General features: G+C 70.6%; 38 protein-coding genes (2 of these 38 only partly in view). 25 read left to right on the plus strand and 13 right to left on the minus strand.

What is annotated here, in order from left to right; all coding sequences use genetic code 11:
* The 3 genes from WME97_RS35715 to WME97_RS35725 form a co-directional block, all read right to left on the minus strand.
* A protein-coding gene (locus tag WME97_RS35715) for an ABC transporter ATP-binding protein (protein ID WP_437544352.1) crosses the window boundary here: on the minus strand, positions 1-960 show its 5' portion. 39 nt of this gene lie to the left of the window's left edge; the window shows 960 of its 999 coding nt (coding positions 1-960); its start codon is at positions 958-960; its stop codon lies beyond the left edge, outside the window.
* 103 nt (positions 961-1,063) lie between these two features.
* Positions 1,064-1,522: a hypothetical protein gene (locus tag WME97_RS35720; protein ID WP_437544353.1), complete on the minus strand. Its 459-nt coding sequence runs from the start codon at positions 1,520-1,522 to the stop codon at positions 1,064-1,066.
* Entirely contained in the window at positions 1,519-1,650 is a 132-nt protein-coding gene (locus tag WME97_RS35725; RefSeq protein ID WP_437544355.1) for a hypothetical protein, read from the minus strand. The genes WME97_RS35720 and WME97_RS35725 overlap by 4 nt, the downstream gene beginning before the upstream one ends.
* Positions 1,651-1,819: 169 nt before the next feature.
* Between WME97_RS35725 and WME97_RS35730 the strand changes: the two genes are divergently transcribed.
* Positions 1,820-2,803: a phosphotransferase family protein gene (locus WME97_RS35730; protein WP_437544357.1), complete on the plus strand. Its 984-nt coding sequence runs from the start codon at positions 1,820-1,822 to the stop codon at positions 2,801-2,803.
* Between the two features lie 63 nt (positions 2,804-2,866).
* Here the strand turns inward: WME97_RS35730 and WME97_RS35735 are convergent, their stop codons facing one another.
* Positions 2,867-3,508 (minus strand): hypothetical protein, encoded by a 642-nt coding sequence (locus WME97_RS35735; protein WP_437544359.1) that lies wholly within the window; start codon positions 3,506-3,508, stop codon positions 2,867-2,869.
* 1,115 nt (positions 3,509-4,623) lie between these two features.
* On the opposite strand from WME97_RS35735, the gene WME97_RS35740 reads away from it, so the two are divergent.
* From WME97_RS35740 to WME97_RS35770, 7 genes are all read left to right on the plus strand, one after another.
* The gene (locus tag WME97_RS35740; protein ID WP_437544360.1) at positions 4,624-7,908 is read left to right on the plus strand and encodes a glycosyl hydrolase 115 family protein; all 3,285 of its coding nucleotides are present in this window, start codon (positions 4,624-4,626) and stop codon (positions 7,906-7,908) included.
* A 221-nt stretch (positions 7,909-8,129) separates the two neighbouring features.
* The gene (locus WME97_RS35745) at positions 8,130-9,359 is read left to right on the plus strand and encodes a glycosyl hydrolase 53 family protein (protein ID WP_437544362.1); all 1,230 of its coding nucleotides are present in this window, start codon (positions 8,130-8,132) and stop codon (positions 9,357-9,359) included.
* A 907-nt stretch (positions 9,360-10,266) separates the two neighbouring features.
* Entirely contained in the window at positions 10,267-15,927 is a 5,661-nt protein-coding gene (locus WME97_RS35750; RefSeq protein WP_437555556.1) for an AAA family ATPase, read from the plus strand.
* 130 nt (positions 15,928-16,057) lie between these two features.
* Positions 16,058-16,996 carry a LysR family transcriptional regulator gene (locus WME97_RS35755; protein ID WP_437544364.1) on the plus strand — a complete coding sequence of 313 codons (939 nt, stop codon included), beginning with the start codon at positions 16,058-16,060 and terminating at the stop codon, positions 16,994-16,996.
* 11 nt (positions 16,997-17,007) lie between these two features.
* Positions 17,008-17,640, plus strand: coding sequence for a class I SAM-dependent methyltransferase (locus tag WME97_RS35760; RefSeq protein ID WP_437544366.1), 633 nt, complete (start codon positions 17,008-17,010; stop codon positions 17,638-17,640).
* Positions 17,641-18,169: 529 nt separating this feature from the next.
* The gene (locus WME97_RS35765) at positions 18,170-18,946 is read left to right on the plus strand and encodes a DUF6748 domain-containing protein (protein WP_437544368.1); all 777 of its coding nucleotides are present in this window, start codon (positions 18,170-18,172) and stop codon (positions 18,944-18,946) included.
* A gap of 535 nt (positions 18,947-19,481) precedes the next feature.
* A complete protein-coding gene (locus WME97_RS35770; protein WP_437544370.1) occupies positions 19,482-22,220 on the plus strand; it encodes a kelch repeat-containing protein in 2,739 nt (912 codons plus the stop codon).
* Between the two features lie 74 nt (positions 22,221-22,294).
* On the opposite strand, the gene WME97_RS35775 is transcribed toward WME97_RS35770, so the two are convergent.
* Both WME97_RS35775 and WME97_RS35780 read right to left on the minus strand, forming a co-directional pair.
* Positions 22,295-25,228: a glycosyltransferase gene (locus WME97_RS35775; protein WP_437544372.1), complete on the minus strand. Its 2,934-nt coding sequence runs from the start codon at positions 25,226-25,228 to the stop codon at positions 22,295-22,297.
* Positions 25,229-25,257: 29 nt separating this feature from the next.
* The gene (locus tag WME97_RS35780; protein ID WP_437544374.1) at positions 25,258-26,715 is read right to left on the minus strand and encodes a formylglycine-generating enzyme family protein; all 1,458 of its coding nucleotides are present in this window, start codon (positions 26,713-26,715) and stop codon (positions 25,258-25,260) included.
* A gap of 754 nt (positions 26,716-27,469) precedes the next feature.
* Here WME97_RS35780 and WME97_RS35785 point away from each other — a divergent pair.
* Positions 27,470-27,691 carry a hypothetical protein gene (locus WME97_RS35785; RefSeq protein WP_437544375.1) on the plus strand — a complete coding sequence of 74 codons (222 nt, stop codon included), beginning with the start codon at positions 27,470-27,472 and terminating at the stop codon, positions 27,689-27,691.
* A gap of 185 nt (positions 27,692-27,876) precedes the next feature.
* Positions 27,877-29,127: a hypothetical protein gene (locus WME97_RS35790; RefSeq protein WP_437544377.1), complete on the plus strand. Its 1,251-nt coding sequence runs from the start codon at positions 27,877-27,879 to the stop codon at positions 29,125-29,127.
* Between the two features lie 94 nt (positions 29,128-29,221).
* On the opposite strand, the gene WME97_RS35795 is transcribed toward WME97_RS35790, so the two are convergent.
* Positions 29,222-30,013 carry a tetratricopeptide repeat protein gene (locus WME97_RS35795; RefSeq protein WP_437544379.1) on the minus strand — a complete coding sequence of 264 codons (792 nt, stop codon included), beginning with the start codon at positions 30,011-30,013 and terminating at the stop codon, positions 29,222-29,224.
* Between the two features lie 470 nt (positions 30,014-30,483).
* On the opposite strand from WME97_RS35795, the gene WME97_RS35800 reads away from it, so the two are divergent.
* The 3 genes from WME97_RS35800 (at position 30,484) to WME97_RS35810 (ending at position 34,401) form a co-directional block, all read left to right on the plus strand.
* A complete protein-coding gene (locus WME97_RS35800) occupies positions 30,484-31,806 on the plus strand; it encodes an STAS domain-containing protein (RefSeq protein ID WP_437544381.1) in 1,323 nt (440 codons plus the stop codon).
* A gap of 305 nt (positions 31,807-32,111) precedes the next feature.
* The gene (locus WME97_RS35805; RefSeq protein ID WP_437555558.1) at positions 32,112-33,635 is read left to right on the plus strand and encodes a lamin tail domain-containing protein; all 1,524 of its coding nucleotides are present in this window, start codon (positions 32,112-32,114) and stop codon (positions 33,633-33,635) included.
* Between the two features lie 361 nt (positions 33,636-33,996).
* Positions 33,997-34,401, plus strand: a complete 405-nt coding sequence (locus tag WME97_RS35810; RefSeq protein ID WP_437544383.1) for a hypothetical protein — start codon at positions 33,997-33,999, stop codon at positions 34,399-34,401.
* Between the two features lie 13 nt (positions 34,402-34,414).
* Here the strand turns inward: WME97_RS35810 and pssA are convergent, their stop codons facing one another.
* From pssA to WME97_RS35835, 5 genes are all read right to left on the minus strand, one after another.
* On the minus strand, positions 34,415-35,341 hold the full coding sequence (pssA, locus tag WME97_RS35815) for a CDP-diacylglycerol--serine O-phosphatidyltransferase (protein WP_437544385.1): 927 nt from the start codon (positions 35,339-35,341) through the stop codon (positions 34,415-34,417).
* 94 nt (positions 35,342-35,435) lie between these two features.
* Entirely contained in the window at positions 35,436-41,456 is a 6,021-nt protein-coding gene (locus tag WME97_RS35820; RefSeq protein WP_437544387.1) for an AAA family ATPase, read from the minus strand.
* 181 nt (positions 41,457-41,637) lie between these two features.
* Positions 41,638-42,276: a hypothetical protein gene (locus WME97_RS35825; protein WP_437544389.1), complete on the minus strand. Its 639-nt coding sequence runs from the start codon at positions 42,274-42,276 to the stop codon at positions 41,638-41,640.
* A gap of 6 nt (positions 42,277-42,282) precedes the next feature.
* A complete protein-coding gene (locus WME97_RS35830) occupies positions 42,283-43,686 on the minus strand; it encodes a selenium-binding protein SBP56-related protein (protein ID WP_437544391.1) in 1,404 nt (467 codons plus the stop codon).
* Between the two features lie 247 nt (positions 43,687-43,933).
* Complete coding sequence (locus tag WME97_RS35835; protein WP_012239378.1) at positions 43,934-44,290, minus strand: antibiotic biosynthesis monooxygenase family protein; 357 nt, start codon at positions 44,288-44,290, stop codon at positions 43,934-43,936.
* 605 nt (positions 44,291-44,895) lie between these two features.
* Here WME97_RS35835 and WME97_RS35840 point away from each other — a divergent pair.
* From WME97_RS35840 to WME97_RS35880, 9 genes are all read left to right on the plus strand, one after another.
* Complete coding sequence (locus tag WME97_RS35840) at positions 44,896-46,014, plus strand: NAD-dependent epimerase/dehydratase family protein (RefSeq protein WP_437544393.1); 1,119 nt, start codon at positions 44,896-44,898, stop codon at positions 46,012-46,014.
* Positions 46,011-47,147 carry an SDR family NAD(P)-dependent oxidoreductase gene (locus WME97_RS35845; RefSeq protein ID WP_437544395.1) on the plus strand — a complete coding sequence of 379 codons (1,137 nt, stop codon included), beginning with the start codon at positions 46,011-46,013 and terminating at the stop codon, positions 47,145-47,147. Before WME97_RS35840 ends, WME97_RS35845 begins: the two co-directional genes overlap by 4 nt.
* Positions 47,144-48,445 (plus strand): TIGR04295 family B12-binding domain-containing radical SAM protein, encoded by a 1,302-nt coding sequence (locus WME97_RS35850; protein ID WP_437555560.1) that lies wholly within the window; start codon positions 47,144-47,146, stop codon positions 48,443-48,445. The genes WME97_RS35845 and WME97_RS35850 overlap by 4 nt, the downstream gene beginning before the upstream one ends.
* Complete coding sequence (locus tag WME97_RS35855; protein WP_437544397.1) at positions 48,438-49,610, plus strand: glycosyltransferase family 4 protein; 1,173 nt, start codon at positions 48,438-48,440, stop codon at positions 49,608-49,610. The genes WME97_RS35850 and WME97_RS35855 overlap by 8 nt, the downstream gene beginning before the upstream one ends.
* Positions 49,601-50,746, plus strand: coding sequence for a CgeB family protein (locus WME97_RS35860; RefSeq protein ID WP_437544399.1), 1,146 nt, complete (start codon positions 49,601-49,603; stop codon positions 50,744-50,746). The genes WME97_RS35855 and WME97_RS35860 overlap by 10 nt, the downstream gene beginning before the upstream one ends.
* Positions 50,743-51,882, plus strand: coding sequence for a CgeB family protein (locus tag WME97_RS35865; RefSeq protein WP_437544401.1), 1,140 nt, complete (start codon positions 50,743-50,745; stop codon positions 51,880-51,882). The genes WME97_RS35860 and WME97_RS35865 overlap by 4 nt, the downstream gene beginning before the upstream one ends.
* A complete protein-coding gene (locus WME97_RS35870; RefSeq protein WP_437544403.1) occupies positions 51,879-53,042 on the plus strand; it encodes a CgeB family protein in 1,164 nt (387 codons plus the stop codon). The genes WME97_RS35865 and WME97_RS35870 overlap by 4 nt, the downstream gene beginning before the upstream one ends.
* Positions 53,039-54,046, plus strand: a complete 1,008-nt coding sequence (locus WME97_RS35875; RefSeq protein WP_437544405.1) for a UDP-glucuronic acid decarboxylase family protein — start codon at positions 53,039-53,041, stop codon at positions 54,044-54,046. Before WME97_RS35870 ends, WME97_RS35875 begins: the two co-directional genes overlap by 4 nt.
* A gap of 129 nt (positions 54,047-54,175) precedes the next feature.
* Positions 54,176-55,135, plus strand: coding sequence for a hypothetical protein (locus WME97_RS35880; protein WP_437544407.1), 960 nt, complete (start codon positions 54,176-54,178; stop codon positions 55,133-55,135).
* Positions 55,136-55,190: 55 nt separating this feature from the next.
* Here WME97_RS35880 and WME97_RS35885 read toward each other — a convergent pair whose 3' ends face one another.
* Positions 55,191-55,784, minus strand: coding sequence for a Uma2 family endonuclease (locus tag WME97_RS35885; protein WP_437544409.1), 594 nt, complete (start codon positions 55,782-55,784; stop codon positions 55,191-55,193).
* A 235-nt stretch (positions 55,785-56,019) separates the two neighbouring features.
* Between WME97_RS35885 and WME97_RS35890 the strand changes: the two genes are divergently transcribed.
* From WME97_RS35890 to WME97_RS35900, 3 genes are all read left to right on the plus strand, one after another.
* Positions 56,020-56,787, plus strand: coding sequence for a TetR/AcrR family transcriptional regulator (locus tag WME97_RS35890; RefSeq protein WP_437544410.1), 768 nt, complete (start codon positions 56,020-56,022; stop codon positions 56,785-56,787).
* Positions 56,788-56,863: 76 nt separating this feature from the next.
* Positions 56,864-57,331 carry an ABA4-like family protein gene (locus WME97_RS35895; protein WP_437544412.1) on the plus strand — a complete coding sequence of 156 codons (468 nt, stop codon included), beginning with the start codon at positions 56,864-56,866 and terminating at the stop codon, positions 57,329-57,331.
* A gap of 1 nt (position 57,332) precedes the next feature.
* A protein-coding gene (locus WME97_RS35900; protein WP_437544414.1) for a hypothetical protein crosses the window boundary here: on the plus strand, positions 57,333-57,671 show its start. It continues 495 nt past the right edge of the window; only the first 339 of its 834 coding nucleotides appear in the window; it begins with the start codon at positions 57,333-57,335; the stop codon falls past the right edge of the window.

Genomic DNA, 57,671 nt, shown 5'->3' on the forward strand with positions numbered 1-57,671 from the left:
CCGCGCCACGATCTCGTCGATGGGCGGGTTCTGGACCAGGAGGTCGCGCACCGGGGTGCGGGCCGTGACGCGCCCGACCAGCTCCGCCGTCGAGATCGCGGCGGGGTCGAAGCGCAGCGTCACGCGGGCGCCCTCGCGGCGGATCACCTCGGCGCGCGGCTCGTCGATCTCGGCCGCCGGGTCGGCCAGGTCCACGATGAGCCAGCGCTCCGCGGTGACCTGCGCGCGCAGCGCCTCGAGCGAGCCGTCCGAGAGCACCCGCCCCCCGGCGATGAGGATGACCCGCGAGCAGAGGGCCTCGATGTCGTCCATGTCGTGCGTCGTCAGGATCACCGTGACGCCGCGCTCGCGGTTGAGCCGCTGCACGAAGCGCCGCACCGCGAGCTTCGAGACGGCGTCGAGGCCAATCGTCGGCTCGTCGAGGAAGAGCAGGTCGGGCGCGTGGAGCAGCGCGGCCGCGAGATCGCACCGCATTCGCTGGCCGAGGCTGAGCTGCCGCACCGGCGTGTCGAGCAGCGGCCCGAGATCGAGCATCGCGACGAGCTCGTCGCGCGCGCGGGCGTGCTCGGCCGCGCCGACGCGGTAGATGTCCCGGAGGAGCTCGAACGAGTCGATCACCGGCAGATCCCACAGGAGCTGGGTGCGCTGGCCGAACACGACGCCGAGGCGCCCCACGTGCGCGACGCGCTCGCGCCACGGGACGCGGCCGGCCACCTCGCATCGCCCCGAGTCCGGCACGAGGATGCCCGCCAGGATCTTGACCGTCGTCGACTTGCCGGCGCCGTTCGGCCCGATGTACCCGACGAGCTCGCCCCGATCGAGCGAGAACGAGACGCCCGCGAGCGCGTCGACGGCGCGGTAGCGCGGGCGCACGAGCCCGGCGAGCGCGCCCAGGGCGCCCGGCCGGCGCTCGGCCACCCGGTACGCCTTGCGCAGGTCCTCGACGACGATCAGCGGCATGACGGCGGCCAGGGTCTCACGGGCGGCCCGGGAGCATACTTGACCTCGGCCGAGCGGCCAGCGCCGCGAGCCCCGCGCCGCCTTCGCCGCGCGCTGCCGGCCTTCAATCCCGGATATAGACGCTGAGCCCCTCGAACGAGGCCGAGTTGTCCCTGTCGGCGAGCCTCGCCACGACCCGGATAGCGTCGCTCCCGCCGGCGGGGACCGTCATCGCGCAGCTGCCGTTCAGGTGGGTTGCGCTCGATCCGCACCCGGCCCCGCCTTCCAGCTCGAAGCCGTCGCACTCCATCGTGCCGACCGGCGCGCCTCCGCGGAGCAGGGTCACCTCGATGCGCACGTGGTTTGCGCCGCTGTGCTCGTAGCTCTCGGCGTGCACCGGGAACTCGAGCGCCTTTCCCGCCGGAAACGAGAGCGCCTTCTCGACGGGGGTGTCGAAGCCCGGCAGATCGACCTGACCCGCCGTCGGGCCCAGACAGCTCAACAGCACGCCGACCCCGAGCGCCGCCACGGCGGCGCGCACCCGGTCCCGGTTCGCCGCGGTCCGCAACAGGGGCGCGCTCACCCGCCGGCCTCCTCGAAGACGTCGCGCCCAGAGGAACAGGCGGCGACCGCACCGGGCGCGCCGGGCGCCGAGGAACAGATCGCGACGACCTGCTCGATGGAGGTTTCCGGGGCGTCGGGTATCTGCATGCGGAATGCTCCTTTCAGGCGGACCGGGTGAGTTCGAAGAACTACGTTCCCCGCGGAGCGATTATCCGACGGCTCGGGCCCCGCCACCAGGCCTCCCTGCTCGCGCAGGCGCGCGCCAGCTCCGCGATGGCCGCGCTGGCGCGCGCGGGTTACGGTACCTGCCACCTCGATGCCGCCCGACCCCAGCGCGCCCCCCGGCGATCGATCCCTGTTCCCATCGTTCGACGGCCCCGGCGGCTTCGACCGGATCCGCGCCGACCTCCCGGCCTTTCTCCCGGCGATCCGCGCGTTGTGCGAGCGCCACGGGCTCTCGTCGGGCGGGCTCTCCGCCTTCGCGCACGGGACCAACGTGGTCGTCTCGAACGACGCAGGCCAGATCATCAAGCTGTTCCCGCCCTTCCTCCGGCACCAGTTCGAGGCCGAGCGCCTCTCGCTGGGGCGCTTCCACGGGAACGTCCCCGTGGCCACGCCGGAGCTCCTCTGGCAAGCGGAGCTCGAAGGCTGGCCCTATCTCGTGATCTCGCGCCTCCCGGGGCGCACGCTCGAAGAGGCCTGGCCCGCGATGAGCGGCGCGGAGCGCGCCGAGGCGCTCGCCCGCGTCGGCGAGATCATGAGGGCCGCCCACGCGCTGCCCACCTCTGGACTGGAGAGCATCGATCTCGGCTGGGATGCGTTCCTGGAGCGCCAGCTCGCCGGATGCGAGAGCCGGCACCGGCGAATGGGCTTGCCCGAGCGCCTTGTCTCGCAGATCCCGGCTTACCTCGAGTCTGCCCGCGCTCTGCTGCCGACGTCCGTGGTCCCGGTCCTGCTGACCGGCGAATACACGCCGGAGAACCTCCTCGTGACCCGAGCGGGCGGGAGGTGGAGCGTCACCGGCATGATCGACTTCGCGGACGCGTGCCTCGGGGCACCCGAGTACGATCTCCTGGGCCCGTGCCTCTTCCTGTCGGCCGGCAACGCGGACCTCCAGCGCGCCTTTCTGGGCGCCTGCGGATACGCGCCTGCCGCGCTGGGCCCAGCGCTGAGCCGCAAGCTGATGGCCCTCGCGCTGCTGCACCGGTACAGCAACCTCAGGTTCCAGCTCAGGATCGAAGGCTGGGAGTCCCGCGTCTCCTCGCTCTCCGAGCTGGAACAGACGATCTGGCCGTTCTGAAGCACGATCTACCGGTCACTGCCGGCGAGCGCGGCGGCCCGCGGCCGGTGCGCCCCGCCGCGATCACCCGGCCGCGAGCAGGGCGGCGACGTCCTCGCAGGAGTGCTCCTCGACAGCCCGGCAGTTCGCCACGTCAGCCCACGGCCACCAGCCGCACCCCTCGGTGTCCTCCTCGCACGCCGCTTCGAGGTCCGGAGAGACGACGAGGTCGCAGATCTGATGCGGCGACGGCCCCTCCCACACCACCGTCGGCCCGCACTCCATCCCTTCGCGCCCGCAGTGCCTCTCGCGCGTCTGCACCAGCGCGGTGCCGTCGCCCAGCACGAAGATCAGCGATTCGGTCTCGTCGACGTACGGGCCAGGCGCGAGCATCGAGCGGAGGACGCCCGTGCCGCCTCCGGTCACCAGCTTGGCCGCGCACGGGAGCGCCTCTGGCGGGATCGGATAGGCGTGCATCGTGACCGGCTGACAGCTCGGCTCGAAGTTGCAAGCGAACAGATCGAGAACCGGATCAGGCGCGTCCGCGCCGCCGCCCGACGTGGTGTCGGACGACTCCGGCCCGGGATCCGCGTCGTCGCCCCGGTCCGGCTCCGCCTCGGCCTCGGCGCCGTCCGAGCCCTCGACGACGCGAGCGCAAGCGCTGACGAATGGAAGCTGCGCCGCTGCCAGCAGGAGCGCTCCTTGAATGACGCGATGTGCTCTCATGGTATTGCCCTTTCCCAACGAGCCTGTGGAGGTTGTGCCAGGCATGGCGCAAGGCAAGCGGCGCACCACACCGTCCTCGCATCGCGGCGCCGCTGCGCTCCGCGGCTCCAGCTCTCACCCGCACGCGGACAGCGGCGGGACGACGTCGCACCCGAAGCGCCATGAAATTGACGCGCCGCCTTCAGGGCTTGCCTCTGACCCACGATGGCACAAACGGGCCATCAGAGCCACCACCCGGCACACAATGACGCAGCCCCGTGCCTCGAAGCCCTGTTGGAGCCCCCAAAGCCTCCTCTTGCAATGGCGCTGTTCTCGAAGCAGTATCGCGGCGGAACGGGCCACCTTGCCTGTGCCCCTCCCTTGGTTTAATTTGTAATGAGTCTTACTTATCCTTGTCCACTTCGAGGCAGCGTGACGGACGCGGCATCTTGGCGTTTTGAATGTCGTTACGGCGTCGCTCTCGACGGTTGCAGATGCTCAGGGAAACATCGTTTACCAGAACAACGGCTTCTTCCCCATCGACGAGCGGAGCTTCATAAACACCGTCACTCATCACCGCTGCCGTAAGCCAGGAAATGCGCGCACCAGGTCACAGCCACCTCGACGCATGGCGGCGTCCCCCGTGCGCCACGATCACGAAAACGGATGCCGACCCGAAAAATCGAGGCGATTGCGTGATCAGATCGGCGTGCTGCGGGAATTCCCCCGGGCCACACCAGCGAGGTGCAACCTGGGTGACACCCAGCCAACTCGTGCAGAGTAGGCGAACTCTGCCTCCGAGCTTCATCTGTCAACAACTATCGACCACGGAACCCAGCCCGACTGCAGGCGACGCGGCGTGCAGCGAGGGGCCTTCCGCGCCGGACCGTGTCCGCGCGTCAAGGGCCTCGTGATCGCCGGGATCGCGATCACGATCGCGCGGATCGCCGCAGGGATTTGGACGATTGCATAGGAGCGCCCGGCCTCAGCGCCGGAGGTCACGGCCCGTGTCCAGCGCGGGCGCGTCGACGACGCCGGTCAGCCGCATCAACGAGGGAAACACCGTTATGAGTTACGCACGCATGGTCATCAGGAAGGGTCGAATCGGATCCTCGCTACTCTGCTTGCTGCTCCCCATGTCGCTCGCTTCGTTGACCGCCTGCGGGTCGGATGGAGCGAAGGGCGATCCGGGAGAGCCGGGCGCGCCCGGCACGCCCGGCGCGCCCGGCGAGCCGGGGCCCGAGGGCCCGCCCGGCGAGACGCCCGTGTCGCCGGTCGACCCGGTGACGGGCTCCCTGGAGAAGTACGTTTCAACCGAAGGTGGAGCGGGTCGCTTCCCCCTCGCCGTGGGCGGCAAGGTCGCTCCGCTGGTCGTCAGCGAGGGCGATTATGCGGGCGTGAACCGCGTCGTGGACGACCTCGCGGCGGACATCCAGCGGGTGACCGGCACTGCCGCGGCCGTCAACAACGAGATCCCGGCGTCGGCGAAGGAAGTGGTCCTGGTCGGGACGGTGGGCAATAGCCCGATCATCGATCAGCTGGTGGCGGACGAGCGGCTCGACGTCTCCGGCTTGACGGGGAAGTGGGAGACGTTCGTCACGCAGATCGTCGAGCAGCCGGTGGAGGGCGTGGACCGAGCGCTCGTCATCGCCGGCAGCGACCAGCGCGGCACCATCTTCGGCGCGTACGACCTCTCCTCGCAGATCGGCGTGTCGCCCCTGTACTGGTGGGACGACGTCCCGGCCCAGAAGAAGCAGGCGCTCTTCGTGCTCCCCGGGCAGCACACCCAGGGCGAGCCGAAGGTGAAGTACCGCGGGTTCTTCATCAACGACGAGAACCCCGCGACGGGCAACTGGGCGGCCAAGATGTTCGGGCCGGGCAAGGCGGAGGGCTTCCCCGGAGGCCTCAACCACCTTTACTGGGAGAAGATCTTCGAGGTCGCGCTCCGCATGAAGGCGAACTACATCTGGCCGGCCGTCTGGGGCCGTGCGTTCGGCGAGGACGACCCGGAGAACCACGCGACGGCCACGCGGTACGGCATCGTGATGGGGACCTCGCACGAAGCCCCGATGATGCAGGGTATCGAGGAGTGGAATCGCCACGTGGTCGCGGCGCAGAGGGATGCGGCAGGCACCATCACCAAGGCAGGGAACGATCCGTACGGCGGCACCGGCGAGTGGCGCTTCTCGGTGAACTCCGAGGCGCTGAAGAAGCACTGGACCAAGGGCATCCAGCGGATGGTCGACGAGAAGATCGAGGGCGTCGTCACGCTCGGCATGCGCGGCCCCGGCGACGTCAGCCTGCCCCCGGCGGACGGCATCCCGCTCATGAAGAACATCGTCGAGTCCCAGCGGAAGATCCTCGCCGACGTGACGGGGAAGGACGTGACGACCATCCCCCAGGTCTGGACGCTGTACAAGGAGATCCAGGGTTACTGGGACGCCGGCATCGACGTGCCGGACGACGTCACGGTGGTCTATTGCGACGACAACTGGTCCAACATGAAGCGCCTGCCGGAGCTCGGCAAGGAGCGGGCCGGCGGCTTCGGCCTCTACTACCACTTCGATTACGTCGGCGGCGGCCGTAACTACAAGTGGGTCGACACGATCCTCCTGCCCAACGTCTGGGAGCAGCTCCACCTCGCCTACAACTACGGCGTGGATCGGCTCTGGGTCGTCAACGTCGGAGACTTCAAGAACGAGGAGCTCCCGCTCCAGTTCTTCCTCGACTACGCGTGGAACCCGGACCGCTGGCCGGTCGAGCGCATCGGCGACTGGGAGCGGCGGTGGACCGAGCAGCAGTTCGGCTCCGAGCACGCGGACATCATCGCCGACATCCTGCGCAGCTACTCGCTGCTGCAGTCGGATCGGAAGCCGGAGCTGACCAACCGGAAGATCACGGTCGATTACGATCTCATGGTCAGCGCGCCCACGACCGACGTCCCGGATCCCGACACGGCCGCGATCACGTACGACGACGGCGCGAGCCCGTTCAGCCTCACGAACTACCGCGAGCTCGAGAGCGTCACGGAGGAGTGGGAGGCGCTGGCCTCGCAGGCGGAGTTCGCGGCCAGGCTCCTGCCGGAGGAGGCGCAGGACGCCTACTTCCAGCTCGTGCTCTACCAGGTGAAGGCGACGGCCAACCTGTACGCGCTGCGCCTGGCTGGGTTCAAGAACAAGCTCTACGCGGCGCAGGGGCGCGCGGCCACGAACGACCTGGCCGCCATCGCCGAGGCGCGGCTCCAGGACGATCTGGCGCTCTCCTACTACTACAATCACGATCTCGCCGACGGGAAGTGGGAAGGCTTCCAGACGCAGCCGCACATCGGCTACGGCGCGCCGGGGAACCCGTCCTGGCAGCAGCCGGAGCACCAGTACAACAACATCCAGGAGTTCATCTGGCCTGAGCTCGTCTCGATCGATGTCCCCGCGGCGGCCGAGCTCGGCGTGGCGATCGACGGATCGAGCAACTTCTGGACGGGCGAAGGCGCGGGCGACGGGACCACGGTGACCCCCGTGCTGCCCGCGTTCAGCCGGTATCAGACGCAGCCCGAGCAGTACATCGAGGTGTTCAACCGCGGCAGCGAGCCCCTCGAGTACGCGATCGACGTCGCTCTCCCGGTCGAGTGCCCCACCGGCTGGGCCGCGAACACGCCGTGCCCGCCGTGGCTGAACGTCTATCCGAGCCACGGTGTCGTCGACAAGGAGGTGCGCGCGACGGTGAGGGTCGACTGGGTCATGATCCCCACGAACCAGACGTTCCCGGTCGATGTCCCGATCACGGTCACGGGCTCGGACGGGAGCTCGGTGGTGGTCACGGCCCGCGTCGAGGACCCGCGGCAGGTCGCGTGGAAGCCGAACCGCTTCATCGAGGCGAACGGCTATGTCTCGATGGAAGCCGATCACTTCAGCCGCGCGGTCAACACGGACGACGTCGAGTGGAAGCTGCTCCCGGACATCGGGCGCACCGGGTCGGGCGTGACGCCGTTCCCTGTGACGGCCGAGGCCCAGGAGCCCGGCGGCGCGTCGCCTCGCCTCGAGTACGACATGCACCTGACGAGCAGCGGCCCGGTGAACGTGTATGTCTACGTGTCGCCCAGGAACAACTTCCAGAACTGGAAAGAAGGCCTGCAGTACGCCGTGTCGTTCGACGACGACCCGGTCCAGAAGGTCAACACGAGCCACGCCGTCGAGCTCAACGGCAATGGCAACAAGATCTGGGAGCGGCACACCTCGGACAACGCCAACATCATGCGCACCAAGCACACGATCGCCGCGGCGGGTGACCACACGCTGAAGGTGTGGATGGTCCATCCGGGCGTGATCGTCCAGAAGATCGTTGTGGACGCCGGTGGCGTGAAGGAGAGCCTCCTGGGCCCGCCCGAGAGCTACTGGATGGGCAAGGGGCCGGAGCAGCAGTAAACCATCGTCTGTGAGCAGTCCGAGGGCCCGCCGCGCACGTGCTGTGCGGCGGGCTCTCGTCATTTCTGCGCCCTGGCGCCTATCGACAGCGGATCTTTCTACCGGCGGCGCCGCGATCGTGGACGCGCCCTCTTCGTGCGCCGTGATCGCGCGAATGGCCGATGGTAGGATCCTCGCCGGGGTCAGGGATGCTGCGACAGACGCTGGGATGGATGGGTGTGGTGACGCTGCTTCCGGCGCTCGCCGCGTGCGGTGAGAGCTCGGGGGCCGGGGCGGCCGGCGGGGGCGGCGCCGGTCAGGCCGCATCGACGGGCGCCGAGGCGTCCACGGGGAGCGGAGCGGGCGGCGCGAGCGCCAGCACGAGCGGTAGCGGAGCCGGCGCGGGTGGAACCTCCGCGAGCACCGGCGGCGCGGGTGGAACCTCCGCGAGCGCCGGCGGCGCGGGCACGGGCGGGAGCGGAGGCGACGGGACGCCGGGCGCGCCCCAGGGCTTCATCCTCGGCGCGGACATCTCCTGGGTGCAGGAGCGCGAGGCCGGAGGCAAGGTGTTCCGCGACATCGATCCGCGGACGGGTGAGCTCGTCGAGAAGGACATCCTCGAGATCTTGAAGGCGCACGGGTTCAACTGGATCCGCCTGCGCCTGTTCAACGACCCGACCGCGGTGTACGCCGACGCGGCCGTCGACGACGACCCCTACTCGCGCGAGGGCTTCTGCGATCTCGAGCACACGATCGAGATGGCGCGGCGCGTGAAGCGAGCGAACATGGGGTTCCTGCTCGACTTTCACTACAGCGACGTATGGGCCGACCCCGACGATCAACACAAGCCCGTCGCCTGGACCGATCTCGAGGGCGACGCGCTGGCGAGCGCCATGCGCGAGTTCACGCGGGACGCGATCGAGCAGCTGAGCGCCGCCGGCGCGCGCCCGGACATGGTCCAGATCGGCAACGAGATCCCGCAGGGGCTGCTGTGGCCTGACGGCTTCGTCACCGGGCAGGCGTTCCAGGGGCTGGGCTCGCTCCTGAAGGCCGGGATCCAGGGCGTCAAGGACGCCGACGACACCATCACCGTCATGCTGCACCTCGACCGCTGCGACGACAACGCGGCGACGCGCTGGTGGGTCGACGGGGTGCTCGGGCAGGGCGTCAAGTTCGATGTGCTCGGCCAGTCCTGTTACACCGAGTACCAGGGGCCGCCCTCGGGGTGGAAGGCGAACTTCGATGATCTCGTGAAGCGCTATCCCGACCTGAAGTTCGTGGTGGCGGAGTACTCGTGGGAGAAGCGCGCGGCCAACGACCTGATGTTCAACCTCCCGGACAAGCGCGGGCTCGGCACCTTCATCTGGGAGCCGACCGAGTGGCACGAGCGCATCTTCGCGCCGAACGGCGATGTCATCGAGAGCATGATCGCTCCCTACGATCAGATGAAGGTCGACTACCGGGACTTCTAAAGCGAGCTCGTGGGGCTCCCGAGGGCCCCCTTTCACGATCACCGTGGCACGTATCTCCTGGCGTTGAGCCCGTCGCCGAGGCTGCCGAGCTCGCGCGGGGTAGAGGGCGCGGCGGGCGGCGAGCAGCGCGCAGGGTGCGCCGCGCCCGAGCGCACGGCAGGCACGAGCTCCCGCAGGCTGCGGCGTGACGGGGGCGTCCTTGCATGCATGGGTCAAGTCGTTGATATAGCGTCGCTTTTTCTCACGAGTGTGCGCCAGATCGCAGCGACGAACGGGCCGCCGGCCGGGGCAAGGTCCCGCAGTTGGCGCTTGACGTTTCGGAAGGCTTTGGATTTCCTTCTCCCTGCGTTGGTTCGTCGAGTTCTCGTCGTCAGGCCGGAGCGCGCCGCCGACCCTTCTCCCTCGGGAGGCGCCAGGAGGAGAGCGGGGAAGCGACGGGGGCGCAGCGGGGGAGCGGCTCCCGGCAGGGGGGTCACGAAGCGCTGTGTCCTTCAGCCATCAGGGGGAGCGCCGCTCTCGAGCACACGGCAGAACCAGCGTCGGCCGACCAAAGCGAGCGGGACGCAAATCAATGAACCGAAACAGTCAAGCGCACCTCGGTGAGGACGCCTATCAGATCACGGAAACCGTGGCCGTCTTGCCGCGCAGCATCTGGCGGCGCGCGCGCCGCGCGACCTCCGGCGCGAGCGTCCTTTTGCACTCGCTCCGGGACGAAGTCGCTCAGCCGCGCCGGGTCCTGGAGCTCGAGCTGCAGATGTGGCGTCGAATCGGCGCGCTCGCGATCGACGGCGGCGTGCGCGAGGTGGACGGCGAGCTCTCGCTCGTCATGGAGGACTTCGGAGGCGCGCCGCTCGAGATTCCCGCGAAGGGTCTGGAGGTCGGAACGTGCCTGGAGCTCGCGCTCGGCATGTCTCGCTTGCTGCATCGCTTGCACGAGCAGGGGCTGCTTCATGAAGACGTGAGCCATGGCAGCTTCCTGGTCAATCTCGAGACTCGACGTGTCGAATTTGCTGATCTCCTGGCGGTCTCCGGGGACGCGGCGAGCGGCGCCGCTTTCGAATTCGCGCCCTCGCTCGCCCACGTCGCGCCAGAGCGGACGGGCCGCCTCAACCGTCGCCCTGATCACCGAGCAGACTACTATTCTCTGGGCGTCACGCTCTTCCAGATGCTGACGGGCCAGCTGCCGTTCGCGGCGAGCGACGCCATCGGCTGGGCTCATGCGCACGTGTCCAAGCGCGCTCCGCTCGTCACGGAGCTGTCGCCCGACATGCCGCCAGTCCTCGCACAGCTCGTGTCCAAGCTGCTCGCGAAGAACCCTGACGAGCGCTACCAGAGCGATCACGGGCTGCTGAGCGACCTGACCACGCTCTGTGAGAGCTTCCGGCGAACGCAGACCCTCCCTGCCGTCGTCCTGGGGGTGAACGACGTTTCCAGTCAATTCATGGTCAGTCGAGACCTCCAGGGACGCGACGCCGAGCTGTCGGCGCTGGGAGGCGCCCTCCACGACGTGTGCTCCGGCAAGAGGCTGCTCGTGCTCATGCCAGGAGCCGCGGGCATCGGCAAGTCCGCCGTGCTCGCGGAGTTTTTGCGACAGCACGGCGGAGCGCCGGCGCGCCTGCTGTCGACGACGTTCGAAGAGCGATCTCAGGCAGTGCCGCTGTCTGGATTGGCGCAGGTGCTACGACGCCTGGCAGGGGACCTGCTGTCGCTCTCCGAAGCCGAGCTGACGGAGCTGCGGCAGCGCGTGACCGCGGCGCTGGGGCACAACGCAAGCATGATGACCGAGCTGGTGCCGGCGCTCTCCTGCGTCACTGGTCCCTCGACGGCCATCGTCGCGTTGAACCCCATCGAGGCGCAGCGCCGGTTGCAGCATGTCTTCCTCTCCTTCATCCGTATCTTCGCCACGCCGGAGCGTCCGCTCGCCTTCGTGCTCGACGACTCTCAGTGGCTCGACGCCGCCTCCGCCGAGGTGCTGGCTGCCATTCTGACGAATCCCGACTCGAGTCACGTGATGGCGCTGGCCGCGTTCCGCGGCGGTGACGTCAGTGACGTACCGACGCTCCTGAACCTGCAGAGAGCGTTGCACCGGGCGAACAAGGTCGTGCTGACATTGCCGCTCGGGCCGCTGTCCTCCGAGGCGGTCGCGGAGATCGTGGCTCGCTCGCTGCGCGCGCCTGTCGCCGAAGCCCGTGGGCTCGCGGAGATCGTGAGGCGCAAGACCGACGGTAACCCGTTCTTCATCGGTCAGCTGCTCGTCTCCTTGCATCGACAGGGCATCCTGCGCCTGGAGGTCGAGCGCGGCCGATGGTCCGCTGACGTGCAGCGCGCGGAGGGGCACCCCGCTTGCGACAATGTCGGCGCGTTGATGGCGGCTCGCCTCGAGGACCTCGGTCCCGAGGCGGCGAGGCTGCTGTCTACCGCAGCGTGCTTCGGCATGCGCTTCGATCTGCAGACCCTGTCGGAGGCCGTGGACAGACCGCTCGCGGCCTGTCTCGAGCTCGTTCGGGAGGGGCTGGCCCATCATCTCCTGTCCGAGGTCTCTGTCGAGGCGCGAGAGGATCCGTCAGCGCCTGGCCCGAGCCACGAGCCTGCATCGTACGCCTTCGAACACTCGCGCGTGCAGCAGGCGGCGCTCTCACGCGCCAGCGACGCGGAGCGTGTGGCAGCTCATGGTCGCATCGGACGGATCCTGCGCGAGCGCCTGCGGAGCGATCGCGCGCCGAGTCGAATCTTCGAGGTCCTTCATCATCTGAACGCCGCTCGCCGCGTGATCCATGACCGAGAAGAGCGCCTCGACCTCGTGGAGCTCAACCTGACCGCGAGTCACCAGGCGCTCCAGAGCGGCGCGTGGAGCATCGCGGGGACCCACGCCGAGATCGCCGTCGACCTGCTGGCCAGCTGCGAGGGCGAGTGTTCGCCGGATCTGGCCTTTCGAGCGATCTTCGCGCGCGCCGAGACGGCGTTCGTGCTGGCGGATCCGCAGGTCGAAGCGCTCTGCGAGGAGGCGTTCAGGGTCGCCCCCGACCGCCTGGCGCGCGGCCGAGTTCATGTCTTGAAGACCCGGATCCTCGAGCACGGCGGGCGAATGCTGGACGCCGTGGCCCAGGTGCGCGCGGCGCTGGCCGAGTTCGGCGTGCGCTTGCCGGAGGCGCCCGACGAGATCAACCAGGGCATCGGTGAGGGTATCGGCAAGCTGCAAGCGCACCTGGCGCGCGTGACGATCGAGGGCCTGCCGGCTCTTCCGACGGCAGAGGACGCAGAGTCGCGCCTGGTCCTCGAGCTGCTGGCCCAGGTGATCCCTCCGGCGTTTCAGACCTATCCGCCCTTGTTCTTCCTGGCCGAGCTCATCATGTTCGACCTGGCGCTATGCCGCGGCGTCAACGCGGTCTCGTGCAAGAACTTCGCTGACTGCGGCATCATCCTCCTCGCGATGCTGGGCGACTACGATGCCGCCTATCGCATCGGCCTGGCTGCCTTCGAGCTCTTGAAGCGCTTCTCGCCGACCCCGGTCGAGTCGGGCGTGTGCTTCGTGTTCGTGGGCTTCCTTGCGCACTGGAAGGCGCCTTACCGGGATCTGTTCGCGGTCTACGACCGAGGCGAGAAGAGCGGGCTCATGCTCGGCGACCTGCAGCACGTCGCCTACGCCAAGAACGATCGCGCCCAGCGCTCGTTCCTGGTTGGCGCGCGGCTGCGGGCCTGCCGCGAGCAGGTAGCGGAGCTGCGGCGGTACCTGACGCACATTTCGGCGGCAGGTCAGCTGGTCGATGCGCTGGTTGTCGAGCGAGCCGTCGCTCGATTGACGGCGCGCGAATCGGAGAAGCAGGCCGTCGCCGCGGCCGACAACGAAGCGACCGCCGTGGTGGTCGCCGAGAAGAGCACCCAGTACAGCTACGCCTACGGGCAAGCCCAGATGATGACGAGCTTCATCCTGGGCGACTTCGCTTCGGCGCGTCAGTGGATGGAGTTCACCCGGGAGTTCTTGATCATCGCGTCGGGGCAGTTCTCGCTCCCCGATTACAAGCTCCTGGAAGGGCTGCTGGCGGCGAGGGCGTGCCGCGAAGGAGGCCCGGAGGCGCGGGAGGCCCTGCTCGCTGTCGTCGAGGAGAACCTGAAGCAGCTCGAGGCCTGGTCCCGTCTGTGCTCGGAGAACTTCGCTCACAAGGCTCACTTCCTGGCCGCCGAGCACGCGCGCGTGACGGGGAAGCCGCTGGAGGTCGTGCTCGCCCGCTACCGCGACGCGATCAGGACGGCCGGAGACGGGTTCATCCACTTGCGGGCGCTCGTCCACGAGCACCAGGCCCAGATGTGGCTATCGCTGGACGAGCCCCTTCACGCCAGGGCATGCCTGGAGACGGCTTACCGGCTCTACGCGGACTGGGGCGCCACGGCGAAGCTCGAATCGCTGGCGCGTGAGCACCCCGCTTTGCTGGCGGATACCGTCAGAGGAGACATCGCGACGCCGCGCGGCGCGATGGTGGCCGGCCAGGGTTTCGACAGCGCGTCCCTGCTCAAGGCGACGCAGAGCATCTTCGTCGAGGTCGAGACCGAGCGGCTGTTCGCCGCGCTGATGGCCACGTTGATCGAGAACGCCGGGGCAGAGCACGGCTGCCTCGTCTTGCGAGACGACGCCGATCGCGCGTACTACGTGGAGGCGCGCGCTCACGTGGAGCGCCCGATCACGAACCTCTCGCGGCGCGTGGAGTACCCGGAGGCCGATTTCTTGTGCCCCACCGTCGTCAGCTACGTGCTGCGCACGGGAGAGGCCGTCACGCTGGACGACGCATCGAAGGCCGGCGCCTTCCAGGCGGACCCGCAGGTTCGAAGGCGGGGCGTGCGTTCGGTGTTGTGCGCTCCCATCATGCGCAAGGGCGACGTCCTGGGCGCGCTGTACGTGGAGAACAACGTGAGCGCGTATGCCTTCACGCTCGATCGATTGGCCGCGTTGCAGGTGATCGCCAGCCAGGCGGCGATCTCGATCTACAACGCCCAGCTCTACGAGAGCCTGGAGCGACGCGTGGCCCAGCGCACCGAGGAGCTGGCGCTCAAGAACGGTCAGATCGCTTCGATGCTCGACAATCTGGACGAGGGCGTCTTCACCATCGACCGGAACCGGCGCGTCGAACCGGGATACTCTCGACGACTGGCGGAGATCCTCGGCGATGCCGAGCTGGCCGGTCGCGACTGCCTCGCGCTGCTGTTCGATGGCTCCAACGTGCGACCGGACGCGTGGAGCGCGGCAGAGGCAGCGCTCACCTGCGCCTTCGGCCAAGAGCAATGGCTGGCGGCGATGAACACCCATCACCTGATCCGTGACGTGGAGCGCACGGGTCCCGGCGGCAAACCTCAGTTCCTGGAGATCTCCTGGAACTTCATCGAGTCGGAGGCGGGGCAGGTGGAGCGCCTGCTGGTCACGGTTCGCGACGTGACCTTGCTGCGTAGCTTGAGGCAAGCGGCGCGCAACAAGGAGCGCGAGGTCGACATCATCGTGCAGGCGCTCGATCGCGGCGTCGAGACCACACGAGCGTTCTGCCTCGACTGTCGCGAGCTGCTCGCCGCGAATCGCGCGGCGCTCGGGCCGCACGTCGAGAGCTCCGAGCAGCTCTGTGATGCCGCCTTGCGCAACCTGCACACCCTGAAAGGCAACGCTCGCCTGCACGGCTTCACGCACCTGGTGGACTGCCTGCACGCTGCGGAGCACGCCTGCCAGGCGTTGCGCCGGGAGCGAGAGCAGCCGATCGACAGGCACGAGCTGCTGGAGCAACTGGACGCCGTCGAGCGAACCGTCGCGGAATACGAGTCGGTTTGCCAGCAAAGGTTGACGGCCGTGATCAGGAGGCTGGATGAACGGAGCGAGGGTGTCCTCCACGACATCCGTGGCCTGGTCGCGACGGCCGCTCCCACCGGCGCGGCCGAGGAGCTGGCGCGCAAGCTGCGTGGAGTCCTCGCGCGCCTCGACCCGACGTCGGTGGCGCGCTTGGTCGACGAGACGCGCGAGATGTTGCCGAGCTTAGCCGCGGAGCTCGGGAAGCCCGCGCCCGCGGTGCTCACGGAGCAGGCCGAGGCGCAGCTGGCCAGCGACTGGACGGGACTCGTGAAAGACATCCTCGTTCAGTGCTTTCGCAACTCCCTCTATCACGGCATCGAGAGGCCCGACGTGCGAGAGCTCGCCGGCAAGCCGGCGCAGGGCCGCATCGAGGTTCGGATGCGGAGCGGACCGAGCGCGATCGAGCTGCAGATCTTCGACGATGGCAGGGGACTGTCGCTCGAGAAGCTGCGTCGGCGGGCGGGCGTTCACGGGCTGCCCGACGAAGCCCTGGCCGACCAGATCTTCCTGTCCGGCGTCTCGACCGCAGAGACGATCGGTCAAGTAGCCGGTCGAGGTGTCGGGCTCGACATCGTCCGCGCGAGCCTCCGGGCTCGCGGCGGTGACGCCCTTGTGCGCTTCACCGGGGAGGAGCGCGATGGCCACCGGCCGTTCATGCTGGTCCTCCTCATGCCGAAGAGCGCGCTCGCCTCCCGCTCCTTCGAGCCCCCGGTCGTTCGGTCCTCTTCCTCGCAGGCCTCCTGACGCGCGCCTGGGCCGCCAGGTCGACCCGCGGCGCCCCGGCGCCCTCGGTCACGGCGGCTCGTGTCTGCATCTGCATCTGCCGCGCCCGCCCGCGAGGGGTATGCTGGCGGGCGTCGTGGACTGGGATGACGTGCGCCATTTTCTCGCGCTCGCTCGAACGGGCTCCGTCCGCGCGGCGGGCGCGATGCTCGGCGTGAGCCACTCGACCGTGGCGCGGCGGGTCGAGGCCCTCGAGGCGCGGCTCTGCGTGAAGCTGTTCGACCGGCACCGCGACGGGTACCAGCTGACGGACGCGGGCAACGAGATGGTCGCGGGGGCGGAGCGCGTCGAGCGGGAGATGGCCGCGCTGGAGCGCGGCCTCGCCGGGCAAGACGCGCGGCTCGAGGGGCCCGTGCGGGTGACCTGCACCGACCCGTTCATCGCGAAGATCCTCCTCCGCGCCCTGGCCGGCCTCTGCGAGCAGCATCCTGGCATCGAGCTCGAGCTGGATGCCGACGCCAAGAACCTGGATCTGTCGAAGCGCGAGGCCGACGTCGCGGTGCGCGCGCTCTTGCCCGGCGCGTCCCCGCCGGAGCACCTGATCGGGCGGCGGCTCGTCCCCATCACCCTCTGCAACTACGTCGCGACCGCGCACGCCGCCCGGCTCGACCCCGAGCGCGGCGCGCGCCCCGCGCGCTGGCTCGGATCCACCGTGAACAGGATGGTCAAGGAGCTCGTCGCGTCGTCGAGCTATCCCGAGGTTCCCCTCTGGGGCACGTTCGAGTCGATGGCGATCATGGTGGAGGCCGCACACGCGGGCCTCGGCTTCGTGATGTTGCCCACGTACGCCGGCGATCCGGAGCCCGGGCTGCAGCGCCTCGCGAGGCCGGACCTGCGCCACGTCGCCGATTTCTGGCTCCTCAGCCACCGCGACCTCCGGGACAACGCGCGCCTGCGGGCCGCGCGCGAGGGCATCACCGCGGCGCTGACAGCGCGCGCGGCGCTGTTTCGCGGCGAGGCCGAGGGGTGGCGCGAAACTGCGCCCCTGCGTCACGAACTTGAACCGGGCGCAGGCGCGCCGCGTGCGTAGATTCGTCGACCATGACGACCGCCGACGCCAAGTTCTGGGACGACCTCGCCGAGAAGTACGCCGCCAAGCCGGTGGCGAACGTCACCGCCTTCGAGCGCAAGAAGGCCATCACCCGCGAGCACCTGCGCCCGGGCTCGACGGTCCTCGAGATCGGCTGCGGCACCGGCTCGCTCGCCCTGGAGATGTCGCCGAGCGCCGGCCACATCCACGCGATGGACGTTTCGGGCGAGATGATCCGCATCGCCAACCAGAAGAAGCAGGCCCAGGGCGCGACCAACGTCACCTTTCGCCAGGGGACGCTGGACGGGCCTACCCCGTACGAGCCCGAGCACTTCGACAGCGCCTGGGCTTACTCCATCCTCCACCTCGTCCCCGATCGGCGGCGCACCCTCAAGACCATCTTCGACCTCCTCAAGCCCGGCGGCTCGTTCATCTCGTCCAACGTCTGCCTCGGCGGCACCTGGGTACCTTACGGCGCGATCATCGCGGTGATGCGCTGGTTCGGGAAGGCGCCGATCGTCCACAGCTACGATCGCGAGACGATCTTCCGCGAGATGCGCGAGGCAGGGTTCGTCGACATCGAGGAGCGGGAGGTCGGTGGCGGGAGGATGGTTGCGTTCGTCGTGGCGAAGAAGCCGAGGTAGCGCGCAGCTCGCTGCGACCGACCCTCATGCGACCAGCCAACCCTGGTTCCGATCCGAGATCGGATGCTCCCCGCGGCGCTCGGTGACGGCGCACGGGGGACGTGGATGCGCGAGCAACAATAACGGCAAAATCCGAGTCAGAACCGCGGCCGGGAACCGTGGCCGGGAACCGCGCGATCCCGTGCCAGCATAGTTCGTCAAGCTCTCCGTAAAGCACCGATGAGCTTGGGGGACAGTCCCCTACAATCCACGTCACTTCAGGTCGATTTCACGACGCCTCGTTGCTCGTCGAATTCCTGCTCCGACCAGCTTTTCACTCGGCAGGTCTGCTAGCACACTACATTCATTCGTTGGAGGCGATCGTCTCCGGGCGAAGCACGGCGAGCAGGTGGCAGGGCGGCAGGGGCGTACCGCGCTCGCGACAGCTCGCCCCCTCGACGCGTGGAAGCCCATGAAGGCGCCTCGAGCCTGCGGACCGGCCGAGGCGCTCGCATCCACGTCGACCTGTGTCCGCTCCTGGAGAACACCCATGTTCAACCTCACCCATCATCGCCTCTCGCTGCTCTCCCTGCTCGGCGTGCTGGCCGCGCCAGCGCTCGCCTGCGAAGCCCCGCGCGAGGGCGGCGTCGCAGGGGATCTCGCCCAAGCCGAGCTCGACGTCGAGGACGATGTCGGCGCGCTGGCCGCGGCCGAGGTCGCCGTGGCGGACTATTTCATCGCGACCCATCCTGATTACCGCAGATGCGCCGCGCCGATGTGCGGCGGCCATTTCGTCGCCCGCGTCAACACCAGCGTGACCCGCTGCGCCGATGGAACTTGGCAAGAAGAATGCCACATGTTCGAGCTGGATCTTTCGGGGCTCGGGCTCGATCGCTCGACCGAGGCCAAAGCCAGAGAGGCGTTCGGCGCCGGGCAGGCGCTGGTCCGCGGCGGCCTGAAGCAGGTCCAGCTGGGCGACCTGCAGTCGCGGCCGGCTGACGTCCTCATCGCCAGCGAAATCTGGCTCGGGGTGACGGGCAATGCGCCGAAGGGCCACTTCTCTCGGGTCGACAGCAGCGGGATCGTGTGCGTGACGTACCCCTGTCCCTCCTTCTCCGAGCACAGCCTGAACACCAACCTGAGCGGTTCACTCGACGGCCTCGATCTTCTGTCCGCGTCCGGGGCCACGGAAAAGCAGGTCGACGGCGGTATGAAGGCGCTGTCCGGGCCCGGTCTGCTGGTCGCCGGTCAACATGCGATCACCGCCGGTCCGGCCGGCTCGATGAACCGCCTCGGCGTGGCGGAGTTCTACCTTCGCCTGAAGTGACGCCGGCGGGGCGGCTCGTGCTCCTTGCGCGCCGCGTGCACAACGAACCAGATCATGACCCGCGGCCACGCCGGTCAACAGCGGTCATCGAGGTCGAGCTGAGCGAGGCTCTAGGCGACCCAGAAGGGGCTCGCCCGCACGGCCGGGAGCTGAACGAGCGCAACGACTTGTCCACGGCTCGAAGGGGCGTGTTCGCCCGGCAGCCTGCGAGCGAGATGCTTCACCGACCCCAGGGCAGCGTGACATGTCACGTGACATGTCACGATCGCGGCGTGACATGTCACGTGGACGCCCTGGAGGCGGCAGCGCCGGCCCGAGGGGGCGGCGCTGCGCGCAGGCGCGCGCCAGCCACGTGACGGCAGCGGGCAGCAGCCTGCGACGGGCCAGGCGACCGCGCCGACGAGCATCGTAGAGCGGGGTGGCGAGAGAGCGGCGCGCCTCTCCACGTGCATGGGCAGGTACGCCTTCTGCATGCGCGTACGCGCACATGGGGCCTGCCGTCTCCAGGCGCCGGTGGTTCAAGAGGAGATCCGCGATGCGTTTTCAATCACCATTTCAACGGTGGCTATTCATCTTATCGACATGGCTGTTCGGTGGGGCGCTGCTGGCCTGCGGCGCCGGCTGCGGCGCCGAAGCGCCCGCAGGCGTCAAGCTGCGGCAGCAGTTCCCCGATCAGGCAGCGCAGGTCCTCGAGGTCAGCGAGGCGTTCGTCGCGGTCAACGGCGGTTTCTCGCTCGCCTCGCTCGGCGATCCGAGCCGCGAGCTCGACATCGAGGCAGCGTTGCTGCGCCGCGGCGGGCTGCACGCCGCCCTGCCGGCCCGCGGCGAGGGCGAGATCCGGTTTCATCTGCCCGGCGGGTTCGAGGCGCGCGTGCGCGAGCTCGACGCCGAAGGCGAGGGCGAGCTCGCCGAGCGCGCGGTGGCGTATCCGCGCAAGGGCGGCACGTCGTTCTGGTCGGCGATCGACGCGGGCTACGAGGAGTGGCTGCTGCTCGACGCGGGCGTGGCGCGCGCGGATGCGCCCGCGGCGGTGTGGCAGGTCGAGGGCGCGACGCTCCGGCAGCAGCGCGACGCGGTCGAGGTGGTCGACGAGGCCGGCGCGGCGCGGCTGCGCGTGACGGCACCGGCGGCGTACGCGCGCGGCGGGCGGCCGATCGCCGTGCGCCTCGAGGTGCGCGGGGCGACGATCGAGCTGTGGGCCGACGCGGGTGGAGAGCCGGCGCTGATCGACCCGGTCTGGACGTGGGCGCCCGCGATGAGCACGGCGCGCAGCGGGCATACCGCGACGGTGCTCGCGAGCGGCGACGTGCTCATCGTGGGCGGCTACAACGGCGCTGTCGTTGCGAGCGCGGAGCTCTATGACCGGTACACGAACAGCTGGTCGCCGGCCGGGTCGCTGACCACCGCCCGCCGCTACCACACGGCGACGCGGCTGAGCAACGGCCGGGTGCTCATCGCGGGCGGCAGCAACGCCTCCAACGTGCCGATCGCGAGCGCGGAGCTCTATGACCCGAACACGAACAGCTGGTCGGCGGCCGGGAGCCTGACCGTGGCGCGCTCCGGGCACACCGCGACGCCGGTCGAGGACGGCAAGGTGCTCGTGATCGGCGGCCAGAGTGACAGCTCCACCTACTTGGCGAGCACCGAGCTCTACACCCCCGGGTCCAATGGCTGGTCGCCGGCCGCGCTCATGACCACGAGCCGCAGCGGGCACACGGCGACGCGGCTCCTCGACGGCAAGGTGCTCGTCGCGGGCGGGCGCAATGCCGCCTACCTGACGAGCGCGGCGCTCTACGACCCGAGCAACAACACATGGTCGGCGGCGGGATCGATGGGCGTTGCCCGTAACAAGCACACGGCGACGCTGCTTCCGGACGGCAGGGTGCTGATGGTAGGCGGCGCCGACTCGAACTCTCACGAGCTCTCGAGCGCCGAGATCTACACCCCGGGGACGCCGCCCACCTGGACCCCGGTCGCGTCGATGACCACCCCCCGCATGTCCCACACGGCGACTCGATTCCTGAGCGGCAAGGTGCTCGTCACGGGCGGAACCACCGCGAGTAGCACGGAGACCGACAGCGCGCAGATGTACGATCCGGCGACCAACACCTGGATCGCCGTCAAGCCAATGGGCAGCAAGCGCACTCAGCACACCGCGACGCCGCTGGGCTTGAGCAAGGTGCTCATCACGGGCGGCTTCAGGCACGACGGCCTCGCGACCGGGTACCTGGCGAGCGCCGAGCTCTACGACCTCGACGCCGAGACATGGAAGTTCGTCGCGCCCATGGCCATGGCCCACCCCGCCGGTGCCGCGGTGCGGCTCCAGGACGGCAGGGTGCTCGTGACGGGCGGATACGACGACGATGACGACGAGGACCCCGAGAATACTGCCGAGCTGTACAACCCGACGACCAACACCTGGACGTCCGCGCCCGACATGCCAGTGGACCGAACATGGCACACGATGACGCTGCTCGGGAACGGCAAGGTGTTGGTCGTGGGGGGCTTTGAGGACGTCTCTGCGCTGGAGAGCGCCGCGCTCTACACCCCCGCCACCAACACGTGGTCGTCGGTGGGACCCGCGGGCTTCGATTTCGCCCGGACCTCCCACACCGCGACGTTGCTTCAGACCGGCAAGGTGCTGGTCGCCGGGGGAGATCCCAATAATCACAACGATCAGGCGCCCACCGCGCTCTTCAACCCGTCGACCAACATCTGGTCGACGGCCGGGCCCATGGTCGTTCCCCGTCAGGCTCACACCGCGACGCTGCTCCAGAACGGCAAGGTGCTGGTCACCGGAGGCCGGCGCAATAGCAACGATAGCTATACCAAGACCGCCGAAATTTACGATCCGACGAACGACATGTGGGCGGCTGCGAGCGACATGACCGCCGCTCGCGGACAACATACCGCCACGCTGCTCGCCAGCGGTGACGTGCTGGTCGTCGGAGGGCGCGATGCCTCGAGTTATCTGTCGACCACCGAGATCTATCATCCGGCGTCGAACTCCTGGTCAGCCGGTCCTGCGATCATCGCCCGATCCATGCACGACGCGGCGCGGCTCAACGACGGCAGGGTGCTCATCGCGGGGGGGCGAAACGGCAGCGGCATGCTCCGGAGCACCCAGGTCTACAGCCCGGTATCGAACACGTGGACCACGACGGGGCCGATGGACCAGCCCTATACGTTGCGCGGCATGATGCTCCTGCTCGCAGACGGCCGGGTGCTCAACGTGGGCAATTACGACGGGAGCGTCGAGATCTACACCCCCTGACGCCCGCGGGGCTGTCGCGCCCGGATCGCGCCGCTTCGCCACGGCAATTTCGTCCCTGGGCGACGCTGTAGTGCCTAGTCTCTACGCACGTCCCGCTCGCCCAGGCAGACGCCCACGTAATCGGCGACCATCCTCTCCAGCGAGAACCGCTCCCGCGCGCGCTCCCACCCCGCCGCGCCCATGCGCGCCCGCCGCGCCGGATCGGCGCCCAGCTCCACGAGCGCCGCGGCGAGCGCCTCGGCGTCGCCCGGCGCCACCAGCCGGCCCGTCACGCCGTCGTCCACCTGCTCGGACATGCCGCCGACCGCCGTGGCCACCACCGGCAGCCCCTCGGCCATCGCCTCCAGCGACGCGTTCGGGCACCCGGCGGGCTCGGCGATCAGCGCGAACACGTCGAGCTCACGCAGGAACGCGCGCGTGTCGGCGAGCTCACCGACCCACTCGACCGACAGCCCCGCCGCCATCCGCCGCAGCTCCTCGGCGTGCGCCTCGGCGCCGCGCTCCACGCCGCCCGCGATGCGCAGCACGTGCGGCGGCATGCGCGGCGCCGCGAGGCGCAGCGCGGCGAGGAGCTCGTCGAGCTTCTTGTGCGGGTGGATCCGCGCCGCCGTCCCGATCGCGAGCCGCCCGTACCCGCCGACGGACGCGCGCTGCTCGGGCGCCGGCGCGCGCAGCGCCGCAGACGGGCACGGGCCGAGCGCCACGCCGTTCGGCACCACATGCGCCGGCGCCCCGAGCACCTCGGCGGCGAGCGCCGCCTCGGCCCCGTACTTGACGATCACCCCCGCAAGACGAGCTCCATAGTCGCGCGGCGCGCTGTACGGCAGCCCGCGGCGCGGCGACGCGAAATACCGGCGCAGCGAGGCGAAGTACATCTCACCCGGGCTGATGTCGAAGAGCGGGACGTCGAGCAGCCCGTCGGCCAGGAGCACCTTGTGCTCGGCGATCACGTTCCACATCAGCACGGCCTCCGGCGGGTCCTCCTCGATCGCGCGCAGCAGGCGCTCCACCGCCTCTGCAGGCTCGATGTCGGCCGGCGGCGGCACCGCCAGCACCGGGATGCCCGCGGCCTCGAGCGCGCGCCGCCCCGGCGTCGGGTACTCCGGCTGCTCCTCGATCACGGCCGCCCGGCCGCGCACGCCGGCCGCCGCGAGGTTGAGCAGCAGCCGGCGCGCGCTCGACTGGGCCCCGCCCATCGAGAAGTTGTTCGTGACGAGGAGCAGCCCGTCGCCCCGCCGCACGCCGCGGTTCCGCGCGATCGCCCGCGGGTAGAGCCGCGCGTACCCCTCGGCCATCCGCGCGAGGCTGAAGTGCCGCGCCACGACCTCCCGGCCGCTCGTCGACCCGTCGCCCGCGTCGCCCGCGGCGCCGGCGCGCGCCGCCGCCACGATCGCCCCGGCGAACCGCTCGGGCGCGGCGTCGAGCGGCAGGTGGACCATCGCCGGCGTCTCGGCCGCGATCTCCACGGTGCCGCCGGCGCCGGTCGCGACGACCGGGAGGCCCGCCGCGAGCGCCTCCAGGTGCGCGAGGCTCAGCCCCTCGTGGGCGCTCGGCGACACGAGGACGTCGGCCGCCGCGAGCAGCCCGGCGACGTCGCAGACCGCCCCGGCGAAGCGCACCTCGGCGCGCAGGCCGAGCCGGTCGACCTCGCGCCGGATCTCCGCCTCCGCGACCAGCGCCTGCTCGCTGCCCGGCGAGGCGCTCCCGGCGATGACGAGCCGAGCCGCCCGCGGATCGCCGGCCGCCGCCAGCGCGGCCCGCGTGGCCTCGAGGATTCCAGGCAGCAGGTGCAGCCGCTTCTGCGGCCGCGGGTTCGCCACGGCGAGCAGGACGAGGTCGCCCGGCGCGATCTCGAGGCGCCTCCGCCACGCCGCGGCCTCCGCCGACCGGGATCGGCGCACCGCCTCCCCCGACCCGGACCGATGCGCCTCCGCCGCCTCGGCCCGGCGCGCCGCGTCCGCAGGCGCGAGGTCGATGCCGTTCCAGACCGTGCGCGCCGGGATCGGCAGCGCGCGCTCCGCGAGCTCCGCCTCGACCGCGCGCGCGCACGCAACGAGCAGCGTGGCGCCCTCCGGAGCGAGGCGATCGAGCCCCGCCGGCCAGCCTGCGGCCACGTTGTGCACCGTGACGAGCGGGCGGTACCCGCGCGCGGACAGGCGCGCGAGATCCTCGGCGTCGAACAGGTGCGCGTGCGCGAGATCCGCGCCCCACGCGGCGAGCCCCCGGGCGAGCGCGTCGAAGCGCGCCTCCCTGTCGCCGCGCGCATCGGACAGATCGAGCGCCCCCGGCGGCGCGGAGAACGTGGCGCGGGTCGGCCGGTACACCGCGCAGACGAGCGAGCGCACGCCGCGCCGCGGCAGCTCCCTCGCGAGGTCGATCGCGATCCGCTCGGCGCCCCCCTGCTGCAGGCTGGTCACCACCTGCGCGACCCGCGGCGCCGCGTCGTCGCACACGTCGAGCGGCGCGTGCCGCACCACGCGCGCCCGCCGCGCCCCGAGTTCGCCCTGGAGCGCGGCGTCGAGCGGCTCGCCCGCGCCGAGCCGCGCCGCGACGCCCGCGGCGAGCGCCCCGTCGAGGTACACGCTCGCCGCGCGGGGCAGCCCCGGAGCGCGGCGGGCGCGCGCGGCGCGGCTCAGCTCGCCGCCCGTGGCGCGCAGCAGCTCAGCCCACGCCGTGACGTCCGGCTCGGGCACGGAGGTCGCGGCGAGGTCGCTCGGCGCGAGGACGGCGCCGAGCGCGCAGAGCGGCAGCCCGGTGTCGCTCGGCGGCGGGAACGGGTCCGGCTCGATCGCCGCGGAGGGCGCAGGCCAGGCGCCCCCGCGCACGAGCCACACCGGCCCCGCCGCGAGCGCCTCCGCCGCGGCCGCGAGCGGCGCCGCCGTGAGATCGACCGGCGCGAGCCCGGCGAGCCGGAGCGCGCGCAGCGTGCGGCCGGCGCGGGCGCGGTGCGCGGGCGCTTCGGCGAAGACGGCGCAGAGGGGGCGGCGCATGCGGGAGCTGCGGAACATGCGAAGCATGCGAGAGAGAGCGGCGCGGCTCAGTAGGCCGACGGATAGCCGCGGAACGGCGCGGCGACGGCCACGTCCGGCGCGCTCGAGATCCGGTCCCTCGACCGGTGCCCCGCGGCGGCCGCGCGCGGCGCGGCCGACGGCGCCGCGGCCCACCCGGCCGCGCGCGGAGCGGCCCACGCGGCCGCGCCGATCTGCTCCACCTCCACGCCGGACGGGACGCCGCCCGTGTAGACGAACTGCCCGCGCGGCCCCGGCTCGATCGGGACCGACGCGCGCCGGATCGCGCCCTTCACGAGGCAGCGGTAGTGGAGCATCGACCCGTGCAGGTGCGGGGGCGCGTGCAGCCAGAAGCCGTCGCCCTGCGGCCGGAACGTCACGCCGGGCGGCGCCCCGGCCATGGGCCTGCGTCCGACCGCGCGGTGCACGAGCAGGCCGATGAGGCCGATGACGGCGCTGGCCAGGACGAGGCCGCCGCCGACGAACCCCACCGTCGCCGCGGTCGACCAGGAGCTCGAGCGCGGCGCCTGCGCGGTCGCCGCCGGCGGCGGGGTCGGCGAAGGCGCCGCGGCAGGGGCGCTCGCCGAGAGCGCGGCGACCACGCGGAAGCCGTTGTCCGCGTTGCGGCTGCCGGGGTCGTTGCGGTACCGCGCCGCGGCGCGCAGGTGCTTCGCGTCCTTGAGCCACGACCCGCCGCGCAGCACGCGCCGGGGCTTGTCGCCGGCCGGGGGCGCCGTCTGCTCGGGGTCGGCCGCCGGGCCGGGCGCATAGGGCCCGTACCAGTCGCGACACCACTCGTAGACATTGCCGCTCATGTCGTGCAGGCCGAAGGCGTTCGGCTGCTTCTGCCCGACAGGCCTCGTCCCGCTCCCCGCGTTGCCCTTGAACCACCCGATGGCGGCCGCGGCGCTGTCGGCGTCGCCCGCATAGAACCGCGTCTGGGTCCCCGCGCGGTCGGCGTACTCCCATTGCGCCTCGGTCGGCAGGTCGAAGGCGCGGCCGGTCTTCTGCGTCAGCCAGCGGGTGAACTCGCCCGCGTCCTTGAAGGTCACCAGCGTCACCGGGTGCAGGTCGGTCTGCGGGAAACCGGGAGTCCTCCAGGTGAACTCCTTGCGCTGCGAGAGGCCCTTGCCGTCGAACCCGAACCCGCCGGAGGCGCCGACCTCGGCCTCCGTGCGGTAGCCTGTCTCCGCGGCGAAGCGCCCGAACTGCCCGACCGTGACCGGAAACTTCCCCAGGTAGAAGTCGCGGCCGAGGGTCACGTCCCGGACCGCCTCGTCGTCGCCGCGCCCGGCCTCCGCGGGCGGCGAGCCCTGACGGAAGCGCCCCCCCTTCACCAGCACGAGCTCGAGCTGCACCCCCCCGAGGTCGATCGCGACGGCGGGCGCCGGATCCGCGGCCTGCGCCGAGTCCGGGGCGAGGAGGGCGACGGCCGCCCCGAGGACGATCGCAGGAAGGACGCGGCATGCGGTGGCGCGAGGCTGCACGGGCCCACGCTACCAGAGAGCGCGGCCGAGGTGCGCTCGCAGCGACCCGAGCGGCGCAGCCGACCGAGCGGCGGAGGGCGCCCGGAGCGCCCTCGGCGCGCCGGAAGAGCGGGCGCGCCGGCGCGCGCCCCTACCTCGCTACCTCGCGTCCTGCCCGCGACATCACGCTTATCAAAGTGTCTTTACAGTTCTTCACTCAACACATGATCTGACCGGCACCAGCGCGAAAACAGCTACAAAACAGCCCTCCAACGCCGCTCCGGGTGACCCATCGGCGGCGGGATCGAGGCTCGACAGGCGCTCGTCCGCATGGCATCCAGCGAGGCTCGACGCCGGAGTCAACCGCGGTCGAGCGCGCCCTGGTCACACCTCACAGCGAAGCGAAAGGATGTACGCACTGTCGGCCGAGGCCCTCGATATGCCATGGCACGCGGACGAGCGCGGAGCGCGTGGCTCATCCTGCGGCGCAGAGGACGTCGTATCCTTGCTGCGCGATGGCCGCCTGACGACCGATCGTGCAGCGTGGGAGCTCACGGCGAACGACCCGCAGCTCGCCTTGAACAGCGAGCTGCGAGCGGCTGCACGAGCACAGCCTGTCCTCGCTCTCGCGGCAGACCCACGTGTGCGTGGTGGGGAGATTCCCCCATCCCGCTGGCATGAAGGAACCGCCAGATCGTCCCATGCGTCCCTCGCCGCGGCGGGTGGCAGCGAGGACAGTGGGGAGCTCGGCGCCGCGCCGGGCGTACGTGTGGACATGATGAGCGGTACGATCATCGATCCCCGCGCATCCACGTTTGATCTGCGGCAGGGCGCCGACAAGGACATTGCTTTCGGCGGCGGCAATCCCTATTGCATCGGGGCGACGCTGGCTCGCCTCGAGGTGCGGCTCGCCATCGACACGCTGCTCGGCCGCTCTCCGAGCTGGGGCTCGCGGCACCGGCCGAGCGGGCGCGGCCGCCCTCGATCCTGGAGATGACTTCATGATGCGTCCGACTCCGCCCTCGATGGGATGAGGTCGGCCGCGGACAAGCCGGCGCGGACAAGCCGGCGTCGATCGATTTCCCCGGGTGCGCGCCCCTCTGCGGGCCCCCGGGAGCCATGTGCGCGCGACCCGAACGGCGCGCGCGAGATGCGATACCAACACACGGCAGGGATCAACGCATGCGAACAACGACCTCACTCATCGCTCTCCTCGGCGCAGTCGCGCTCTTCGGCTGTTCTTCCTCGGACACCAACCCTCAACCCTCCGAGGACGAGCTGCTGGCGCCGCCGGCCGAGGGCGCCGGCGTGCAGTATCGGATGGTCTCCACGCTCCAGCCGGGGCAGGAGATCGAGCGCTGCCAGCTCTTCGTCGCGCCGCCGGAGGGGCTCAACGTCAACGAGGGGAAAGTGCGGTTCTCCGGCGGGAGCCACCATGTGCTCCTGTACACGACGCCCTACACCTCGATCCCGACCGAGACGCGCCGCGGCGTCGCCCTGGACGGGAGCCAGGTCCACGACTGCAACGACGGTCCCCAGGGCGACTGGGAGGTCACCGGCGTGATCGCCGGCTCCCAGTCCGCCGACGGCGACTCCTTCATGGACGAGCTCCCGGAGGGTGTGGCGCTCAAGGTCCCGCCCGGCACGGTGCTCCTCATGAACACCCATTACCTGAACTCGTCGTCCAGTCCCATCGAGACCGACGCGCGCATCAACCTCTATACGATCGCGGACGACGAGGTGAAGGTCGAGGCGGGCATGCTCTTCCATTACAACCCCTTCATCAGCGTGCCCGCGCACGGAAGGTCCACGGCGCGGATGCGCTGCGTCGCCGAGAACGACATCTCGATCGTGAGGATGCAGTCGCACATGCACCGCCGCGGCGTCGGCTACGCCGCATACCACGTCGGTATCGACGGCACGATGACGGAGCTCTATGCCCACGACAGGTGGGAGGGGGTCCCGTCGAAGGAGTTCACTCCGTTGCTCGAGCTCAAGGCGGGAGAGTCCCTGGACTACCGCTGCGATTTCAACAACGTCGAGGATCGCGCCGTCGCGCAGGGCCTGACCACCCGCGACGAGATGTGCATGCTGATCGGGCCGTACTTCCCGCGCTCCCCGGCCTACGAGAACTGCGAGACCGAGGAGGGCCTGGTCGCCGCGACGTGGTACGGCGACGGGAAGACGACGTGCGCCGAGGCGTTCGAGTGCCTCGGCAGCGCCCAGGATGACGCCGCGGCCTACGGCTGCGTTGTGAACAGCTGCGAGAGCGTCGGGCCCCAGCTCTCGGCGGCGCTCGCCTGCCAGATGACGGCAGGGAACGGCGCCTGCAACGAGGCGTGCGACGGCCAGGACGACGAGGCCTGCAACACGTGCGTGGGCGAGGCGTGCGCCGCGGAGATGGACGCCTGCGAGACCGCGACGTGCGACTGACGTCGCGATGACAGGCGCCGCGGGGCGGCCCTGCGCCCCCCCGCGGCGATCCTCCCGCGCCACGCACTCCTCGCGCGTGGCGCCAGCGCTCGCATCAGAACTTCCCCTGGAGCTCGATCCGCCCGAGGCCCACCCCGGCGCTCCAGACCACGCCGCGCGGCGCTCGCGGAGGCGCGCCCGCAGCCGCAGGCGCGCCAGCGGCCTCGGACTCGCTGCCGCCGCCGGGCCGGACCACGAGCAGCACGACGCCCGCCGCGGCCGCCGCCGCGCCCACGACGAAGCTCACGGTGGACACGTGGCCCAGCGTGGCCGCTGCATCGGCGTCGCCTTGCAGCTCGGCCGGGCAGCGGCGGCCCTCGCAGCGCGACCTGATGTCCGAGACCTGCGACAGCGACATGAGGCCGGTCACGGCGCCGACGCCGATGCCCACCGCCCCGAGCCCGAACGCGACGCCGGCGGGGACCAGCGAGCCGCCGCCCTCCGCCCCGGCCGGCGCCGCGGGCTCGGCGCGAGGGGGCGCCTTCACCGCGGCCGCGTCCAGCGCGGCGCGTACGCCCGCGAGCTCGGTGTCGGCGTCCTTCCGCGCCTCGAGGAACGCCGTCGGCGGATCCTCCGGGAGCGGCTCGCCGAGGACCTGCTCGTACAGGTCGCGCGCGGCCTCCAGGCGGCCGAGCTTGCGCTGGCACCGCGCCATGTAGAGCACGAGCGTCGGCGCATGAAAGAGGCGATCCGCCTCCTGGAAGACGTCGAACGCCTCCTGCCAGCGGTCCGCGCCGTACAGCTTGAGCCCCTCGTGCGCCTTGGTCCGGGCGGCCTGCTGCGCCTCGGCCGAGGCGCCGTCCGGCGGAGGCGCCCCGAGCGCCGGCACGGCAGCCAGCAACGTCACAACGAACGCACACCGGCGAAGACAGTTCGAGAGCATCATCATCCTTGTCCGTCAGAAGCGATCAGAAACTCGACCAGAAGCCGGAGAGAGCGCCGCGGCCGTCGCCTTCTTCACGGCCCCGCGCGCCCGCGCACGCCGCCTCGCCGCGGCGGCCGACACCTTAAGGGGAAGAGCGCACCACCGTCCAGCGACGACTCGGACGACTCGGATGGCGAGCGCCGTGATCTCCCAGGATCCCCGGCGCGCCCGCCGCCCGCCGCCCGCCGCCCGCCTGGAGACGTCACCGCGGCGCCGGCCGGCGACCGCGCGCGCCGCGCCGGTCCATGGCAAACGAGCGAAACGAGCGGACCGACGACGACGCCGCGTCGAAACGGATTCGATACATGGCGCATGTTACGGCTTCATGCATGACTTGCCCCCTCAAACGCTCGGATGAACTGGCGGCGCGAGCTCGATTGAGGCTCGACAATGTGCTGACGGATGAGCGGTCGCTCGTGGACCTGCTCCGGGTGGTCACCGTCGACGTCCACGAGGCAGCGAGCGTCGAAGAGGCGCTGCATCGCACCATCACGCACATCTGCAATCACCTCGGCTGGCCGGTCGGGCATGCGTACGTGCCGGCCGCGGACGATCCGTCTCTGCTCCTTCCCACGGCGCTCTGGCACCTGAACGATGAAGCAAAGTTCGCGACGTTCAAGGCTGTCACGGAAGCGACACAGTTCACCGCGGGGCTCGGTCTTCCCGGGAGGGTGCTCGCCTCGAAGCAGCCGGCGTGGGTGCGCAACGTCACGGTGGACGCCAATTTCCCGCGCGCCCGTCTCGCGAGGAACCTGGGCGTGAAGGCGGGGTTCGCGTTCCCCGTGGTCGTCGGCGCGGACGTCGTGGCCGTGCTGGAGTTCTTCTCCGACGCCGAGCACGCGGACGACGGGAAGTTCACGGCGACCATCGGCCGCATCGCGCGGCAGCTCGGCCGCATCTTCGAGCGCAAGCACGGGCAGGAGATGCTGAGCAGGGAGCGGGACTTCATGGCGGCCGTCATGGATCTCGTCGACGGCCTCATCGTGGTGCTCGACGCGCGCGGCCGCATCGTCCGCATGAACAGCGCCGCCGAGCAGGCGCTGGGGAGCGCGCGGGGGCTCCAAGAGGCCCGGTTCCTCTGGGATCTCACGCCCGATCCGCGCGCGTCCGCGCAGCTCAAAGGCCTCTTCGAGCAGCTCGGCGCGGGCGAGTCGAAGAGGCAGGTGGAGGTGCCGTGGACGGCTGCAGACGGCGCTCGCCGGGTGACGGCGTGGTCGGGCGCCGTCCTGCGCGGCAGGGACGAGAGGGTCCGGTTCGTCATCATGACCGGCATCGATCTGACGGAGCGCAAGCGCGCCGAGGAGGAGCGCGCGCGGCTGCAGGAGGAGGTGATCAAGGCCCAGGACGCCGCGCTGGCGAAGCTGTCCGTGCCGCTCATCCCCATCCGCGACGACGTGGTGGTCGTGCCGCTCATCGGCCCGCTCGAGGCCGGGCGGGCGCGCCGCATGATCGAGGCGCTGTCGCGCGGCATCGCGGACCGCCGCACGCGGATCGCCATCATCGACCTGACCGGCGTGGACGAGATCGATCCGCCGGCGATGGAGGCGCTGCTCGACGCGGTGCGGGTCGCGGGCCTCCTCGGCGCGCGGGTGGTCCTCACGGGGATCCGCCCCGAGGTCGCCCAGCGCCTCGCCGAGCGCGGCGCGGACATGGGCCGCTGCGCGGTGAAGAGCTCCCTCCAGAGCGGGATCGCGTTCGCGATGGCGAGCCGCTGAGCCGCCGAGGCGACCAGCGCGCCCGACGTCGGGTGTCGTCCGTCCGTGACCGGAACGGCATCATCACTGCATGGAACAGGGACGAACGCGACACCGCCGCGCCCTCGTTCCGTGCTGTAATGAGACACTCCTGACAAACCCCCTCGTTTTGCTCGCATTTTCAGAGGAGAATTCAACAGGGAGGCGGGGAGACGGGGAGATCGGTGGTATTTCACTCCCCGCCTCCCCGACTCCCTGTGAATCTTCCCGGGAAATTCGAGGGGATGCTTCAGGAGACCATCCCCAGAAAGGCCTGGTGCAGCGCTATGCGATCGACGTCTTCCCTCTTGAAGCGATGCTTATGGGTTCGGCTGACTCTGCTCGCCTCGGCGCTCGCCATGTCCGCGTGCGCGGCCGATCTGCCGCTCGACGTGGACGAGGGCGCGGAGGCGGAGCTCCTCGGCGAGCACAGCGACGCGCTGTCGACGCGCGTCCGGCTCATGGCCGCCAACATCACGAGCGGCAACTACCAGAGCTACGATCCCGGGCACGGCGAGCGCATCCTGCGGGGAATCAAGCCAGATATCGCTCTGCTGCAAGAGTTCAACTACGGCGGCAACACCACCTCCGAGCTCCGCGCCTTCGTGGACGCGGCGTTCGGCGCCGGGTTCAGCTACTACCGCGAGAGCGGGGCGCAGATCCCGAACGGGATCGTGAGCCGGTGGCCGATCGTGGCGTCCGGCGAGTGGGACGACACGTCGGTGAGCAACCGGGACTTCGCGTGGGCGCGCATCGATATCCCCGGCCCCGGCCACGTGTTCGCGATCAGCGTCCACCTCCTGACGTCCAGCGCGGGGGCGCGCGACACGGAGGCGCGGAACCTCGTCTCGTTCATCGAGGCGAACGTGGCCCAGGGCGATTACCTGGTCATCGGCGGCGACTTCAACACGGCGAGCCGGACCGAGGCGTGCGTCTCGAGCGTCTCGGACGTCGTCGTCACGGCCGGGCCCTATCCCGCCGACCGGAACGGGAACGCGAACACCAACGCCGGCAGGACGAAGCCCTATGACTGGGTGCTCGTCGACGGCGACCTGGAGGCGTACGAGACGGCCGTCGTGATCGGCGGGAGCAGCTTCGCGAACGGCCTGGTGGCGGACACGCGCGTCTACTCGCCGCTCTCCGAGATCAGCCCCGCGGTCTCGTCGGACAGCGGCGCCCCGAACATGCAGCACATGGGCGTCGTGCGCGACTTCCTGGTCCCCGACGGCGGCGGCGGGGCCGGCGGCAGCGGCGGAGCCGGCGGCAGCGGCGGGAACGGCGGCAGCGGCGGGACCGGCGGCAGCGGCGGGGCCGGCGGCAGCGGTGGGACCGGCGGGGGCACGGGCACCGCCGCCGTGATCATCAACGAGGTCCTCGCGAACGAGCCGGGCAGCAACACGGCCGGCGAGTTCGTGGAGATCGTCAATGTCGGCACGGCCGCGGCGGCCCTCGCCGGCTGGACGCTCTCCGACGGCACGTCGACGCGGCACACCTTCCCGACCGGCGCGTCGCTCGCGCCCTCGACGGCCATCGTGGTGTATGGCGGCGCCTCCGCCGTGCCGAGCGGCAGCGGGGCCGTCGCCGCGTCCACGGGGTCGTTGAACTTCGGCAACAGCGGGGACACGGTCAGGCTGCGAAACGCCTCGAGCGCGACCGTGGACACCGTCACCTACGCGAGCGGGCTCGCGGCGCAGGACGGCGTCTCGATGAACCGCAGCCCCGACGCCTCCCCGGGAGCGCAATTCGCCCTGCACAGCGCCCTTGGCGCGAGCGCCTCTCCGGGCCGTCGCGCGAACGGCTCGGCGTTCTGAGGCGCCGCCCGGACGAACGTGGATTGCCCCGCTGGCCCCGGGTCGCCATGACCCGAGGCCGCCCCTGAACCAGCATTTGCAGAGGAGTCGATCGGGCTGGTCCCGCAGAGCGGCCAACCGGCTCCTTCGCCCCAGATCTCTGCGACAGCCCATCGAGGTCGAGCGCTGAAGCGCCGCGTGCGCCGCCAGCACGAGCCTGCTCGCGGCCGCGCGAGGGGTGTAGCCCGGTGGCCGGTACACAGGGTTGACGGTCAGCGCCAGGGCGCTAGATGGTGAACCGCGTCAAGGCCGGACAGAGGCCTGACGTACAGCCGATCGTTCGAGACAAGCATCGTTCTCTCAAGGGCAGGAGGGGTGATCCATGAGCAGGCTACGCCGCGGTCTCGCTACCCTGGCCGTCGTGTCGCTCACGTCGGCGGCCGCCTATGCGCAGATGATGATCTATGCGTATTCCGGGCCGACCACCAGGGACGGAGGGGTCACCGGGACCACCCATCGAACGTTCACCTATGTGTCGATGGGCAGATGGGAGGCACGAACGAAAAATATCTGGAATGATGGGCTGCAGGACCCCGAAAAGGTGGATTACTATCTCGAGTACGACAGAGGGCCCGGGAAGGTCTGCTTGAGCCACGAGCAGCAGGACCCGATCTGTCTCCTGGACGACGGGATCTACACCTATCGCGCGTGGCCGGGGTCCCCGAGCGCCGAGGTGAAATGGTGGAAGCAGCAGGGGAACGGATACTGGCAGTCGGGGAGGCCGTGATCGGCGGGCCGCGCTACGGCCGCTCCTCGCCGCCCCCGGCGCGCGCCTCGAGCGCAGCCGGACCGCCGCGCCGCAGCGCCGGGAGCCGCCAGAGCGACTCGATGACGCCGAGCAGGACATAGACGCCGAGCCCCCAGGCGAGGACGAGCGCGGGCCCCCAGCGGACGGAGAGGAGCGCGCTCGAGCCGAGCGCGAGCGCGATGGCCAGCAACGTGCGGGGGCCCGGCCGGAGATCCTTGAACGAGCGGAACCGGAGGGTCGACACCATCAGCATCGAGACGAGCAGCGTCGTCGCGAGGACCGCCCGCGCGACGCCGGCGCCGCCGAGCTGCCCGCCCGCGCCGCGGTGGGTCATGACGATCGCTATCAGGATCCCCGCCGCGCCAGTGACAGGGAGGCCCACGATGTACCTCGCGGGCGACGGCGGCCCGCCCGCCTCGCCCATGGAGAGGACGTTGAAGCGGGCGAGCCGGATCGCGCCGCACGCGGCGAACACGGACCCGCCGAGCACGCCGGCGAGACCGAGGCGGTGGAGCGACCACTGATACACGAGCAGCGCCGGGGCCACGCCGAAGGAGACGAGATCGGCCAGCGAGTCGAGCTGGACCCCGAACGCGCTCTCGGTCCGGGTCATCCGCGCGACGCGGCCATCGAGCGTGTCGGCGAGCATCGCGACGAGGATGAGGAGCGCGGCGCGCCGGAGGTCGTCGTCGGACCGCGCGGAGGCCGAGAGCCGTATCGCGTCGAAGCCGCAGAAGACCGAGGACAGCGTGATCAGGTTGGGAAGGAGGTACAGGGCCCGCCTTGGCGCGGGCCGCGGCCGCTCCGGCGCCACCTCGCCGCGCGGGCGCTCGGGGCGCGCGCTCGTCGCCTGCCCCGGGCCCGCGTGACACCACGGCCCGACGCCGGTGTCCCACGCTGCTGGAGGATGTTCTGACATGGTGCCGATCCCGCGCTATAGGGGCGCCGCGGCTGAAGGCCGCTGCCCGATGAGCGCGCCTGGCCGGCCTCGTAGTACACGAGGCCGCTCGCGTTCAAGCGTTTCCTGGGATGCGTTCCAGGCCGTCGTCGTCAGCCCTGTGGCGTGGCGTCTCGTCCTGATTGCCCACCGCCGGGGAACGCAACGGGAGCTCCACGACGAACGTCGCTCCAGCGTTGGGTTTGCTCTCCACCCGGACGGTCCCGCCATGCGACGTCACGATCCAGCGCACCAGATACAGGCCGAGGCCGAGGCCGCCGAAATTGCGCACCGACACCGCGCGCTCGAAGCGATTGAAGATCCTGGCCTGATCCTCCTCGGCTATCCCGATCCCCTGATCTCGGACGGTGATCAACGCCGAGTCCCCCTGCCTGCGCACGCCCACGTGAATGGGCTGATGCATGCCGTACTTCATCGCGTTCGACAGGAGGTTCTGCAGGACCTGCTCCAGGCGGGATCTGTCCCAGAACCCGACCACCGGCTCGTCCATGTCGAGCTCTGCCCGGCAGCCGGCCGCCGCGAGCTGAGGCGCCACCCGCTCGACGATGTCGCGGGTCAGGCGGGTGAGCTCGATTGGCTCGCACGCCAGCGTCAATCGTCCGGCGTTCAGCCTCGAGACATCGAGCAGCTCGTTCACCAGATTCCCGAGCCGCGCGCTCTGCCGATGGAGGACGCGGAGCATGGTCTCGATCCGCCCTGGGTTGAGGTGCGCAGACGGGTCGTGACGCAAGAGCCGCTCGGTCCTCTGGATCTGCATTTGCAACGATGTGAGCGGGGTCTTGAGCTCATGAGAGGCGATCGTGAGGAATTCGTCCCGCCGCCCGATCGCCTCCCGGGCCAACGCGTACAGCCGGGCGTTGTCGAGCGCGAGGCCGGCACGGCGCCCCAGCTCCTCGGCCAGCGCAAGGTCGGCGGGCCCATAACGACGCTGCGGCGCGGTTGCGAGCAGGAACATGACCCCGAGGCATCGATCGCGCGCGATGAGCGGAACGCGAAGGTAGGCGTGGACGCCGAGCTGCTGCATCAGGGGCAGGGCGCGGGCGTCCCCGATCTCGGCCTCGGTCGACGTCGCCGCCGCGGGGGGCGTCAGCGCCTTGCGCAGCGCCTGGATTTCTTCGAGGCGCACCCCTGAGGCGGCGGTGCCGAAGATCGCGTCGTCCTCGGAGAGGACGCTGACGAGGCACTGGTCGGAGAGCTCGGGCACCGCGAGATCGGCCACGCTGGCCAGCGTGGCGTCGTAGCCCAGCGCCATCAGCTTGCGGCTCGCCTCGGCCAGAAAGCGCTGGGCCCGCTCGGCCTGCTTGCGCTCGGTGATGTCGGTGGAGATGCCGCAGAGCGCGCGCGGCGCGGCGCCCTTGCCGAGAGGAAATTTGACCGACAGGAAGGTGCGCGGCCCATCGGAGAGCGGCAGCTCCTCCTCCCATTCCATGGGCGTTCCCGCCTCGAGCACCTTCCGGTCGTGGTCGCGAAGGGCCTCCGCGATCGGACCGGGGACGATCTCCGCGTCGGTCTTCCCGAGGAGCTGCTCGCTCGGCACGCGAAACAGGTCGCACACGCGCTGATTGGCGAGCAGGAAGCGGCCCTCGCGGTCCTTGAGGTAGATGGCCGCCGCCGAGTTGTCGACGATGCCCTGGAGGATCTCTTGATTGGCCTTGAGCTCCTGCTCCGCCCTCCGCCGCTCGGAGTTCTCCTCCTCGAGATCGGAATAGAGCATGGCATTCTCCAGCGAGATCGCCGTCTGCGAGGCGAGCAGCTCGAGCACGTTGAGCCGTCCGGGGGTGAACGCCCCGGCGACCAGGCTGTTCTCCAGGTAGAGGACGCCGAGCAGCCGGGTCTGGCGCGCGATGGGGAGGCATAGCAACGACCTCGGCCGCCTGCGCGTGAAGTACTCGTCCTCCAGGAACGGGTGAGGGGCGGTGGCGTCGTCGAGCAGCACGCGCTCGCGGCTGCGGCGAACATAGTTGAGGATCGATCGCGGAAGCGCCGCCGTCGACGCCTCGCCCAGATCGAGCGATCGCACCGCCCCCCCGCTCGCCTCGATGGCGGCCGCTGTCGACAGGCGCTCGCCGCGGACGAGGAGCACAACCCCATCATCGGCGCCTGCGTGCTCGACAACGACGCGCAGCAAGGTCTCGAGCAGGCGCGGCAGCTTGAGCTCCCCGGAGATGCTCTGGGAGGCCTTGACCACCGAGAGGACGTCGAACTGCTCGGCCCGCAGCGCGAAGGTGACGGTGGGGGCGATGGGCTTGCGCTCCACGAGGTGGGGGTAGCGCTGGTCGAGCTGCTCGACTTTGGCATGAGCGCCCCAGCGGAAGTAACCGGCGCGGGCCATCTGCAGGTAGGCGTCGGCGGCGATGGGAAGGCCGCGCGCGCGGCTGAACCCCGCGGCGAGCTCGCACGCGATGGCATCGTGCTGGACGAAGCCGTGCTCCCGCGCCGACGAGATGGCTTGCTCGTAGAGCCGGCTCGCCTCGGCGTCGTGCCCCAGGAGCCGGGCGATCTCGGCGCGCACCAGGGCGTGCTTGTGGAGGAAGTTCTCGGGGCAGTTGTCCGCCCACACGCCGAGCTGCCTCTCGCCCGCGAGGAGGCCATCGGAGAGCTCCCGCGGCGACGACGGCGGCTCTTCGCAGGCGGCGGCGAGCGCGAGCGTCCGATAGAAGACGAACTCGACGATCAACGGTCCCATCTCGAACCGCCAGGCTTGCTCGGCGCTCGCGATGGTCGTCGCCGCGACCGCCTCCCTGGGGTGGCCGAGCACGAACAACGCCTGTGCTTTCAATATATAGTAGAAGCAGTGAGCCCCCTCCAGATCCTTCGGATCCAGCCGCGCCTCGAAGGCTGCCTGATCCAGGACCGATCCGTCCAGCATCGAGAGGCGGACTGGCCTCCCTCGCAGCGCCTGGATCAGGCAATGAATACCGAGGAGAATGTCATGAGAGAACGCATGACGGGCTCTGCGCACGAAGCCAAGGCGTTCTTCGACCTCATGAAGGACGTCCTCGAGAGGCTCGCCGCAGGAGAGCGCGAACAGCGGGGAGTACTGGCAGTTGCTGCATGCCAGGTGCAGATCGCCGGACTCGATCGCGGCGTTGAAGCCGATACGCGCATAAGAGGGAGCCTCCCGGTAGTGCCGCCGCCAGAAGCTCAGGTGATGACCGAATATGGTAAACACGTAGGACTTCGTGAGGAGGCTGCTCCCGTCGGCCAGGCGGCAGGCGAGCTCGCCGAAGCGGAAAGCCTCCTTGTATCTCCAGTACCTCCGGCCGATCTCGACCGCGAAGGTGCTGTACGCGTGGGCGGAGCTCTCGGCGTTGCCGTGGCGCAGGCTGAGCTCGATCTTGCGCACGACGATGAGATACATCAGGTTCGGGTCCACGAAATAAGAGGCGAGGGCCACGCCTCGCAGGACCCCCATCGCGACCTTGATCTCCGGGTGCGTCATCGGGGGCAGGCGGATCAGATCCTCGATCGCCCGGTCCCCCAGCGCCTGCCACACGCGCTCGGTCTCTTCTTCGGCCTGGGCATCGGTGGGATGGATCGGTAAATCGATGCCGAAGGCGCGGAGGCACCGGAGCCCGAGCTCCAGCGCGCGGGCGCTCTGCCTGCGGGTCACATGGAAACCGACCGCGAGCTCGACGACCGCGGCCCTCTCGAGCTCGGTCCGGGATCGAGACATGAGCTCTTCGAAGAGCGGCTCGGCGTCTTCGAAGCTGCCTGTGACGTACGCGGCGTAGGCGCGCTCGAAGGTCAGGTCGTAGGTCAGCTCGTACTGCGTCTCCCAGCGGTCCGGCGCGAGCAACGCCATGCCCGCGGCGAAGTGGGCGGCCGCGCCGTGGAACGCCGCCGCGGCCTTGGCCTTCCTGCCGGCGCGGAGGTTCAACGCGGCGAGCTCTTCCCTCTCCGCCCGGGAACGGACGAGCGCCGCGCCGCGGTTGAGGTGACCGACGACGTCGAAGATCATGTCGTCACGCTCTTCCGCGCGCTGTCGCTTCAAGAGCAGCCAGCCGATCCCCAGGTGCACCTCGGCGAGCTGTCCCGCCGGGATCAGCGCGTAGGCGGCTTGCTGCACCCGATCGTGGAGGAACCTGTAGGTCCCGCCCTGACCCACGATCAACCCCTCCTGCACGGCCGCATCGAGCGCCTCGCGGAGCTCTGCCGCCGGCCGCTTCGCGACCACCGCGAGGGTGTCGAGATCCAGGCGGCTGCCCAGACACGCGGCGAGCTTGAGCGCCTCCAGCGCCAGGACCGGGAGCCGCCTTAGCTTTTCCGTCATCAGCTCGACGACGTTATCGGTGAAGCCCTTGTCGCGGATCGCGGCGATGTCCCACCGCCATGCGCCGGCCTCCGCGTCGAGGGTGATGAGCCCCTCCTGATGGAGCGCGATCAAGAACTGGAGCACGAAGAACGGGTTGCCACCGGTCTTCTCGTAGACCAGGCGCGCGAGGGGCTCGGCCTGCGCCGCGCTGGCGTGGACCGCCTCGGCCACGAGCGCCCCGACGTCAGCCCCCGAGAGCGGCGCGAGGACGACGTCGGAGACGACGGCGCCGCGCTTCTTCGCCTCGGCCAGCATGCGCGGAAGCGGGTGCGCAGGGGCGACCTCGTTGTCGCGATAGGCGCCGAGCAGGAGCAGGTGCGCGGTCTCGGTGCACGTCACGAGCTGCTCGACGAGCTTCAAGCTGGCCGCGTCAGCCCACTGAAGATCGTCGAGGAAGAGCACCACAGGGTGCTCTTTCTGGGCGGTCGCCGCGACGAAGCGCTGGAATGTCGCGAGCAGCCGGCTCTGGGCTTCGGTTGCCGGAAGCTCGGGCATGGGCTCTTGCGGGCCCACGAGCTGCTCGACCTCGGGCAGCACGTCGGCAAGCAGCCGACCGTTCGGGCCAAGGGCCTCCCGGAGACGCTGCCGGAAGCGGTCGACCCGCTCCTCGCTGGCGGAGAGGATCTCCTGCAAGAGACCCCGAAACGCCAGGAGGAAAGGAAGGTAGGGGATGTTCCTGTTGTATTGGTCGCACTTGCCGGAGAGGAAACACCCCCGCTCCCGCACCACCGGGCTGTGCAGCTCGGCGACGAGCGACGTTTTGCCGATGCCCGAGTACCCCGACACGAGCACGAGCTCCGTCCGGCCCTGCGCCACCACCCGCTCGAAGGCGGCGCGCAGCGCCTCGACCTCGCGCTCGCGTCCATAGAGCCGCTGCGGGACCTGGAAGCGGTCGGAGAGGTCACGCTGCCCGAGCGCAAAGGCCTTTATGGTGCCGGTGGCCCGCCACGCCGCGAAGCACGCCTCCAGGTCGTGCCGCAGGCCGAGCGCGCTCTGGTAACGCTCCTCGGCGGCCTTGGCCAGCAGCTTGAGCACGACGGCGGACAGGGGCGGGGGAACGGAGGGCACGATCACGTGGGGCGGGAGCGGCGTTCGGGCGATGTGGCAATGCACCCATTCCAGGGGATCACGCGCCTCGAAGGGCAGGCGGCCCGTGAGCATCTGATAGAACGTGACCCCGAGGGAGTACAGGTCGGTCCGCTCGTCAATCCAGCGGTTCATCCGGCCCGTCTGCTCCGGAGCCATATAGGCCAGCGTCCCCTCGATGAGACCGGCGTGGGTGAGGTTCTGGGACTCGCGAGGCGCTCGGGAGGCGATGCCAAAGTCGGTGATCTTGACCTCGTCGGTATCCGGGTTGTAGAGCAGGTTTTGAGGCTTGATGTCCTTGTGGATGAGGTGATGCCGATGCAGCTCGGCGAGCGCCGCGGCGATGCGGAGGGCGAGGGGGAAGAAGCGCTCGAGCGGCATCGGCTCGCCGAGGAAAAGATCAAGCGGGCGGCCCCCGAAGTCCTCCAGGATCAGCGCAGACTGGCCGTGGAGCGCGTCGATCGCGCAAGGCTTGACGACGGCGGGAGCGTCGATCGCGCTGGCGATCTCGTACTCGTGGAGCAGCCGCCCGAGAGCGCGGGGGTCGGCGTGGTCGCGTCGCAAGACCTTGAGCACCACCGGCCGGTCGTCTTCTTTACGACGCGCTCGAAAGACGAGGGTATCTGCCCCTTCGTGGAGAAGCTCGAGCTTGACATACCGTGAATCCCTGGCCATGCGAGAGCCTTGGAAGACGATCGGGCTGGGTCAGCGCGACGCGCGCCAAATTTATAGAGTTGTCGGGCACGGTTGCACATCGCGCAGAGGTGCGCAGGCGGGCCGCCGTCGACTCTCGGGGTGTTGAGGGGGTGCGGTCGAGCTCTGGAGCCAGGCTGTCGCCCGGTCGCCCGTCACAACGTCAGAGCAGCGCCGCGATGACGCCGGCCCCGATGAGCGCGACGGCCCAGGCCCGATCGAGGTTGAACCAGGCGGTGCGAAGGATGGCGACGCCGAGCTTGTGATAGACAACGAGCGCGACCGCGGCGGCCGCCGCCATCATGGCGGCCGTGTGGACGAGGACGGCGGCGAGGTAGCCGAGCGGGCTCGCGAGCGACAGGCCAGCCGCGTTGTGACACCCGCCGCCGTGGCACGGAGCGGGGCTGCCTTCGCCGAGCAGGAAGACCGGGAGCAGCATGAGCCCCGCGCCGTGCGCGGTGGCCATCAGGAAGGACCACCAGGTCAGGTCGAGGAAGCCAACGCGCATCCCGACCCACCTCGGGTGGCGCGGCCTCACCAGCTTGAGCACGCCGTACGCGACGAGCGCGGCCGCCGTGAGCCACCGCAGCGCCGCGGCGGGGACGCTCGCGAGCCCGATCCCGAGCAGCGCGACCGTGAGGCCGATCGACGCCGCGTGGCCGAGCGCGATCGGGACGAGCGCCCGCCGCACCGCGCCGCTGCTCTTCTCCTGCAGGCCCAGGGCGACCGCGAACAGCCAGCCCATGCCAGGGTTGATGCCGTGATAGGCGCCGAGGAGCGCCAGCGTGAGCCAGGGCATCATGGCCGGCTAGGGGTAGCAGAACGAGTCGGACGACGCGTCGCCCCCCTCGAGCCGCACCTGGTGAGGGCGCAGCGGGCCAAAATCGACGAAGAACTCGGGATCGACCGTCAGGCCCCCGCCCGCCGCCACATCGACCTTGGCCATCCAGCCACCGACGCCCTCGGGATAGAACTGCTCGTCCCACGATGCGTAAAGCGAGTTGGTGAAGTAGACGCGCCTGCCGTCGCGGCTCACCTCGACCATCTGCGGCGCGCCCCGCAGCGGCCCGGAGCGGGGATGCGCCGCCCGGCGCACGATGCCGCCGAGGTGCACGGAGCCAACCAGCTTCGGGTGGAACGGGTCGGATACATCGTACTGGCGGAGCTCGCCTGTGCCCCAGCAAGACACGTAGAGGAACCGGTCGTCGAGGGAAAGGTTGATGTCGGTGATCAGCGGCGGCACCGCCTTGAAGCCCTTGAGCAGCGGCGGCAAGAGGTCGGGATCCGCGGGCTCGGCCGGCACCTCGATCACCTTGCGGATCGCCCACCGGTCGCCGTCGCGATGCCAGAGCCAGATCGAGGCGGAGAGGTCCTTGACGCTCACGACGACGCCGACGAAGCCATAGGCCTTGGTCGGGTCGTGGGCGGGGCGGAGCTCCAGCGCCATCTGGTGCTCATCGCCGAGATCCAGCGCCTGGAGGTGCTTGCGCTTCCGCAGGTCCCATACATGAACGCGGTGACCGTACTTCTTGCCGAGCAGGAGCTCTGGATTCACGCCGTCCTCGATCATCTTCGGCGTCCCCCACTCGCTCGTGAGGAGGGTGTCGTGGCCGAGGTGCCACCAGAAGTCGTAGTGGAGGAACTGCGGCCCGCGATCGATCTCCCATCGTCCGAGCACATCGAAGCTCTCGCAGTCGAGCACGAAGATGCCCCCGGGCCCGTCGCCGTCCGGGCCGCCGAGCGCGCTCACGTAGATGCCGTCGGGGCCGCAGTGCAGCGTGTGCGGGCGCGAGTAGCCGGCCCGCTTCGCGATCTCCTCGGCGCGCACCGTGTGAACGAGCTCGGGGCGGCGCGGGTCCGGCTTGACGTCGAAGACGAAGATGTTCGACGAGCGGAGCGCCGGGAGCAGGAGAAAGCGGCGCTCGACGTGGGGGTGCGGCGCGTAGGGGCACAGGGCCGCGCTGCACGCGTTCCAGCCGGAATGGTGCAGCTCGTCGCCGTAGGTCGGCAGCTCGTTGACCGAGACCAGGGTGCCATACGCCGGCGACCTCGGATCGAGATCGACGACCGTGAGCGCGTCATGGCGCAGCTCGCCCGGGCGCTTCAGCGCGGCGCCAGCGTCGAGCGCGGTCACGTAGGCCAGCCGCTCGGGCGGCGCCTCCATCGCCAGGCGCGGCGACGGGTAAAAGGTGGGATCCGGACGAAACCGCATGCGCTGCGTCTCCTTGGTTCTGGGCGTTCGCGTGTTCTTCCAGGCACCGCCGGCGAGGACGGCGCGCGCTGCCCGCGGAACGAGGCCGTGAAGGGCGGCAAGCGACCTGGCGATGCGCCTCCTCCCCGGGCGGCTCCGCGCGTCGGGCCGGGTTCAATCAGACCGTCGACGTGGATCCGTTATAACAGAGGTCTCGGACCGGGTCTACCGTCCCGGCAGGCCCCGCGCTCGATCGCCGGCGCGCTCCCTACCCCTTCAGATCGGTGCTGAGGAACACCTCGTGGATATCGAGCTTGCTCGGGCCCGCGAACATCTCCTTCGGCGCGCGGTTCCGGTGCGCCTCCGCGAACGCGGGGCTCCTCGTCCAGGCGATGAAATCGTCCATGGACCGCCACCAGGTCTTCACCTCGTAGAACCCCTGCGCGTCCGGGTCCGGGCTCCACGCGCCGGTCGCGTGGTCCAGCTTCATCGGCTTCGGCCTGTGGACCTCGTTCCGGATGAAGCCGGGCGCCTGATCGACCAGGTGGACCCTGTTCTTGAAGCGATCCTCGAAATCGGCCTCGTGGCCCTCGGCGACGGGAATGCGGTTGGTGACGACGATCATCGCTCCTCTCCTTCTTGCTCGTACGGGAGGCCCGCGCGCTGCGGGCGGCGGCAAGCTTAGCAGCACCTGTGCCCGGCCGGGGCCGCGCGGCGCTGGCGCCGCCCGCGCGCTCCCGCGCTGGCGCCGCTCGCACGCCGGCAGAATGCCTGGGAATCCCCCGGAGCTCAACGCAATGCAGCTGGCGACACGCAAGCGATCAGAAGCATCGCTACGGATGCACCCTAACCGCTCCGACGTCAGCGGATCTCGCGCACTCGAACGGTACAGACTGGCCCGGTAGACAGACGGGAAAGCCCCTATGGGCTCGCCAGACTCGAGCATTCCGCAGCGGAGCACGGAAAATCGCACGGAGCGGGCCCTTGTTGAATACCTCACAAACCGTGTTGCGTGATCGTGAGTCGCATGATACTCGGATGGCGTCTGGGGCAACGATCATGCCCTGTTTGCAACGAACGGAGCCGAACACGACGCGCAGCGATCCGCCGGAGCACGATGTCATCACAAGGGAACCTCGTCCTCCGGCCTCATCTGGCCTCGCTCGCCTCGCCTGTTCTGCCCGGGCCCGCGGCGCCTCCGCCGCGCGCTGATCATCGAACCAGAGGGATATGACGAGTCACGTCCTCATCACCGGTGGAGCGGGGTTCATCGGCTCTCACGTCGCCGACGAGCTCCTGCGCCAGGGGGTCCGCGTCCGGGCGCTCGACAGCCTGGTCCCTCAGGTGCACGGCCCCGACCGCAGCCGCCCGTCGTACCTCGACCCGGAGGTCGAGCTCATCGTGGGTGATGTCCGCGACCGGGACGCGGTGAAATCGGCGCTCCGCGGCGTGGACGCGGTCGTCCACTTCGCGTCCGCGGTCGGGGTCGGACAGAGCATGTACAAGATCGCGGAGTACACCTCGATCAACAACCTCGGCACCGCCGTGCTCCTCGAGGAGCTCGCCGCGAAGCCGGTCTCGAGGCTGCTCGTCGCCTCCAGCATGAGCGTGTATGGCGAGGGGCTCTACCGGGCGGCCTCCGGCGCGGTGGTCCCCGGCGCGAGCCGGCCGCTCGAGCAGCTCAAGCGCGGCGACTGGGAGGTCCGGAGCGAGGCCGGCGAGGCGCTCGTGCCCATCCCGACGCCCGAGTCCAAACCCCCGTCGCTCGAGTCGGTCTATGCGCTCTCCAAGTACGACCAGGAGCGGCTCTGCCTGATGATCGGGCGCGCGTACCAGATCCCGACCGTCGCCCTCCGCTTCTTCAACGTCTACGGCCGCCGTCAGGCCCTCTCCAACCCGTACACCGGCGTCCTCGCCATCTTCGCCGCGAGGCTCCTCAACGACCGTCCGCCCGTGATCTTCGAGGACGGGCTGCAGCGGCGCGATCTCGTGAGCGTCACCGACGTCGCCCGCGCCTGCGTCCGGGCCCTCGGCGCCGACGGCGCGGTGGGCCAGGTGCTCAACATCGGCAGCGGGCGGTCGTACACCGTGCGCGAGGTCGCCGAGCGCGTGCGCGACGTGATGGGGAAGAGCGGTATCGAGCCCGAGATCGTCGGGAAATCCCGGCTGGGCGACGTCCGGCACTGCTTCGCCGACATCGGCGCGGCGCAGCAGAAGATCGGGTATGCGCCCCGGGTCTCGCTCGAGGAGGGGCTCCGCGATCTCGCCGACTGGCTCGAGGGGCAGGTGGCGAAGGACGCTGTCGCCCAGGCCCGCGCCGAGCTTGAATCCAGGGGGCTGACGGTATGAGCGCCGCGGCGGATGGCCCGGGCGGCGCGACCGCAGCGCCGGGGCGCCCGGCGCTGATCACCGGCGGCGCCGGCTTCATCGGGGCCAACCTGGCCCACCGCCTGCTCCAGGCGGGAGAGACGGTGATCCTCTTCGACAACCTCTCCCGCCCCTCGGTGGCGCGCAACGTCGAGTGGTTGAGGCGCACCCACGGCGACCGCGTCACGCTGATCACCGGCGACGTGAGGGACGCCCGCGCGGTCGCGGCCGCGGTCCGGCGCGCCTCCAGCGTCTTCCACTTCGCTGCCCAGGTGGCCGTGACCACGAGCCTCGTCCAGCCGGTGGAAGACTTCGAGATCAACGCCCGCGGGACGCTCAATGTCCTCGAGGCGCTCCGCGCCGAGAGCGCCCCGCCGCCGCTCCTCCTCACGTCCACCAACAAGGTGTACGGCGGCCTCCCCGACGTCCCGCTCTCGTGCAGCGGCCGGCGCTACGAGCCCGTGGATCCGGAGCTCCGGTCCTCCGGCGTCTCCGAGGCCCGCCCGCTCGATTTCCACAGCCCCTACGGCTGCTCCAAGGGCGCGGCGGACCAGTACGTCATCGATTATGCCCGCACCTTCGGGCTCCCCGCGGCGGTGTTCCGGATGAGCTGTATCTACGGTCCTCGCCAGTTCGGGACCGAGGACCAGGGGTGGGTCGCGCATTTCCTCCTCCAGGCGCTCCGGCGGGAGCCGATCACCCTTTACGGCGACGGGATGCAGGTGCGGGACGTGCTCTTCGTCGACGACCTCGTCGACGCGCTCCTCCTCGCCCGCAGGGACATCCGGCAGATCTCGGCGTCGGCGTTCAACGTCGGCGGGGGGCCGGAGAACACCCTCAGCCTGCTCGAGCTGCTCGACCTCATCGAGGAGCTCGACGGCAAGCGCCCCCTGATCGGCTTCGAGGGGTGGCGGCCGGGTGATCAGCGGTACTACGTCTCCGACTGCCGCCGGCTCTCCGCGGCCACGGGGTGGTGGCCGCGCGTCCGGGTCCGCGACGGGGTGCGCAGGCTGCACGGCTGGCTGCGGGAGATGACCGAGGCGACCGGCGCCGCGAAGGCCGCCGCCGGCGCCGGCCAGCCCGCGAAGGAGCCGTGCGCGGGGGGCGTCCGGTGAGGTTCGCGCTCGTCAACCCGGCCTGGAGCTTCGAGGGGAGCATCTATTTCGGCTGCCGCGAGCCTCACCTGCCCCTCGAATACGGCTACGCCAGGGCGCTGCTCGAGGCCGCGGGGCACGAGGCGACCGTCGTCGACGCCCAGGCCCGGGGCCTCGCCGACGGCGCCCTCCGCGACGAGGTGGCCGCGCTCCGCGCCGACGCGATCGTGGTGACCACCGCGCCGAGCTACCTCTTCTGGCGCTGCGCCCCGCCCGAGCTCCGCGTCCCGCAGCAGGCGCTCCGCGCGCTCCACGGGCTGCCAGGGCTCCGGCTCGCGGTGGGCCCCCACGCCTCCACCACCCCCCGCGCCACCCTGCGCAAGCTCGGCGTCGACGCCGTGGTGATGGGCGAGTGCGAGGACGTGCTGGTGGAGCTCGCCGATCGCCCGCGATCGCGCTGGGGCGAGATCGACGCGATCGCCTGGCTGGACGGCGACGAGGCGCGCGTGCAGGGCGGCCCGCGCGCGTCGGACATGGCCCGGCTGCCGGCCCTCCGCTGGGACGAGGCCACGGTGGCGCGCCACGCCCACCACCACCACCGCTTCGACACCGCGCCGATCGGCCCCGGCGCCGAGGTCGAGGCGTCGCGAGGGTGCCCGTACCACTGCACCTTCTGCGCGAAGGACAACTTCCGCGACGGCTACCGCAAGCGCCCGCTCGAGGTGCTCCTCGACGAGATCGACGGGCTCGTCGCCCAGGGCGTCCGATACGTCTACTTCATCGACGAGATCTTCCTGCCGGATCGCCCGCTGCTCGAGGCGCTCGTCGATCGCCCGGTGTCGTTCGGCGTCCAGATGCGCGTCGACAACTGGAGCCCGGAGATGCTCGACCTGCTCGGGAGAGCGGGGTGCGTCTCGATCGAGGCAGGGGTGGAGAGCATCACCCGGGAGGGCAGGAGCCTCTTGGCCAAGCGCTGCAGGCTCTCGACCGAGCAGCTCGGCGATCTCCTGATCCACGCCAAGAAGAGCGTCCCCTTCGTCCAGGCGAACCTGATCCAGTCGGCGACCGACGATCCCGCGGACGTCGCCGCCTTCCGGGAGCGGCTCCGGCAGCACGGCGTGTGGGCGAACGAGCCGGTGCCGATGTTCCCTTACCCGGGCTCGCCCGAGTACACGATGCGCTGGGGCGCCCCCGACGACGAGGCGTGGGAGCGCTCGGTCGCACACTACCTCGATCGGTTCGACCACTTCAGCGACCTCCAGGACAGCCGCCCTCTCCCGCTCTCCGCGCTGGAGATCGCGCCCCCCGGCCATGGCTGACGCCGCGCGCGCCCCCGGCTCCGTCCTGATGACCGCCGACACGGTGGGGGGCGTCTTCTCCTACGCGATCGAGCTCGCGCGCGCGCTCGCGGCGCGGGGGGTCCGGACGTCGCTGGCCACGCTGGGCGGGCCGCTCTCCGCGCCCCAGCGCGAGGCCGCGGGCCGCGTGCCCGGGCTCGCCGTCTTCGAGAGCTCCTTCCGGCTCGAGTGGATGGAGGATCCCTGGGACGACGTCGCGCGCGCCGGGGACTGGCTCCTCGAGCTCGAGGAGCGCGTCCGGCCGGCGCTGATCCACCTGAACGGCTACGCGCACGGCGCGCTCGGCTTCCGCGCCCCGAAGCTCGTGGTGGCCCACTCGTGCGTCCTCTCCTGGTGGGCCGCGGTCCTCGGCGGGGAGGCGCCGCCGCGGTACGATCGCTACCGGCGCGAGGTGGCCCGGGGGCTCGCCGCCGCGTCGGCGGTGGTGGCCCCGACCCGGGCGATGCTCGACGCCCTCCTGCGCCACCACGGCCCGCTCCCCGGGGGCGCGCGGGCGGAGGTGATCCCCAACGCCGCCGACCCCGCGCGGTTCGCCCCGCGCCCCAAGGACGAGCTCGTCCTCGCGGTCGGGCGGCTCTGGGACCAGGCCAAGAACATCGAGGCGCTCGGCGAGGTGGCCCCTCACCTGCCCTGGCCGATCCAGGTGGCCGGGAGCGACGTCCGCCCGGACGGAGGCGCGGGCGCCATACCCCTCCCCTCGCCCCTCCCCTCGCTCGAGCACCTCGGCGTGCTCTCGCCGTCCGCCGTCGCCGCCGCGCTCGGCCGCGCGTCGATCTACGCTCACCCGGCCCGCTACGAGCCGTTCGGCCTGTCGGTCCTGGAGGCGGCGCTCTCCGGGTGCGCCCTCGTCCTGGGCGACATCCCCAGCCTGCGCGAGGTCTGGGGGGACGCGGCCCTCTACGTGGATCCCGGCGACACGGAGGCCCTCCGGCGCGCGCTCCGGACGCTCATCGACGCGCCCGGCGCGCGGCGCGAGATGGCCACGCGCGCCCGCGCCCGCGCCCTCGGCTTCTCGCCGCGCCGGATGGCCCGGGGCTACATGCGCCTCTACGGCGAGCTCCTCGGTCGCGGGCCTGGCGAAGAAGAGCGCTCGCCGTGGAGAGGGGAGCACGCGCCATGCGCATAGCCCTGTTCTGCCACTCCCTGCTCTCCGACTGGAACCACGGGAACGCGCACTTCCTCCGCGGCGTGGTCACCGAGCTCGCCGAGCGCGGGCACGAGGTCCGCGCCTTCGAGCCGAGGGACGCCTGGAGCCTCCAGAACCTCGTCGCCGATCACGGCGAGGCGCCGCTGCGCGAGGTGAGGGAGGTCTACCCGCGCCTCGATCCGATCCGGTACGACCTTGCCTCGCTCGATCTGAACGAGGCGCTCGAGGGCGCCTCGCTCGTCCTCGTCCACGAGTGGAGCGAGCCCGAGCTGGTCGCCCGCATCGGCGCGCATCGGGCACGCGCGTCGCGCGCGCCGTACCGGCTGCTCTTCCACGACACACACCACCGGTCGGTCACGGATCCCGGGGCGATGGCCCGCTACGACCTCGCCCACTACGACGGCGTCCTCGCCTTCGGCCGGGTGATCCGCGACCTCTACCTCGAGCGCCGCTGGGCCCGCCGGGCCTTCGTCTGGCACGAGGCCGCGGACGTCCGCGTGTTCCGCCCGCGCCGCGGGGCCCAGCCCGAGCGCGATCTCGTGTGGATCGGCAACTGGGGCGACGAGGAGCGCACCCGCGAGCTCGACGCGTTCCTGATCGGCCCGGCGCGCGATCTCGGCCTCTCCGCCCGCGTGCACGGGGTGCGTTACCCCGACCACGCCCGCGCCGCGCTCGACGCGGCCCGCATCGAGCACCGGGGCTGGCTCCCCAACTACCGCGCTCCCGAGGCGTTCGCGCAGGCCAGGGTGACCGTCCACGTCCCGAGGAGGCCCTACGTCGCCTCGCTCCCGGGGATCCCGACCATCCGGCCGTTCGAGGCCATGGCCTGCGCCATCCCGCTCGTCTGCTCGCCGTGGAGCGACGCGGAGGGGCTGTTCTCGCCCGGCCGCGACTACCTCGTCGCCCGGGACGGCGACGAGATGAAGCGGCGCCTCGCGGCCCTCCTCGCCGAGCCCGCCCTGGCCGCCGAGCTGGCGGAGCGGGGACGCGCGACGATCCTCGCGCGCCACACGTGCGCCCACCGGGTCGACGAGCTCCTCGCCATCGCCGCCGAGCTCGGCGTCGAGGTCGATCGCCCCGCGCCCGCCGCCCCACCCCAGCGAGCCACGTCATGAACCGACGCAACCCACGCCCGACCGCGAGCCGATCGCTCGACATCGCCTTCTTCGGCTCGAGCCTCGTCTCCGCCTACTGGAACGGAGCCGCCACCTACTACCGCGGCATCCTCCGCGCCCTCGCGGCGCGGGGGCACCGCATCACCTTCCACGAGCCGGACGCCTACGATCGCCAGAAGCACCGCGACATCGAGGACCCGCCGTGGGCCCGCGTGGTCGTCTACTCCGGCGCCGACCCCGCGGAGCCCAGGCGGCTCGTCGAGCAGGCGCGGAGCGCCGACGTTGTCGTCAAGGCCAGCGGCGTCGGCGTCTTCGACGAGCTGCTCGAGGCCGAGGTCGCCGCGCTCGATCGGCCGGGGCTCACCACGATCTTCTGGGACGTCGACGCCCCAGCCACGCTGGAGCGGGTCCGCGCCGCGCCGTCGGATCCCTTCCGCGCGCAGATCCCCCGCTTCAACCTGGTCTTCACCTACGGCGGCGGCGACCCGGTGGTGCGCGGCTACGAGGCGCTCGGCGCGCGGCGCTGCGCGCCGATCTACAACGCGCTCGACCCCGAGACCCACTTCGAGGTCCCGCCAGATCCTCGATTTCATTGCGATTTTGCGCTGCTCGCCAACCGCCTCCCGGACCGGGAGCGGCGCGTGGAGGAGTTCTTCCTGCGGCCCGCGGCCGCGCTCCCCGGGCTCCGGTTCCTCCTTGGCGGCAGCGGCTGGCAGGACAAGGTCATGCCCCCGAACGTCCGCTACGTCGGGCACGTCTACACGGCGGATCACAACGCCTTCAACGCCAGCGCCCGCGCGGTGCTGAACGTGGCCCGCGACAGCATGGCGTCGGTCGGCTTCTCCCCGGCGACCCGGGTCTTCGAGGCCGCGGGCGCGGCCGCGTGCCTCGTCACGGACGCGTGGGAGGGCATCGAGCTCTTCCTCGAGCCCGGGCGCGAGGTGCTTGTCGCGAGGAGCGGCGACGACGTCGCGGAGATCCTCCGGGCGCTCACGCCCGAGCGGGCCCGCGCCATCGGCACGGCGGCGAAGCAGCGCGTGCTCGCGGGGCACACCTACGCCGAGCGCGCGAGGCAGGTCGAGGCCCTGCTCACCCGCCCTGACGGCGCAACCCTCACCGCGATCGCGCCGCCGTGAAGCCCATCTCCTTCGTCTTCCTGGGCCTGTCGATCACCTCGTCGTGGGGCAACGGCCACGCGACGACGTACCGCGGGCTGCTCAAGCGGCTGGCCCAGCGGGGGCACAGCGTGCTGTTCCTGGAGCGGGACCTCTCGTTCTACGCCGAGAACCGCGACCTCCCGAGCCCGCCCTACGGCCGGACCGAGCTCTACCGGGGGCTCGACGATCTCCGCGCGCGCTTCGGGGGCGCGGTGCGCGACGCGGACCTGGTGGTCGTCGGGTCCTACGTGCCCGACGGCGCCGAGGTCGGCGCCTGGGTGACGGAGACGGCGCGCGGGAAGACCGCGTTCTACGACATCGACACGCCGGTGACGCTCAAGCAGATCGAGCGGGGCGGCGCCGGGTACCTGTCTCCGGCGCTGATCCCGCGGTACGACCTGTACCTCTCGTTCACCGGCGGCCCGACGCTCGAGCGGCTCGAGCGCCGCCACGGGGCGAAGCGGGCGCGGCCGCTCTACTGCGCGGTGGATCCGGACGAGTATTTCCCGGAGCGCGCGCCGCCCCGGTGGGATCTCGGCTACCTCGGCACGTACAGCGCCGATCGCCAGCCCACGCTGGACCGGCTCCTCGTCGCGCCGGCGCGCCGCTGGGGGCGAGGCTGCTTCGTGGTCGCCGGCCCGCAGTACCCCGCGGACATCGGCTGGCCCACCAACGTCGAGCGCACGGATCACGTCCCGCCGGGCGAGCACCGCGGCTTTTACGGCGCGCAGCGCTTCACGCTCAACGTCACCCGCCGGGACATGATCGAGGCGGGGTACTCGCCGAGCGTGCGCCTCTTCGAGGCCGCGGCCTGCGGCGTGCCGGTGATCAGCGACGACTGGCCGGGCCTCGACGAGCTGTTCGAGCCGGGCAAGGAGATCCTGGTCGCCCGCTCCCCGGAGGAGGTGCTCCACCTGATCCGCGAGCTCCCCGAGCGGGAGCGGATCGCGATCGGCCAGCGGGCGCGCGAGCGCGTGCTCGCCCGCCACACAGCGGCGCACCGCGCCGAGGCGCTGGAGAGATACACCCGGGAGCTGCTCGACGGGCAGGACGCGCCGGAGCGCCGGAGCGCCCGGGAGACCGGGGACGATGACGTCGACGTGGGGAGTCGACCTGGAGAGGAGGTCAGAGAGACATGAGCGCAGCGCTCCGCATCCTGGTGACCGGGGGCGCCGGATTCGTCGGCTCCCACCTGTGTGATCGGCTGATCCGGGAGGGCCACGAGGTCGTCGCGCTCGACGATCTCTCGACGGGCTCCCGGGCCAACGTCGCCCATCTCCTCTCTCACCGGCGCTTCCGGCTGGTGGAGCACGACGTGATGCAGCCGTACGAGCGGGAGGTCGACCGCATCTACAACCTCGCCTCGCCGGCGAGCCCGCCGCATTACCAGCGCGATCCGGTCCGGACCACGCTGGTCAACGTGCTCGGCGCGCTCCACGCGCTGAAGCTCGCCGAAGGCTGCGGGGCGCGGGTCTTCCAGGCGTCGACCAGCGAGGTCTACGGCGATCCCGAGGTCCACCCGCAGCCGGAGGGCTACCGGGGCGCCGTGAACCCGATCGGGATCCGCTCCTGTTATGACGAGGGGAAGCGGTGCGCCGAGTCGCTGCTCATGGACTTCCACCGCCGCGGCGTCGAGGTGCGCCTGGCGCGGATCTTCAACACGTACGGTCCGCGGATGGCGCCCGATGACGGTCGGGTGGTGTCGAACTTCATCGTGCAGGCGCTCCGGGGTGAAGACCTCACAGTGTACGGCGATGGCTCCCAGACACGGAGCTTCTGCTACGTGGAGGACCTCATCGACGGGATCGTCCGGCTGATGGAGCACCCGACCGAGACGGGCCCGGTGAACCTGGGCAATCCCGAGGAGTTCACGGTGCTCGAGCTCGCCGAGGAGGTGCTCCACCTGACCGGGAGCCGGGGTCGGGTGGTGTTCCGTCCGCTGCCCGAGGACGATCCGAGGCAGCGGCAGCCGGTGATCGACCGCGCGCGGCGGGTGCTCGGCTTCGAGCCGAAGGTGCCGTTGCGCACGGGTCTGCGCCGCACGATCGAGGGTTTCCGGAGCGCGCTCGGGCTGGGTCATCGCGCACCTGGGCTCCCGGTGTCGGACGAAGACGCACCGTTGCCCCGTGCGGCGAACGGCTGAGCCGAGCCGACCGTAGAGTCGCTGCGGCGCCCATGATACCATCAGCTCTCTGACGCCCGATTGTCGCACAGGGCCGTGCGGCGAACGGCAGGGGCACTGTGCCCTTAACTTAGAGCGAAGGAGAGCGGCATGGATCTCAGGGCATGGTGCGCGGCGCTCTGCGCGGCGACGGTGGGTCTCGTGGGCTGCGGCGGGGACTCGGGAACGAGTGGTACCAACGGTTCGTCGGACGGCTCGGGCTCGGGCGACGAGCCGGCGGGGGGTACCAGCGGCCAGGGGGGTTCCTTCGGCGAGGGGGTCGGCTCCGGCATCGGGTCCGGCAGCGGGACCACCGGGGGAGGAGGCAGCGGCGCGGGCTCCTCGGGGTGCGAGCACGTCGATGTCGTGTTCGCGCTCGACAACTCCTCGAGCATGGATGAGGAGAAGGCAACGATGCGCGACGTCGTGTTCCCGGCGTTCGCGCAGGCGTTGCTCGATATCGATAGCATCCGCGACTTCCGCGCGGCCGTGATGGACGCCTGCCCCCTTCCCGCGAACTTCCACACGCGCGGCGCCGCGGGCGATTGCTCGTTCCAGAGCGGCAAGGCGTGGATGGAGAGCTCGAGCACCGCCCTCACGAGCGAGTTCCAGTGCGCTGCAGATCTCTACGGGGACGACGTCGAGTGCACAGGTGACAGCGACGACGAGCAGCCCGCGTCCTCCGTCGCCGCCGCGCTGGAGCCGCCGTTCTCGACCGCCGAGAACGCGGGGTTCCTCCGCGACGACGCCCTGCTCGTGGTGGTGACGATCAGCGACGAGGACGAGCAGCCCGTCCCGAGCCAGACGCCGCAGCAGATCCACGATCGGCTGGTCGCCGCGAAGGGCGACGCGAAGAACGTGGTGTTCCTCGGCATCGCCGGGAGGCGGCAGTGCGAGGGCGCTTATGGGGACGCGGAAGCGGCCCGGGACATGCAGGAGCTCGTGGACCTGTTCGCCGCCGACGGCCGTGGGTTCTTCTGGGATCTGTGCGAAGGGAACCTCGAGGACGGCCTCACCAACGCCTTCGCGGCCATCGAAGAGGCGTGTGTGGAGTTCGTGCCCATCAACTGACCGCACCGGCGAGGCGAGCTGACGAAGGGCGGCGCCGTGAGGCGCCGCCGGCAGGCTACCGCGGCAAGCTCTCCTGGTCTTCCTCCGGCGCTTCGCCCTCGTCGTCGCCGAGCTGCTCGACTTCCCCCCACAACGCATCGAGATCCAGCCGGAGCCCTTCGCATCCAGGCACATCGATGCTCCCATCGGTCGCGTCGAGTGCGTGCGTGTAGCGCCCATCCGCCCCGAGCTCGAGGACCTCGATGCTCCGGAGCTGCGGATCGACGATCCAGTACCAGCGCACCCCGAAGGCGGCATATTCGCGGAGCTTCTCGACACGATCGCGGCGCCCGTCGCTCGGCGTGGGAGAGACGACCTCGACGGCGATATCGGGCGGGATACGCACGAGCCCCCGCGCCGGCGGCCTCCGGTTCCCGGGGAAAAAGACGGTCACGTCGGGCTTCCGGCCCCGCTGCGGCTTCACCGCGAATTTTGCGTCCGAGCCGCCCACCAGCCCGCCGCGGGGGGTGATCCAGGCGCGGAGCATGTGGATCAGCCAGCCGACCACGACCTCGTGAACGTAGCCGGACACCTCTTCCTCCACGAGCAACCCGTCCACGAGCTCGCCCGGCTCATCCTCGGGCAGGGCCGCCCACTCGACGAGCGACATCCGCCGGCCTGACGCGGGTGCGGGTGAACGAGCCGCGGCCTGGACCATGAACAGAGCCTATCACGCCTGCCGCAAGGGTGTACCGCGAGGGCGGGCCGCCGCTGCTCCCCCACCAGGCGCGCGCAAGCATCCGCCGCGTGTCGGCGAGGCGCGAGGCGCAAGGCGTGAGGGCTGGCAGGGGGACGGCGGCCCGCGATGCCCGGGAGACCGCCGCAACGCGCTCGAGAAGAGATCCTTGACGGCAGACAATGCTACCGTTATAAAAAGTAACACCGTTACGAACGACGACGGGAGCGGCAGTTACGCCGCCCGGAGGCCAGGCGACACGGACATGGCGAGCGCGCGCCCGAAGACCACGAAGACCAGCGGCACGACCCAGGCGGAGCGCCTGCAGGCGTCGAGCCAGCAGCGCCGCGAGCAGCAGAAGGAGAACCTGCGGGGCGCGATCCTGGCGGCGGCGGGCGAGCTGTTTCTGGAGCAGGGCTACGAGGCGTTCTCGATGCGCCAGGTGGCCGAGCGCATCGGCTACTCGGCGACGACGATCTACCGCTATTACGAGGACAAGGACGATCTCCTGTTCGCCATCGTCCACGAGGGCTTCAGCGAGTTCCAGCGGGCGCTCGTCGCGGCCGCCGAGAGCACGGCGGACCCGATCGAGCGGCTCGTGGCGCTCGGCGCCGCGTACGTTCGCTTCGGCATGGATAACCCGGTGCACTACCGGCTGATGTTCATGCAGCGCTTCGACTTCGTCTTCGACCAGCGGAAAGCGCGGCAACAGCCGATGATCGATTCGTTCAACGTGCTGCAAGACGCGGTCGCGTCCGCGATGGACGCCGGCGCGATGCAGCGCGGCGACGTGGAGCGCCACAGCCAGGTGGTCTGGGCCCTGGTCCACGGGATCACCGCCCTCGGCCTGGCCGATCGCGGCCGCTTCACGGCCGACGATGTCGACCGGACCCTGGAGATCGCCATGAAGATGATGGTCCGAGGCCTGCGCCCCTGATCGCTCTCTTTTTTTCCCGCAAAGTTAACACTGTTACGAATAGTTTCATTGTTACAACCAGCAGCCGGTGGAGGGTATGATGGATAGGGTCTTTGGACTGAGCGGGCTCCTCGTGATGCCGTTCTGGTTCCTGATGATTTTTCTGCCCCGCTTTCGGTGGACGCGGCGGATCATGGAGTCGCCGCTCGTAATCGTCGCGCCCGCGCTGCTCTACGCGGCGCTCGTCCTCCCGGTCATCCGCGAGGTGTTCCCGATCGTCAACCAGCCGAGCCTCGGCACGGTCGCCCCGCTGCTCGGCTCGCCCGCGGGCGCCACGATCGCCTGGGTTCACTTCCTCGCCTTCGATCTCTTCGTGGGCCGGTGGGTGTACCTCGACAGTCGCGATCGCGACATCTCGCCGTGGCTGATGGCCCCGGTGCTCTATCTGACGCTGATGCTCGGGCCGCTGGGGTTCTCGCTCTACCTCGCCGTCCGCGCGATCGCCGCTCGATCGCCGCGCGCCGTCGTCACGACCGCCGCGCCGCGCCGCGCCGGGGAGGCCTGACATGAGCGCGCGCTCGCTGAGCCCCTCGCTCTCGCTCCCTCGCTCGATCGAGGAGCTCCTCCGGCGCAGCCCCGTCCTGTTCATGGCGGCGGCCGCCCACGTCGCGCTGCTCGTCGTGCTGCTCACCGTCGCCCCGCTCGACGCGCGCCTCGTGATGGGGGTGAACCCGTGGATCAAGCCGGCGAAGTTCGCCGCCTCGATCGCCGTCTACCTCCTGACGATCAACTGGCTCGTCGGCGACGTCGCGCTCCCGCCGCGAGGCCGCCGGGCCGTCGTCTGGGGCACGGTGGCGATGGTGAGCTTCGAGATGGTCGCGATCACCGCGCAGGCGGCGCGGGGC

It is taken from the genome of Sorangium sp. So ce367 (genome assembly GCF_051520455.1).
GTDB lineage: Bacteria > Myxococcota_A > Polyangia > Polyangiales > Polyangiaceae > Sorangium > Sorangium cellulosum_B.

Bases quoted from the DNA above. Each gene is read 5' to 3' on its own strand.
- WME97_RS35880 (WP_437544407.1), top strand. From the start codon at position 54,176: ATGGATCTCAGGGCATGGTGCGCGGCGCTCTGCGCGGCGACGGTGGGT.
- pssA (WP_437544385.1), bottom strand. From the start codon at position 35,341: ATGTCAGAACATCCTCCAGCAGCGTGGGACACCGGCGTCGGGCCGTGG.
- WME97_RS35730 (WP_437544357.1), top strand. From the start codon at position 1,820: ATGCCGCCCGACCCCAGCGCGCCCCCCGGCGATCGATCCCTGTTCCCA.
- WME97_RS35805 (WP_437555558.1), top strand. From the start codon at position 32,112: ATGCGATCGACGTCTTCCCTCTTGAAGCGATGCTTATGGGTTCGGCTG.
- WME97_RS35875 (WP_437544405.1), top strand. From the start codon at position 53,039: ATGAGCGCAGCGCTCCGCATCCTGGTGACCGGGGGCGCCGGATTCGTC.
- WME97_RS35770 (WP_437544370.1), top strand. From the start codon at position 19,482: ATGCGTTTTCAATCACCATTTCAACGGTGGCTATTCATCTTATCGACA.
- WME97_RS35885 (WP_437544409.1), bottom strand. From the start codon at position 55,784: ATGTCGCTCGTCGAGTGGGCGGCCCTGCCCGAGGATGAGCCGGGCGAG.
- WME97_RS35845 (WP_437544395.1), top strand. From the start codon at position 46,011: ATGAGCGCCGCGGCGGATGGCCCGGGCGGCGCGACCGCAGCGCCGGGG.
- WME97_RS35840 (WP_437544393.1), top strand. From the start codon at position 44,896: ATGACGAGTCACGTCCTCATCACCGGTGGAGCGGGGTTCATCGGCTCT.
- WME97_RS35860 (WP_437544399.1), top strand. From the start codon at position 49,601: ATGCGCATAGCCCTGTTCTGCCACTCCCTGCTCTCCGACTGGAACCAC.
- WME97_RS35825 (WP_437544389.1), bottom strand. From the start codon at position 42,276: ATGATGCCCTGGCTCACGCTGGCGCTCCTCGGCGCCTATCACGGCATC.
- WME97_RS35725 (WP_437544355.1), bottom strand. From the start codon at position 1,650: ATGCAGATACCCGACGCCCCGGAAACCTCCATCGAGCAGGTCGTCGCG.
- WME97_RS35820 (WP_437544387.1), bottom strand. From the start codon at position 41,456: ATGGCCAGGGATTCACGGTATGTCAAGCTCGAGCTTCTCCACGAAGGG.
- WME97_RS35765 (WP_437544368.1), top strand. From the start codon at position 18,170: ATGTTCAACCTCACCCATCATCGCCTCTCGCTGCTCTCCCTGCTCGGC.
- WME97_RS35835 (WP_012239378.1), bottom strand. From the start codon at position 44,290: ATGATCGTCGTCACCAACCGCATTCCCGTCGCCGAGGGCCACGAGGCC.
- WME97_RS35855 (WP_437544397.1), top strand. From the start codon at position 48,438: ATGGCTGACGCCGCGCGCGCCCCCGGCTCCGTCCTGATGACCGCCGAC.
- WME97_RS35740 (WP_437544360.1), top strand. From the start codon at position 4,624: ATGTCGCTCGCTTCGTTGACCGCCTGCGGGTCGGATGGAGCGAAGGGC.
- WME97_RS35790 (WP_437544377.1), top strand. From the start codon at position 27,877: ATGCGAACAACGACCTCACTCATCGCTCTCCTCGGCGCAGTCGCGCTC.
- WME97_RS35750 (WP_437555556.1), top strand. From the start codon at position 10,267: ATGTCTCGCTTGCTGCATCGCTTGCACGAGCAGGGGCTGCTTCATGAA.
- WME97_RS35865 (WP_437544401.1), top strand. From the start codon at position 50,743: ATGAACCGACGCAACCCACGCCCGACCGCGAGCCGATCGCTCGACATC.
- WME97_RS35830 (WP_437544391.1), bottom strand. From the start codon at position 43,686: ATGCGGTTTCGTCCGGATCCCACCTTTTACCCGTCGCCGCGCCTGGCG.
- WME97_RS35775 (WP_437544372.1), bottom strand. From the start codon at position 25,228: ATGTTCCGCAGCTCCCGCATGCGCCGCCCCCTCTGCGCCGTCTTCGCC.
- WME97_RS35810 (WP_437544383.1), top strand. From the start codon at position 33,997: ATGAGCAGGCTACGCCGCGGTCTCGCTACCCTGGCCGTCGTGTCGCTC.
- WME97_RS35735 (WP_437544359.1), bottom strand. From the start codon at position 3,508: ATGAGAGCACATCGCGTCATTCAAGGAGCGCTCCTGCTGGCAGCGGCG.
- WME97_RS35785 (WP_437544375.1), top strand. From the start codon at position 27,470: ATGATGAGCGGTACGATCATCGATCCCCGCGCATCCACGTTTGATCTG.
- WME97_RS35760 (WP_437544366.1), top strand. From the start codon at position 17,008: ATGACGACCGCCGACGCCAAGTTCTGGGACGACCTCGCCGAGAAGTAC.
- WME97_RS35895 (WP_437544412.1), top strand. From the start codon at position 56,864: ATGATGGATAGGGTCTTTGGACTGAGCGGGCTCCTCGTGATGCCGTTC.